This window comes from Curtobacterium sp. SORGH_AS_0776, assembly GCF_031453355.1.
GTDB lineage: Bacteria > Actinomycetota > Actinomycetes > Actinomycetales > Microbacteriaceae > Curtobacterium.
The window spans coordinates 1,751,176-1,808,846 of sequence record NZ_JAVIYU010000001.1 but is presented as its reverse complement, the minus strand read 5'-3'; the positions used below and the strand labels follow the sequence as shown (position 1 = coordinate 1,808,846).

52 protein-coding genes and 1 riboswitch (2 of these 53 only partly in view) are annotated in these 57,671 nt (G+C 71.3%); of the genes, 25 read left to right on the top strand and 27 right to left on the bottom strand.

The features are described from left to right. Positions 1-3,078 carry the 5' portion of an ATP-dependent DNA helicase gene (locus tag QE359_RS09120; RefSeq protein ID WP_309778918.1) on the bottom strand. It extends 195 nt beyond the left edge of the window, so 3,078 of the gene's 3,273 nt are visible here — the first part of the coding sequence; its start codon is at positions 3,076-3,078; its stop codon lies off the left edge, out of view. After that, positions 3,075-6,230 (bottom strand): PD-(D/E)XK nuclease family protein, encoded by a 3,156-nt coding sequence (locus tag QE359_RS09115; RefSeq protein ID WP_309778917.1) that lies wholly within the window; start codon positions 6,228-6,230, stop codon positions 3,075-3,077. The genes QE359_RS09120 and QE359_RS09115 overlap by 4 nt, the downstream gene beginning before the upstream one ends. An 84-nt stretch (positions 6,231-6,314) precedes the next feature. Here QE359_RS09115 and QE359_RS09110 point away from each other — a divergent pair, with 84 nt between their 5' ends. Both QE359_RS09110 and QE359_RS09105 read left to right on the top strand, forming a co-directional pair. After that, complete coding sequence (locus QE359_RS09110) at positions 6,315-6,539, top strand: DUF3107 domain-containing protein (protein ID WP_070419176.1); 225 nt, start codon at positions 6,315-6,317, stop codon at positions 6,537-6,539. A 1-nt stretch (position 6,540) separates the two neighbouring features. After that, positions 6,541-6,837, top strand: coding sequence for a hypothetical protein (locus QE359_RS09105; protein WP_070416685.1), 297 nt, complete (start codon positions 6,541-6,543; stop codon positions 6,835-6,837). An 11-nt stretch (positions 6,838-6,848) separates the two neighbouring features. Here the strand turns inward: QE359_RS09105 and QE359_RS09100 are convergent, their stop codons facing one another. After that, positions 6,849-7,337, bottom strand: coding sequence for a ferritin-like fold-containing protein (locus QE359_RS09100; protein WP_309778916.1), 489 nt, complete (start codon positions 7,335-7,337; stop codon positions 6,849-6,851). Positions 7,338-7,648: 311 nt separating this feature from the next. On the opposite strand from QE359_RS09100, the gene QE359_RS09095 reads away from it, so the two are divergent. Beyond that, positions 7,649-9,163: a DEAD/DEAH box helicase gene (locus QE359_RS09095; protein WP_309778915.1), complete on the top strand. Its 1,515-nt coding sequence runs from the start codon at positions 7,649-7,651 to the stop codon at positions 9,161-9,163. An 82-nt stretch (positions 9,164-9,245) separates the two neighbouring features. On the opposite strand, the gene QE359_RS09090 is transcribed toward QE359_RS09095, so the two are convergent. Beyond that, the gene (locus tag QE359_RS09090; RefSeq protein WP_083403228.1) at positions 9,246-10,118 is read right to left on the bottom strand and encodes a PHP domain-containing protein; all 873 of its coding nucleotides are present in this window, start codon (positions 10,116-10,118) and stop codon (positions 9,246-9,248) included. A 70-nt stretch (positions 10,119-10,188) separates the two neighbouring features. Between QE359_RS09090 and QE359_RS09085 the strand changes: the two genes are divergently transcribed. Beyond that, positions 10,189-11,673, top strand: a complete 1,485-nt coding sequence (locus tag QE359_RS09085) for an aminopeptidase P family protein (RefSeq protein WP_309778914.1) — start codon at positions 10,189-10,191, stop codon at positions 11,671-11,673. 9 nt (positions 11,674-11,682) lie between these two features. Next, positions 11,683-12,171, top strand: a complete 489-nt coding sequence (locus QE359_RS09080) for a GNAT family N-acetyltransferase (protein WP_092384196.1) — start codon at positions 11,683-11,685, stop codon at positions 12,169-12,171. A gap of 314 nt (positions 12,172-12,485) precedes the next feature. Here QE359_RS09080 and QE359_RS09075 read toward each other — a convergent pair whose 3' ends face one another. Beyond that, positions 12,486-13,439 carry a general stress protein gene (locus QE359_RS09075; RefSeq protein WP_309778913.1) on the bottom strand — a complete coding sequence of 318 codons (954 nt, stop codon included), beginning with the start codon at positions 13,437-13,439 and terminating at the stop codon, positions 12,486-12,488. 104 nt (positions 13,440-13,543) lie between these two features. Here QE359_RS09075 and QE359_RS09070 point away from each other — a divergent pair, with 104 nt between their 5' ends. The 5 genes from QE359_RS09070 (at position 13,544) to QE359_RS09050 (ending at position 18,878) form a co-directional block, all read left to right on the top strand. Next, positions 13,544-14,863 (top strand): magnesium transporter MgtE N-terminal domain-containing protein, encoded by a 1,320-nt coding sequence (locus QE359_RS09070; protein ID WP_070416690.1) that lies wholly within the window; start codon positions 13,544-13,546, stop codon positions 14,861-14,863. 52 nt (positions 14,864-14,915) lie between these two features. Next, positions 14,916-15,413: a DUF1003 domain-containing protein gene (locus QE359_RS09065; RefSeq protein ID WP_309780414.1), complete on the top strand. Its 498-nt coding sequence runs from the start codon at positions 14,916-14,918 to the stop codon at positions 15,411-15,413. After that, the gene (locus tag QE359_RS09060; protein WP_396127727.1) at positions 15,367-16,566 is read left to right on the top strand and encodes an Mrp/NBP35 family ATP-binding protein; all 1,200 of its coding nucleotides are present in this window, start codon (positions 15,367-15,369) and stop codon (positions 16,564-16,566) included. The genes QE359_RS09065 and QE359_RS09060 overlap by 47 nt, the downstream gene beginning before the upstream one ends. Before the next feature lie 10 nt (positions 16,567-16,576). Continuing rightward, complete coding sequence (locus tag QE359_RS09055) at positions 16,577-17,425, top strand: class I SAM-dependent methyltransferase (RefSeq protein ID WP_309778912.1); 849 nt, start codon at positions 16,577-16,579, stop codon at positions 17,423-17,425. Positions 17,426-17,585: 160 nt separating this feature from the next. Further along, positions 17,586-18,878, top strand: coding sequence for a carbohydrate-binding protein (locus QE359_RS09050; protein WP_309778911.1), 1,293 nt, complete (start codon positions 17,586-17,588; stop codon positions 18,876-18,878). Positions 18,879-18,958: 80 nt separating this feature from the next. Here the strand turns inward: QE359_RS09050 and QE359_RS09045 are convergent, their stop codons facing one another. Then, positions 18,959-19,327 (bottom strand): twin-arginine translocase TatA/TatE family subunit, encoded by a 369-nt coding sequence (locus QE359_RS09045; protein ID WP_070416695.1) that lies wholly within the window; start codon positions 19,325-19,327, stop codon positions 18,959-18,961. Between the two features lie 64 nt (positions 19,328-19,391). Between QE359_RS09045 and QE359_RS09040 the strand changes: the two genes are divergently transcribed. Continuing rightward, complete coding sequence (locus tag QE359_RS09040; protein WP_070416696.1) at positions 19,392-20,024, top strand: O-methyltransferase; 633 nt, start codon at positions 19,392-19,394, stop codon at positions 20,022-20,024. On the opposite strand, the gene QE359_RS09035 is transcribed toward QE359_RS09040, so the two are convergent. Further along, complete coding sequence (locus QE359_RS09035) at positions 20,021-20,779, bottom strand: AAA family ATPase (RefSeq protein ID WP_092384902.1); 759 nt, start codon at positions 20,777-20,779, stop codon at positions 20,021-20,023. The genes QE359_RS09040 and QE359_RS09035 overlap by 4 nt on opposite strands. Before the next feature lie 134 nt (positions 20,780-20,913). Further along, on the bottom strand, positions 20,914-21,084 hold the full coding sequence (locus QE359_RS09030) for a DUF3117 domain-containing protein (RefSeq protein ID WP_017887054.1): 171 nt from the start codon (positions 21,082-21,084) through the stop codon (positions 20,914-20,916). A gap of 127 nt (positions 21,085-21,211) precedes the next feature. Between QE359_RS09030 and QE359_RS09025 the strand changes: the two genes are divergently transcribed. Further along, positions 21,212-22,360, top strand: a complete 1,149-nt coding sequence (locus tag QE359_RS09025) for an AI-2E family transporter (RefSeq protein ID WP_309778910.1) — start codon at positions 21,212-21,214, stop codon at positions 22,358-22,360. Here QE359_RS09025 and QE359_RS09020 read toward each other — a convergent pair. Both QE359_RS09020 and dapE read right to left on the bottom strand, forming a co-directional pair. Then, complete coding sequence (locus QE359_RS09020; RefSeq protein ID WP_309778909.1) at positions 22,339-23,583, bottom strand: hypothetical protein; 1,245 nt, start codon at positions 23,581-23,583, stop codon at positions 22,339-22,341. The genes QE359_RS09025 and QE359_RS09020 overlap by 22 nt on opposite strands. Beyond that, the gene (gene dapE / locus QE359_RS09015; RefSeq protein WP_070416701.1) at positions 23,568-24,650 is read right to left on the bottom strand and encodes a succinyl-diaminopimelate desuccinylase; all 1,083 of its coding nucleotides are present in this window, start codon (positions 24,648-24,650) and stop codon (positions 23,568-23,570) included. The genes QE359_RS09020 and dapE overlap by 16 nt, the downstream gene beginning before the upstream one ends. Before the next feature lie 88 nt (positions 24,651-24,738). Between dapE and dapD the strand changes: the two genes are divergently transcribed. Both dapD and QE359_RS09005 read left to right on the top strand, forming a co-directional pair. Next, positions 24,739-25,707: a 2,3,4,5-tetrahydropyridine-2,6-dicarboxylate N-succinyltransferase gene (dapD, locus tag QE359_RS09010; protein ID WP_309778908.1), complete on the top strand. Its 969-nt coding sequence runs from the start codon at positions 24,739-24,741 to the stop codon at positions 25,705-25,707. Positions 25,708-25,718: 11 nt separating this feature from the next. After that, positions 25,719-26,525, top strand: a complete 807-nt coding sequence (locus QE359_RS09005) for an alpha/beta hydrolase (protein WP_309778907.1) — start codon at positions 25,719-25,721, stop codon at positions 26,523-26,525. A 130-nt stretch (positions 26,526-26,655) separates the two neighbouring features. On the opposite strand, the gene QE359_RS09000 is transcribed toward QE359_RS09005, so the two are convergent. From QE359_RS09000 to typA, 7 genes are all read right to left on the bottom strand, one after another. Further along, positions 26,656-27,954 (bottom strand): citrate synthase, encoded by a 1,299-nt coding sequence (locus tag QE359_RS09000; RefSeq protein ID WP_083403225.1) that lies wholly within the window; start codon positions 27,952-27,954, stop codon positions 26,656-26,658. A 151-nt stretch (positions 27,955-28,105) separates the two neighbouring features. After that, positions 28,106-29,224: a succinyldiaminopimelate transaminase gene (gene dapC, locus QE359_RS08995; RefSeq protein ID WP_309778906.1), complete on the bottom strand. Its 1,119-nt coding sequence runs from the start codon at positions 29,222-29,224 to the stop codon at positions 28,106-28,108. 14 nt (positions 29,225-29,238) lie between these two features. Further along, positions 29,239-29,556 carry a ferredoxin gene (fdxA, locus tag QE359_RS08990; protein ID WP_058728223.1) on the bottom strand — a complete coding sequence of 106 codons (318 nt, stop codon included), beginning with the start codon at positions 29,554-29,556 and terminating at the stop codon, positions 29,239-29,241. A gap of 82 nt (positions 29,557-29,638) precedes the next feature. After that, positions 29,639-30,838, bottom strand: coding sequence for a PIG-L family deacetylase (locus QE359_RS08985; RefSeq protein WP_309778905.1), 1,200 nt, complete (start codon positions 30,836-30,838; stop codon positions 29,639-29,641). 25 nt (positions 30,839-30,863) lie between these two features. After that, complete coding sequence (locus tag QE359_RS08980) at positions 30,864-31,406, bottom strand: hypothetical protein (protein ID WP_309778904.1); 543 nt, start codon at positions 31,404-31,406, stop codon at positions 30,864-30,866. A gap of 113 nt (positions 31,407-31,519) precedes the next feature. Next, positions 31,520-32,713, bottom strand: coding sequence for an amidohydrolase (locus QE359_RS08975; protein WP_309778903.1), 1,194 nt, complete (start codon positions 32,711-32,713; stop codon positions 31,520-31,522). 89 nt (positions 32,714-32,802) lie between these two features. Continuing rightward, complete coding sequence (gene typA / locus QE359_RS08970) at positions 32,803-34,725, bottom strand: translational GTPase TypA (RefSeq protein ID WP_070416707.1); 1,923 nt, start codon at positions 34,723-34,725, stop codon at positions 32,803-32,805. Between the two features lie 138 nt (positions 34,726-34,863). Between typA and QE359_RS08965 the strand changes: the two genes are divergently transcribed. The 3 genes from QE359_RS08965 to QE359_RS08955 all read left to right on the top strand — a co-directional run bounded on the left by QE359_RS08965 (position 34,864) and on the right by QE359_RS08955 (position 37,026). Further along, entirely contained in the window at positions 34,864-35,613 is a 750-nt protein-coding gene (locus tag QE359_RS08965) for a CPBP family intramembrane glutamic endopeptidase (RefSeq protein WP_309778902.1), read from the top strand. 189 nt (positions 35,614-35,802) lie between these two features. Further along, positions 35,803-36,282: a peroxiredoxin gene (locus QE359_RS08960; protein ID WP_070416709.1), complete on the top strand. Its 480-nt coding sequence runs from the start codon at positions 35,803-35,805 to the stop codon at positions 36,280-36,282. Between the two features lie 195 nt (positions 36,283-36,477). After that, complete coding sequence (locus QE359_RS08955) at positions 36,478-37,026, top strand: hypothetical protein (RefSeq protein WP_070416710.1); 549 nt, start codon at positions 36,478-36,480, stop codon at positions 37,024-37,026. A gap of 84 nt (positions 37,027-37,110) precedes the next feature. On the opposite strand, the gene QE359_RS08950 is transcribed toward QE359_RS08955, so the two are convergent. After that, positions 37,111-38,823 carry an ABC transporter family substrate-binding protein gene (locus QE359_RS08950; protein WP_309778901.1) on the bottom strand — a complete coding sequence of 571 codons (1,713 nt, stop codon included), beginning with the start codon at positions 38,821-38,823 and terminating at the stop codon, positions 37,111-37,113. Positions 38,824-39,085: 262 nt separating this feature from the next. Between QE359_RS08950 and QE359_RS08945 the strand changes: the two genes are divergently transcribed. Genes QE359_RS08945 through QE359_RS08935 form a run of 3 tightly spaced genes read left to right on the top strand, consistent with a single transcriptional unit; the run spans position 39,086 to position 43,145 of the window. Beyond that, positions 39,086-40,066 (top strand): ABC transporter permease, encoded by a 981-nt coding sequence (locus QE359_RS08945; RefSeq protein ID WP_309778900.1) that lies wholly within the window; start codon positions 39,086-39,088, stop codon positions 40,064-40,066. Between the two features lie 3 nt (positions 40,067-40,069). Next, the gene (locus QE359_RS08940; RefSeq protein ID WP_083295025.1) at positions 40,070-41,008 is read left to right on the top strand and encodes an ABC transporter permease; all 939 of its coding nucleotides are present in this window, start codon (positions 40,070-40,072) and stop codon (positions 41,006-41,008) included. After that, positions 41,001-43,145, top strand: coding sequence for a dipeptide ABC transporter ATP-binding protein (locus QE359_RS08935; RefSeq protein WP_309778899.1), 2,145 nt, complete (start codon positions 41,001-41,003; stop codon positions 43,143-43,145). The genes QE359_RS08940 and QE359_RS08935 overlap by 8 nt, the downstream gene beginning before the upstream one ends. A gap of 79 nt (positions 43,146-43,224) precedes the next feature. Here QE359_RS08935 and QE359_RS08930 read toward each other — a convergent pair whose 3' ends face one another. The 8 genes from QE359_RS08930 to gcvT all read right to left on the bottom strand — a co-directional run bounded on the left by QE359_RS08930 (position 43,225) and on the right by gcvT (position 53,983). Then, entirely contained in the window at positions 43,225-43,680 is a 456-nt protein-coding gene (locus tag QE359_RS08930) for a PH domain-containing protein (protein ID WP_309778898.1), read from the bottom strand. 98 nt (positions 43,681-43,778) lie between these two features. Then, positions 43,779-45,521: an ABC transporter ATP-binding protein gene (locus QE359_RS08925; RefSeq protein WP_309778897.1), complete on the bottom strand. Its 1,743-nt coding sequence runs from the start codon at positions 45,519-45,521 to the stop codon at positions 43,779-43,781. Next, complete coding sequence (locus QE359_RS08920; RefSeq protein ID WP_309778896.1) at positions 45,518-46,468, bottom strand: ABC transporter permease; 951 nt, start codon at positions 46,466-46,468, stop codon at positions 45,518-45,520. The genes QE359_RS08925 and QE359_RS08920 overlap by 4 nt, the downstream gene beginning before the upstream one ends. Then, positions 46,458-47,387 (bottom strand): ABC transporter permease, encoded by a 930-nt coding sequence (locus QE359_RS08915; protein ID WP_309778895.1) that lies wholly within the window; start codon positions 47,385-47,387, stop codon positions 46,458-46,460. Before QE359_RS08915 ends, QE359_RS08920 begins: the two co-directional genes overlap by 11 nt. 231 nt (positions 47,388-47,618) lie before the next feature. Then, entirely contained in the window at positions 47,619-49,247 is a 1,629-nt protein-coding gene (locus tag QE359_RS08910) for an ABC transporter substrate-binding protein (RefSeq protein WP_309778894.1), read from the bottom strand. Between the two features lie 314 nt (positions 49,248-49,561). Next, on the bottom strand, positions 49,562-52,486 hold the full coding sequence (gene gcvP, locus QE359_RS08905; protein WP_309778893.1) for an aminomethyl-transferring glycine dehydrogenase: 2,925 nt from the start codon (positions 52,484-52,486) through the stop codon (positions 49,562-49,564). After that, a complete protein-coding gene (gcvH, locus tag QE359_RS08900) occupies positions 52,483-52,860 on the bottom strand; it encodes a glycine cleavage system protein GcvH (protein ID WP_071294536.1) in 378 nt (125 codons plus the stop codon). The genes gcvP and gcvH overlap by 4 nt, the downstream gene beginning before the upstream one ends. Before the next feature lie 4 nt (positions 52,861-52,864). Continuing rightward, positions 52,865-53,983 carry a glycine cleavage system aminomethyltransferase GcvT gene (gene gcvT / locus QE359_RS08895; RefSeq protein ID WP_309778892.1) on the bottom strand — a complete coding sequence of 373 codons (1,119 nt, stop codon included), beginning with the start codon at positions 53,981-53,983 and terminating at the stop codon, positions 52,865-52,867. A gap of 170 nt (positions 53,984-54,153) precedes the next feature. Further along, positions 54,154-54,256, bottom strand: a riboswitch (glycine riboswitch). Between the two features lie 93 nt (positions 54,257-54,349). On the opposite strand from gcvT, the gene QE359_RS08890 reads away from it, so the two are divergent. From QE359_RS08890 to QE359_RS08875, 4 genes are read left to right on the top strand one after another with little or no spacing between them, the layout of a single operon-like run. Further along, the gene (locus QE359_RS08890; protein ID WP_070416722.1) at positions 54,350-54,724 is read left to right on the top strand and encodes a BlaI/MecI/CopY family transcriptional regulator; all 375 of its coding nucleotides are present in this window, start codon (positions 54,350-54,352) and stop codon (positions 54,722-54,724) included. Between the two features lie 10 nt (positions 54,725-54,734). Further along, positions 54,735-55,475 (top strand): M56 family metallopeptidase, encoded by a 741-nt coding sequence (locus QE359_RS08885; RefSeq protein ID WP_070416723.1) that lies wholly within the window; start codon positions 54,735-54,737, stop codon positions 55,473-55,475. 35 nt (positions 55,476-55,510) lie between these two features. Further along, positions 55,511-55,993: an FBP domain-containing protein gene (locus QE359_RS08880; RefSeq protein ID WP_070416724.1), complete on the top strand. Its 483-nt coding sequence runs from the start codon at positions 55,511-55,513 to the stop codon at positions 55,991-55,993. Further along, complete coding sequence (locus QE359_RS08875) at positions 55,990-56,244, top strand: hypothetical protein (RefSeq protein WP_309778891.1); 255 nt, start codon at positions 55,990-55,992, stop codon at positions 56,242-56,244. Before QE359_RS08880 ends, QE359_RS08875 begins: the two co-directional genes overlap by 4 nt. A gap of 19 nt (positions 56,245-56,263) precedes the next feature. Here QE359_RS08875 and QE359_RS08870 read toward each other — a convergent pair whose 3' ends face one another. After that, positions 56,264-57,151 carry a LysR substrate-binding domain-containing protein gene (locus QE359_RS08870; protein ID WP_309778890.1) on the bottom strand — a complete coding sequence of 296 codons (888 nt, stop codon included), beginning with the start codon at positions 57,149-57,151 and terminating at the stop codon, positions 56,264-56,266. Positions 57,152-57,220: 69 nt separating this feature from the next. On the opposite strand from QE359_RS08870, the gene QE359_RS08865 reads away from it, so the two are divergent. Then, a protein-coding gene (locus tag QE359_RS08865) for a GNAT family N-acetyltransferase (RefSeq protein ID WP_309778889.1) crosses the window boundary here: on the top strand, positions 57,221-57,671 show its 5' portion. Its footprint extends 47 nt past the window's final position; only the first 451 of its 498 coding nucleotides appear in the window; it begins with the start codon at positions 57,221-57,223; its stop codon lies beyond the right edge, outside the window.

Genomic DNA, 57,671 nt, shown 5'->3' with positions numbered 1-57,671 from the left:
CGGGGCCTTGCCGGTCTTCCAGTCGACGACCTCGGCCCGGCCGTCGATCTCGTAGACCGCATCGAGCTTGCAGACGACGCTGTGGCCGAGGAACGGGATGTGGATCTCCCGTTCGACCTCGATCGGTGTCAGCTCCGCCCACCGTGACCGGGCGAAGGTCGCCTGGAAGTCGGCGAGCCGACGGGCGTCGTCGTCGGTGACCGCGACGTCCGCCGAGGCGTCGACCACGTCGTCCGGGTCGAGGTCGAGTTCGTCCGGCCAGGCGTCGAGCGTCTCGAGCGAACCGCCGCTGCGGGCACGCTGCTCGACCCACTGGTGGAAGAGCGTGCCGAGGCGGGTGGCGCGGTACGGCCGCTCCGGCATCGGGCGCCGCAGCCGCTCGGCCACGGCGTCCGGTTCGGCCAGGTAGTCCTTGAACCCGGACGCCGGGACGCGGTGCGGGACGACCACCCGGTGCCGGGCCGACCGGTTCGCGGCGCGCTCCGCGAGCAGCAGGTCGATGTCGGCGCTGAACCGACCGGCCGCCCCGGGGTTGGCGTTCCGCACGCGGTCGGCGGCGGCGACCACCCGGGCGGCGCGCTGCCCGAACGGCACGTGCGGCCAGGACTGCGTGGCCCCGGCGTCACCGAGGGGGTTCTCCTCGTGCTCGGTCGTCTCGGGGACGGCGGCGGCGTCCACGACACCGGCGTCGACGAGGTCCCGCAGGTACCGACTCGGTTCGGTGGGTCGGACCCCGCCAGCCCAGAACGAGCCGGAGACGAGCAGGTCGTGCTTCGCCCGGGTGAGCGCGACGTAGGTGAGGCGGCGCTCCTCGTCCTCGTTGCGGGCCTTCACCTGTTCCTTGTAGGCGTCGATCGCGAGCGTGACGTCCTTCTGCGTGTCGTGCCCGCGCCAGTGCAGTCGCGGCAGCTCGTCGGCGTCGCCCCGGAACTCGTACGGCAGCCGGCCGAAGCCGATCCACCCGGAAGAGCCCTCCAGCGGGCGGGCCGGGAGCGCACCCTCGACCAGTCGGGGAACCGCTACGGCGTCCCACTCGAGGCCCTTCGACCCGTGGATCGTCAGGATCTGCACGGTGCCGGCCTCGGGCTCCTCGGAGCGGGGACCCATGTCGTCGCGACGGGCAGCGGCGTCGATCCAGCCGAGGAACGCACCGAGGTCGGCCCGGTCGTCCGTGGTCACGAAGCCCGCGAGCTCGTCGATGAAGGCGTCGAGGAACGCCCCGCTCCCCTGCTCGTGCGCGGCGACCTCGATGTCGAGCCGCATCTCCTGCACGACGAGCGTGACGAAGTCGACGAGGTCGCCACTGGCCCGGGACCGGAGCGCCTGGAGCTGGCGGCCGAGTTCGCGCATCCGGAGGCGTCCGGTCTCGCTGATGTCGGCGAGCGCGCCGTGGTCGTCCGGGGCGGTGGCGACGAAGTCGAGGGCGTCGACGATCGAGCCGTGCTCGCCCGCGGCGACCGATGCCCGGAACGCTGCGGTGACGTCGTCGTCGAGTCGCTGCTGGGTGTGGTCGCGGCCGAACAGCCAGCGGGCCAGGGCGTGGAGGGCGGCGATGTCCGCGGCGCCGATCCGCCACCGGGCACCGGCGAGCAGCCGGATGAGGTCGTTGCCGGCGCCGGGGTCGTGCAGCACGCGGAGGCACGCGACGAGGTCGACGATCTCCGGCCTCTGCAGGAGTCCGCCGGTGCCGAGCACGTGGAACGGCACGCGACGGTCGCCGAGGGCGGCGGTGAACGCGGCGAGGTCCTTCCGCGAGCGCAGCAGGAGCGCCATCGACCCCGTCGGGTCAGAGGCGCGGCGCGCGGCGAACCACTCCGCCACGGCGGCGGCCTCGTCCGGGAGGGTCTCCGGGAACACGGCGTGGACCGTTCCGGCGTCCGCACCGGGTCGGGGGACGAGGCGCTCGACGTCGACCTCGGACGCCTCGGACAGGGGCGCGACGACGGCGTTGGCGCCGGCGAGGACGTCGACCGGGTTCCGCCAGCTGGTGGAGAGCGCGAAGGTGACGGGGCGTGCGGCGTCGGCGCCGTCGTCGGACGTTCCGCCGAAGTCGCGCGGGAATCGAGCGAGGTTGGCGGCACTCGCCCCGCGGAACCCGTAGATCGACTGGTGGGGGTCGCCGACCGCCATCACCGGGTGCCCGCGGAAGAGCCGGGCGAGGAACCGCGTCTGCACGACCGAGGTGTCCTGGTACTCGTCGAGGAGCACCACGCCGTACCGCTGCCGCAGGTCGGTGACGACGCGCGGTGCCGACTCGGCCGCGGCGAGGGCGAGCGCGATCTGGTCGGAGAACTCCACGAACCCGCGGTCCACCTTCTGCCGACGGAACTCCTCCACCAGGTCGACGAGGGGTTCGAGGGCACCGATCGCGGCGACGGCGTCGGTGATCGCCTTGTACGCGCCACCGCGGGCGTTCCCCGGCAGCTGGAGCAGCTCGGCGAACTCGATCGCGAACCGACGCAACCGCTCCGGTTCGACGAGGTGCTCGGACACCGCGCCGGCGAGCGAGACGACCGCAGCGGTCACGGTGTCGACGTCGCGGTCGAGCCCGGCCAGCCGGTCGTCCCGCGCCGCGACGACGACCCGGCGCGCGAGCTGCCAGGCGGACGGTTCGGTGAGCACCTGGGACTCGCCGTCGCGGCCGACGAGCAGCGCGTTCTCGCGGAAGACCGAGTTGGCGAACGCGTTGTAGGTCGACACCGTCGGCGCCTCGAACGCGTCACCGGCCTCGAGCAGCCCGACGTCCTCGAGCGCGCGGATGCGGTCGTTGATGCGGACCGACAGCTCGCCGGCGGCCTTGCGGGTGAAGGTCAGGCCGAGGATGCCGTCGGGGCGGACCATCCCGTTCGCGAGCAGCCAGACGACCCGCGACGCCATCGTCTCGGTCTTCCCGCTGCCGGCTCCCGCGACGACGAGCGCCGGGGTGAGCGGAGACTCGATGACGGCGCGCTGCTGCGCCGTGGGGCGCGGGCGTCCGAGGGCGTCGGCGATCGCGTCGGCGTCGTGCCGGGGCGGCTCGACGCGGTCGGGGTAGGCGGTGCGGGCGCCGTCGGGGCCGAGCAGCTGTTCCTCGTTCACCAGGTCACCTCGCCCACGACGTGGATCCGGCACTCGACGCCGGTCCGGGCCTTCTGGCAGTGGTCGTCGACGTTCGCGAGGAAGGTCCGTCCGGCCATGCCCGTCGCCACGGTGTGCAGCCGCTGGCGGTATGCCTCACGCGCGTCGTCGTCGAACGCCTGCTGCGTCCGCTCGGAGTAGGCACGGCCACTGCGGGCGTTCTGCACGAACACCAGCCGGGCATCGGCCATCGCCGAGCCGGCGGGGACCCCCTCGACCGCGCCGTCCTCGACCGCGAGCTGGTACGCGCCGAGCTGGGGGTGTTCGGGCATGTCGTTCTTCTCACTCGGCATCGAGCGCCCGGTCTTGAGGTCGACGACGCTGACCCGGCCGTCCGGGTCGACCTCGATCCGGTCGATGCTGCCGCGCATCCGTGCCGGCCCGGTGACGAGCGCGAACGAGGTCTCGGCCCCGAGCAGTCGGCGTCCGGCACTCGCGAAGGTGCGGAGGTAGTCGCTGAGTCCCTCGATCATGCGACGGGTGCGGGCGCGTTCGCGATCGGCGATCCACGGCGACTCGAACGTCAGCTCGTCCCACCGGCCCTCGACGTGCTGCCACAGGGACTCCACGTCGACGGCGGTGGCGTGCTCCATGGTCTCGTGCACGATCGTCCCGATGCCCATCGCGGGGCTCGGGGCGCTGCCGCCGAAGGTCTGCACGAACCAGTGCACGGGGCACTCCTCGAAGGTGCCGATGCGGGAGGGCGAGACCGACACGGTCGGGGGCACGGGCTCGCCGCCCTCGTGCTCGGGTGCCGGCTCGGCGTCGAGGTCGACGAGGGGGTCGTCGGTCGAGGGCTCGGCGAGCCCGTACCAGTCGTCCGGAGCGGCGCCGGGGACCTCGGCCTCGGCCAGGCGCGCGAGGGCGGACGCGGCCTCGTGGTCGCCCGAGGCCACCACGCGCCGACGGAGCGATCCGGCGAGGCCGCGCAGGGACAGCGGGTGCACGGTCGGCTGCCGGTCGGGCGGCACGGGCACGAGGCGGACGAACGGCGAGGGCGCCTCGTCGTCGTTCGCCACCGTCCCGATGATCACCTGGGTGGTGGCGCGGGACACCGCACGGGCGAACAGGCGGAGTTCGTCGGCGATCACGGCGGCGCGGTCGTCGATCGTCTCGTGGTCGATCCCCGCGGCGGCACGGACCAGGCCGTCGGGGTCGAGCAGGCTGCCCCGTACCCGGGTGTTCGGCCAGACGCCGTCCTGCAGCCCGAGCACCACGACGACGTCGCACTCGAGCCCGATCGTGGCCGAGGGGGTGAGCACGCGGACCCGGCCGGCGGTGCGGTCGGGCCCGATCGAGTCCTCGGGCAGGTCGGCGCCGAGCAGGTCGTCGACGAACACCCGCGCGGGGGCGTCCGGCGTCCGCTCGACGAACCGCTTCGCCGCGGTGAACAGCCCGACCACGGCGTCGAGGTGCCGGTCGGCCTCGGCCGCGCCGACCCCGCCGGCAGCCGACTGGCCGCCCCAGGCGCCGGCGAGCCCGCTCCGTTCCCAGAGGCCCCAGAGGATCTCCTCGATGCTCGCACCGGACTCGGCGTCGTGGTGCGCCTGCACCAGGCTCCGCGCGAGCCGCGTCGCGCGTCGGGCGAACCCGGCGTCGACGGTCGCCAGGCGCTCGGGCGCGCCGAGTGCGTCCACGAGGAGTTCGTCGGCCGTGCGGGTACCGCCACCGGCGAGTTCCTCCCGCCGCAGCGCGAGGCGGAGCCGCCGCATCGCCAGGGTGTCGAGCCCGCCGAGCGGCCCGGTCGCGAAGGACGTGGCGAGCACCGGGTCGAGCGGGAGGACTCCGAGCGCGACGGCCGCGGCGTCGAGCAGGGACCGCGCCGCGGTGTCGTCGCGGGGTCGGACGGGTGCGGCCCCGGCGGTCGCGGGGACCTCGGCCACGGAGAGCGCACGGACGAGCTCGGGGATCGCGGCACCGCTGCGGGTGACGACGGCCATCCGGTGCCACGGCACGCCGTCGAGCAACCGGTGTTCGCGGAGCCGCCGGGCGATCGCGACGACGAGCGCCGCACGGCTCGCGCCCTCGAGGTGCACGACGGCGTCGGGTCGGGCGTCCGCCGTGGTCGCCACGGCGGTGCGCTGCCGTCCGGCCGCGGCGGCACCGATGCGCGCCGTGATGCCGGAGACGAGCGCGCGGACGGGTGCCGCGTGCCGGTGCACCGTGCCGAGGACCAGCTCGTCGACGCGGTCCACACCGAGCCGGGAGGCCAGGCGGCCGAGCACGTCGGGCTCGGCCCCGCGGAACGCCGACGCGGCGATGTCGGGGTCACCGAAGGCGACGATCTGCACGCCGGAACGGGCGAGCGCCCCGAGCAGCGCGATCTCCCCCTCGACGAGCTCCTGCGTGTCGTCGACCACGACGAGGCGCAGCGCGGCGACGCTCGCCGGGACCTGCCCCCGCAGGACGGCGGCCGTGGCGTAGGCGACGAGTTCGGCGGCGTCGAGGCTGGTGGCGCGGAACGAGGTCACGGCGGCGCGGTACTCGTCGACGAAGTCCCCGACGGCCCGCCACTCCGGACGCCCGGTGTCGTCCCCGAGTTCGCGCATGTCCTCGGGCTCCACGCCCGCGGCGACCGCCCGCATCATGACGTCGCGCAGCGCGGTGCGGAAGCCGGCGCGTTCGCGGACGACGGCGGTGATCGGTGCCGGCCAGTCCGGACCGGTGCCGTCGGTCTCGTGCCCGTCGAGCAGGTCGGCGATGATGCGGTCCTGCTCGCCACCGGTCAGCAGGGTCGGGGTCTCGAGGCCCTGGACGGCCGCGGCGTGCGCGACGAGCTGGAAGGCCAGCGAGTTCACCGTCCGTGCGAGTGCACCCGGCATCACCCGGTCGACCGAGGCGGCGAGTCGGTCGCGGAGCGCGGTGGCGGCCGTGCGGGCGCTCGTCAGGGCGAGGACGGTGGCGTGACCGTCGGGCGAGATCGCGTCGTCGCGCGTGAGCCGTGCTGCCACCAGCCGCGACAGCGTGGTCGTCTTGCCGGTGCCCGGTGCGCCGATGACCGCGGCGTGCCGGCCGTCCGGCAGCGCGAGCACGGCGGCCTGCGACGGGTCGGACGCCAACGCCCGCGCGACGCCCGTGGCCTCGGGTGCGGGCGTGAGCGTCGTCTGGGGCACCCTCGTACGGTAACCGCAGCGACCGACAGTGCGCCTGCGGCGAACGCCCGATGGCCGTCGGGGCCGCTCGGATACGCTGTGCTCGTGGACATCAAGATCGGCATCACCAACAGCCCGCGCGAGATCGCGTTCGAGACCGCCCAGACCGCCGACGAGATCGAGAAGGCCGTCGCGGCCGCGCTCGACGACAAGGCGACGCACCTCTCGCTGCAGGACGACAAGGGCCGTCGGTTCATCGTCCCCGTCGCGTCCCTCGCCTACGTCGAGGTCGGCGCGGAGGAGTCCCGTCGCATCGGTTTCGTCGCCTGACGTGGAGCTGCTCTTCGCGGTCCTCGGCGGGCTGATCCTCGGGGCCGTCGCGCACGTGGTCCTGCCGTGGCGCTCGAGCCGTGGCTCCCTGCTCGGCCCCGCGGTCGGCGGTATCGTCGCCGCGGTGCTGTGGGAGGCCCTGACCTGGGCCGGCTGGCAGTACGACGCGACCTGGATCTGGGTCGTCGCCCTGGTCGGTGCCGGTGTGGTCGCCCTCGTCGCGGAGTGGGTCCTCGGCAAGCGCCGTACGGCTGCCGACGCGGCGTACTACGAGCGCGTCAAGGCCTCCGGCGCCTGACCCGGGGGCCGTCAGGCCGTCAGGCCGAGCGCGTCCATGCGCCGCGTGTGCGCAGCGATGAGCTCGGTCCAGACCGGCTCGAGCCGTTCCTGGTCCTCACGCGCGTGCGACGCGAGCGCCGACCGGGCCACGAGCAACGTGTCCCCGACGAGCCGCCGTCCCCACATCGCCAGTCGCGACCCGACCTGCGGGTCCTCGGCGATGCGTTCGGTGAGCTCCTCGACGACCGCGGCTTCCTCACGCGCGTCGAACACGGTCTTCAGGCGCTGCCGGACCTCGGCCGGGAGCGACCGGAGCAACGAGCCGAACAGGTCGTTGAGGATGCCGGCGGTGACGTAGCCCGTGAGCATCGACTCGTACCAGTCCGCGCCGCTCGTGCGCTCGAGGAACAGGTCGATCGCCTCGCGGTGGGGCGCCATCAGCGCAGCCGGGTCACCGCCGGTCCGTTCGATCTCGGCGACGATGGCGCGGTGCCGCTCGAGTGCCGTCGTGGCGAGCACGCCGGTGACGAGTCGTCCGGACAGGGTCGGCGCACCGGCCCCCGGCGCGGCCCATCGTCTCGTAGAGCGAGAGTTCGAGGTACGCCGCCTGGCCCAGGTAGACGTCCAGCTCGGGGCTGACGTCGTCGAGCTGCAGACGTTCCACGGGCGAGGCGTTCCGCGGGTTCCGCGACGCGAGCCACGCGGACGCGAGCTCCGCCGCGCGCTTCCGGTTCCACCACGACACCACGGCTCCAGCATAGGGGCCTGGAGAACCGAGCCCGACCCGCCGGTAGACTGGTCGGGACTTCCACCAGAACTAAGGTGATTCTTTGACTTTCGCAGACCTCTCCATCGAGCAGGACATCGTCGACGCGCTCGCGACGAAGGGCATCCTCGAGCCCTTCCCGATCCAGCAGCAGACGATCCCGCTCGCCCTCACCGGCCAGGACATCATCGGCCAGGCCAAGACGGGTACGGGCAAGACCTTCGGCTTCGGCCTCCCCCTCATCCAGCGCCTCGGAGCCGACCCGGCGCCCGGCGTCAAGGCCCTCGTCGTCGTGCCGACCCGCGAACTCGCGGTCCAGGTGACCGAGGACCTCGAGCTCGCCACCTCGAACCGCCCGACGACCATCGCGGCGATCTACGGCGGCAAGGCGTACGAGGGGCAGATCGAGCAGCTCAAGGCCGGCGCCCAGATCGTCGTCGGCACCCCCGGGCGCCTGATCGACCTGCAGCGCCAGCGCCTGCTCGACCTGTCGCACGTGCAGGAGGTCGTCCTCGACGAGGCTGACCGCATGCTCGACCTCGGGTTCCTGTCGGACATCGAGCGCATCTTCCAGGCCATCCCCGAGGTGCGGCACACGATGCTGTTCTCGGCGACGATGCCCGCGCCGATCGTGGCGCTCGCCCGCCGCTTCATGAGCCGCCCGGTGCACATCCGCGCGACCGACCCCGACGAGGGTCTGATGCAGGCGAACATCAAGCACCTCATCTACCGCGCGCACTCGCTCGATAAGGACGAGGTCATCGCCCGCATCCTGCAGGCCGAGGGGCGCGGCAAGACCGTGATCTTCACCCGCACGAAGCGTGCCGCCGCGAAGCTCGTCGAGGAGCTCAAGGACCGCGGGTTCAACGCCGCAGCGGTGCACGGCGACCTCAACCAGGAGCAGCGCGAGCGTGCCATGGCCGCCTTCAAGGCCGGCAAGCGCGACGTGCTGATCGCCACCGACGTCGCGGCCCGCGGCATCGACGTGGACGACGTCACGCACGTGATCAACCACACCATCCCGGACGACCCGGACACCTACCTGCACCGTGCCGGGCGCACCGGTCGTGCGGGCAAGACCGGCATCGCGGTCACGTTCGTCGACTGGGACGACCTGCACAAGTGGACGCTGATCGACAAGGCGCTCGAGTTCGGCATCCCCGAGCCCGTCGAGACCTACTCGTCGTCGCCGCACCTGTTCGAGGAACTCGACATCCCGGCCGGCACCAAGGGCCGTCTGCCCGGCGCTTCGGCGCACGCGGCATCGGCCGGCGGCCCCGCCGAGAAGCAGTCGGGCGACCGTCCGCGCAGCGGCTCGCGTCCGCCCCGCACCCGGACGCGGTCCGGCTCGGGTCCGGCATCCGGTTCCGGCAACGGCTCGGGAGGCGCGGCACGGTCCGCCTCGCAGCCTGCGGACGCCGAGTCCCCGGCCCGGTCCGGTGGTGGCGAGGGCGCACCGGCCGACGGTTCGACGGACGGCGCCGCGAAGCGTCGTCGTCGGCGTCGCCGCCGCGGGAGCGGCAGCGGCTCGTCCGAGGCGACCGCCTCGGCGCCGCAGGGGTCGTCGGACGGCGAGTAGCGCCTCCAGGCCGTCACCGAAGGGTCCGTCGCTGAGGCGACGGGCCCTTCGTCGTCCCCACCCGCCGGATCGGCCGCGCTGGTCAGGCCAGGCGGGAGCCCGCGCCGACGACGGGCGCGCTGCCGGTCGCCTCGGAGCGGATGGCGTCGAACGCCGCCAACGCCGTGCGGTGCTCGCCCAGCCGGTTCGGCTTGCCCGTGCCGTGGTAGTCGCTCGACCCGGTGACGAACAGGCCGTACCGCGTCGCCCAGTCGAGCAGGGTGCGCTTGCCGTGCGCGAGGTTCTCGCGGTGGTCGACCTCGAGCCCGCCGAGCCCGGCCTCGACCAGTTCGCGGAGCATCGGCTCGTCGATCACGATCCCCCGCGACGACGCGGCGGGATGGGCGATGACGGGGACGCCGCCGGCCTGTCGGATGAGCTCGACGCCCCGGAGCGGGGACGGCGCCTCGTGCGGCTCGTAGTACCCGGACGCCGGGTGCAGGATCCCCCGGAACGCCGCGCTGCGGTCGGCCTCGAGCCCGCGGGCGACGAGGGCGTCGGCGATGTGCGGGCGGCCGATCGTGGCCCCGTCGCGGGACTGCGCGAGCACGTCGTCCCAGGTGATCGGGTGGTCGCGGCCGATGCGGTCGACCATCCGGCGGGCCCGCGCGAGGCGTCCGTCGCGGATCCGTTCGGTCTCGGCGACGAGCGCCGGGTCGGCGGGGTCGACCAGGTAGCCGAGCACGTGCACGCTGCGGTAGCCGACGCGGGTGCTCAGTTCGAGACCCGGGAGGAGCGTGACCGGCAGGTCGCGGACGGTCGCCGTGGCCTCGTCCCACCCCGCGGTCGTGTCGTGGTCCGTCAGCGCGACGGCGTCCAGTCCGGCGGCTGCTGCCGCCCGGACGAGGTCCGCGGGTCGCTCGGTGCCGTCGGAGACGCTCGAGTGCGCGTGCAGGTCGATGAACGGATCGGGCACGTCGACAATGCTATCCACAGGTGAGCGGGCGCACAGGCCGCGGAGCGACGGGCGGTGCGATGATGGGTGCATGTCCGACACCACGCCCCGCGCGACGAGCAACCGTTCCACCACCCCCGGATCCTCGACGTTCAAGGACTACATCGGCTCGCAGTGGGCCGATCGTGACCGTCCGCTGCCCGAGCCCCGCGAGCAGGCCGCCTTCGCTGCCGAACGCCGCGCGAAGCTCTCCGAGCTGCACCCGGGCCGGACGATCGTCGTGCCGGCCGGCCAGGCCAAGGTGCGGTCGAACGACTGCGACTACCCGTTCCGCCCGCACTCCGCGTTCGCACACCTGACCGGTTGGGGCACCGACACCGTCGTCGGCTCCGTGCTCGTCATGACGCCGAACGGCTCCGGGCACGACGCCACGCTGTACTTCCGCGCGACCGCCGGCCGCGACTCCGAGGAGTTCTACGCCAACCCCGAGATCGGGGAGTTCTGGGTCGGCCCGCGCCCCTCGCTGGACGAGGTCGCGGCGGACCTCGTTCTCGCGACGGCCGACCTCGGCGCGTTCGACGCCGTGCGCGCCGGACTCGACGCCTCGGCCCTCGTCGTGCGCGACGCCGACACCGACCTCACCCGTGGGCTCGACGACCGGATCGGCACCGCCGTCGGTGGCGCGCCGGAGGCCGACGGCGTGCCCGCGACGGACGACGCCCTCGCCCGCGACCTCTCCGAGCTGCGCCTCGTGAAGGACGCGTACGAGGTCAACGAGCTCCGCAAGGCCGTGAACGCGACCAAGGCCGGCTTCGACGACGTCATCGCCGACTTCGACGCGGTCCTGGCGCACCCCCGCGGCGAGCGCATCGTCGAGGGCACGTTCAACCGCCGTGCCCGCGCCGACGGCAACACCGTGGGCTACGACACGATCGCCGCCTCCGGCCACCACGCCTGCATCCTGCACTGGACCCGCAACGACGGCGCCGTCGAGCCGGGCGACCTGATCCTCATCGACGCCGGGGTCGAGGTCGACTCGTTCTACACGGCCGACATCACCCGCACGCTCCCGGTCAGCGGCACCTTCACCGACGTGCAGCGCCTCGTGTACGAAGCCGTGCTCGAGGCGGCGGACGCGGCCTTCGCCATCGTGAAGCCCGGCATCACCTTCCGTCAGGTGCACGCCACCGCGATGGAGGTCATCGCCCGCAAGACCGCCGAGTGGGGCTTCCTGCCCGGCAGCGCCGAGGAATCGCTCCAGCAGGACAACCAGTTCCACCGTCGCTACATGGTGCACGGCACGAGCCACCACCTCGGCCTCGACGTGCACGACTGCGCGAAGGCCCGGCGTGAGATGTACATCGACGGCACCGTGCAGGCCGGCATGGTCTTCACGATCGAGCCCGGCCTGTACTTCCAGCAGGACGACCTCACCGTGCCCGAGGAGTTCCGCGGCATCGGCGTCCGCATCGAGGACGACATCCTCGTCACCGAGGACGGCGCCGAGAACCTGTCCGTCGGCATCCCCCGGACCCCCTCGGAAGTGGAGGGGTGGATCGCCCGCTCCGGCCGCTAGCCTGAGCGGGTGACGACACCGGAGGTCTCCCCCAGCCCCAGCGAGAGCGCGTTCTCGATCGACGTCGAGCACTTCGACTCCCCCGACGCCCAGCGGCTCCGCGCCGCCCAGCGCCTGGAGATCGACCGTGCGTACGGCGGCGACACCGAACCCGGCGACAAGCCGACGGCGGACTCCATCGCGGTGTTCTTCCTCGCGCGGGACGACGACGGTACGCCGCTCGGCTGCGGCGGGCTGCGGGTCGTGCAGGACGGCATCACCGAGATCAAGCGGATGTACGTCCGGCCGGAGTCCCGGGGTGCCGGTGTCGCGGCGGCGCTGCTGCGTCGGTTGGAGGACGCTGCGCTCGACCTCGGTTCGCCGGCGCTCGTGCTGGAGACCGGGAACGAGCAGAAGCGTGCGATCGGGTTCTACGAGCGCGAGGGGTTCACGCGCATCGCGAACTTCGGGCCGTACGTCGGGGTCCCGACCTCGATCTGCTACTCGAAGGTCCTCTAGCCCGGGCCCCGAGCTGGCGAAGTACGTCCCGCTCGCAGCACCTCGGCGGCCGTTCCCGCCCGCTCGACGACGTGCGCGCGGCGTGTCCCGCCCGCTCAACGACCTGCGCGCGGGGTGTCCCGCCCGCTCGACGACGTGCGCGCGGCGTGTCCCGCCCGCTCGACGATCCGCGGGCGCCGGGACGGACGCCGCCGAGGTCGCGGAAAACGGCCGCTCCCCGCGACGAGGAACGGCCGTTCTCGCGACCTCGGCGGACGTGAGCGGCGCGTCGTGCGACCCCGACCCCGACCCCGAGCCCGGCGGCCGGCGGCGACTCAGCGCGACTCGTCGTCCTTCGACGGAGCGGACTCGGCGGAGCTCGGCGCCGGCGGCGTCGCCCCGGTCACCCGCTCCCCGTAGCGCGGCGGCTCCTCCGCACGCGGCTGCTGGGCGGACGCGGGCGCTGCCTGCGCGGGAGCGGTCGCCGGGGTCTCCCCGTAGCGCGGCCCCTCGTTCGTGCCGTAGCGCGGCGTCCCCGTTTGCGCGCCGGAGGACGGCGTGCCGGGCTGCTGCGCGCCTCCTGGCTGGTGGTGCGGTGTGGCGTGCCCGCCGTACGGCGATCCCTGCTGACCGGCGCCCCACCCGCCACCGGGCCCGGCCGACTGCCCGCCGGAGCCGGGGGCACCGGAGCCGGGACCCGGACGCCACGGCTGCTGCGGCGGCTGCCCCTGGAACCCGGCCCCCGGGCCGCTCTGCGGTCCCGGGGCACCCGGCGTACCGGGGTTCCAGTGCGTGGCGGGGGCGAGACCGGCCTCACCGAGGATGCGACGTGCCTGACCCACGAGCTGCGGCTCGACGACGATCTGGTAGTTCGTCGCGAGGACCTGGTGCACGCTCGTGAAGTCCCGCTGCCGCTTCGTGATCGCGAACGAGACGATGCCGTAGAGCATGCCGAACGCGGCACCGATGATGGCGGCGGCGAGGATGAGGCCACCGGCACTCGGCGAGAAGAGCGTCAGCACGATGCCGAAGAAGATGCCGAGCCAGAGGCCGGACAGCGCGCCGGCGATCGCCGCACGGCCGTACGTCATCTTGCCGGTGACGCGCTCGACGGTCTTGAGGTCGTTGCCGACGATCGAGAGCTGGTTGACCGGGAAGTCGGCCTCGGCGAGCTTCGCCACCACGCGCTGGGCGTCGGGGTAGCTGTCGTAGGTGCCGAGGACGTCGCCCTTGGGCAGCGTCGGGAAGGCCTGGGCGGTCCGGCCGCCGAACGGGCTCTGATTGCTCACACAGCCATCATTCACCGCACACCTTGCAATCGCACGTGCACTCTCAGGGAAGCCGCCGACCGCCACGGCGGATCCGGCCAGACGCACCGACTACGCTGGGTCGGGTGAGCGCCACGAAGGTCTTCGTCGCCCGCCTCGCCGGGTGCTCCGTCTTCGACCCCGCGGGAGACCGCGTCGGCCGCGTCCGGGACGTCCTGGTGGTGTACCGCCGGGCCGATCCGCCGCACGTCGTCGGTCTGATCGTCGAGGTCCCGGGCAAGCGCCGGATCTTCGTGAGCATCGGCCGCATCACCTCGATCGGTGCCGGGCAGGTCATCACGACCGGCCTCGTGAACATGCGCCGCTTCGAGCAGCGCGGTGGCGAGGTCCGGGTGATCGCGGAGATGCTCGGCCGCAAGGTCCTCATCAAGAAGGAGCGCATCCGCGCCACCATCGAGGACGTCGCGATCGAGGACCGCGGGCAGGGCGACTGGGAGGTGTCGCAGCTCTTCCTCCGCAAGCCGAAGACCACGCCGTCCCCGTTCGGCAAGGGCCCGACGACGTTCGCGACCTGGAACGAGGTCACCGAGGACGAGCTCCCCGGCGAGGCCCAGTCCGCCGAACACGTGATCGCCGCATACTCCGACCTGCTGCCGGCCGACCTGGCGTCGACGCTGCTCGACCTGCCGGAGGAACGGCGGTTCGAGGTCGCCGAGGAACTCCCCGACGACCGGCTCGCCGACGTGCTCGAGGAGATGCCCGACCAGCAGCGGATCGAGATCCTCACCCGGCTCGTCGACTCCCGTGCGGCCGACGTGCTCGACCACATGCAGCCGGACGACGCGGCCGACGTCCTCGCCCAGTTCTCAGACGAGCGCAGCGAGGCCCTCCTCCAGCTCATGGAGCCGGAAGAGGCGCAGGACGTCCGCATGCTCCTCGAGTACGAGCCAGACACCGCCGGTGGTCTCATGACGACCGAACCGGTGATCGTGTCCGCCGACGCCACCGTCGCCGAGGGGCTCGCACTCGTCCGCCGTCACGAACTCGCGCCGGTGCTCGGCGCCGCCGTCTGCGTGACGCTGCCGCCGTACGAGCCGCCGACCGGCCGGTTCCTCGGCCTCGTGCACTTCCAGCGGATGCTCCGCTACCCGCCGAACGAACGACTCGGCACGCTCATCGACCAGCAGACCGACCCGGTCCGCGTCGACGCGAGCGCGGCCGAGGTCACGCGCATCATGGCGACCTACAACCTGCTGTCCGTCCCCGTGGTCGACGATGCCCACCGTCTCGTCGGGGTGGTGACGATCGACGATGTCCTCGACCACGTCCTGCCGGACGACTGGCGAAGTCAGGGCGAGGGGGAACCCTCACCGCTTCCGCGCCAACGCCCACGCAGGACGCCCGTGACGACGGGAAGGAGGACCACCCGTGGCCCGAACGGATGACGACCGCCGCGATCGCGAGCGGACCGATGCTCGACTCGACTCCCCCAAGGGCATGCGCACCCGCGTCCTGCCGACCCGGCGCCGAGGTCGCGGTGACGCCTTCGGTCGCGCGACCGAGGGCATCGCGCGGGCGATGGGAACGCCCTGGTTCCTCGTCGGCCTGACCCTGTTCTGCGTCGTCTGGATGGGCTACAACACGCTCGCCCCGAAGCCCTGGCAGTTCGACTCCGCGGCGATCGGCTTCACGGCCCTGACGCTCGTGCTGTCCCTGCAGGCGTCGTACGCGGCACCGCTCATCCTGCTCGCCCAGAACCGGCAGGACGACCGCGACCGCGTGCAGTTCGAGCAGGACCGGCAGCGCGCCGAGCGGAACCTCGCCGACACCGAGTACCTCGCCCGCGAGGTCGTGGCGCTCCGCCTGGCGATGCGGGACATGGCGTCGAAGGACTTCATCCGCGCCGAGATCCGCTCGCTGCTCGAGGAGCTCGACCGGCGCGACGCCGATGACGCCGGCTTCGCCGACGAGTCCGGCACGACGGCCCGTGGCTGACGGCGGCCGGTCGGACGAGCAGCTGGGCAGCGCGGTCCTCGCCGCGCTCGGCCGCGTGATCGACCCCGAGATCCGCCGGCCCGTCACGGAGCTCGACATGATCCGTGGTGTCGACGTGCAGCCAGGAGGCGCGGTGCGCGTCGACCTGCAGCTCACGATCGTCGGGTGCCCGGCCGCCGACACCATCGAGCGCGACGTGCGTGCGGCCGCCGGTTCCGTGGACGGCGTCTCGAGCGTGGCGGTCGACGTGTCCGTGATGGCCCCGGCCACCCGTGCCGCGCTCACCGAACGCCTCCGCGCGGGGAGACCCCGGGGCGTGCAGTTCACCCCGGACTCGCTCACCCGGGTGATCGCGGTGACGAGCGGCAAGGGCGGTGTCGGCAAGTCGACGGTCACCGTGAACCTCGCCGCCGCCCTCGCGGCCCGCGGGCAGCGCGTGGGCATCGTGGACGTCGACGTGCACGGCTTCAGTGTCCCCGGGCTGATGGGGCTCACCGACGCCGCGGGCGTGGCCCCTCGCCCGACCCGGGTCGACAGCATGATCCTGCCGCCGGTCGCGCACGACGTGAAGGTCGTCTCGATCGGCATGTTCGTGGACGACGTCTCGACCGCGGTGTCCTGGCGCGGTCCGATGCTGCACCGCACCGTCTCGCAGTTCCTCACCGACGTGTACTTCGGCGACCTCGACGTGCTCCTGCTCGACCTGCCGCCCGGTACCGGTGACGTGGCGATCTCGGTCGGCCAGCTGCTCCCCCACGCCGAGGTCCTGGTCGTCACCACGCCCCAGGCGGCCGCTGCCGACGTGGCCGAACGGAGCGGGATCGTCGCCCGTCAGACCGGGCAGCGGGTGATCGGCGTCGTCGAGAACATGGCGGGCCTCGTGCAGCCCGACGGGTCGGTGCTGCACCTCTTCGGCGAGGGCGGTGGCGCCGAGACCGCCCGTCGGCTCTCCCGCGACCAGGACACCGCCGTCCCGGTGCTCGGCAGCGTGCCGCTGTCCGTGCCGCTCCGCGAGGGCGGCGACGCCGGCGTCCCGGTGGTGCTCGGCGATCCCGAGGACCCAGCGGCGGTGGCGCTGGCGGCGATCGCGGACCGCATCGGCACGATGGGACGGGGCCTGTCGGGCCGGAAGCTCGGGCTGTCGCTGTCGTAGGGTCGGGTGCATGAGCACTGATCACGTCAGCGTCGACTGGGAGCAGGCCCGCGACACCAACCGCGCGAACTGGGACGACCGGGTGCCCATCCACGAGGGCGCCTACGAGATCGACGCCCTGACCGACCCGGACCACCGCTCGACCGTCGTCCGCGACGACCTGCCCGCACTGCGACCGTGGCTGCCGGACGGCTCCCTCGCCGGCCTCGACCTCTGCCACCTGCAGTGCCACATCGGCACGGACACGGTCTCGCTCGCGCGTGAGGGAGCCTGCGTCACCGGCGTCGACTTCTCCCCCGCGGCGCTCGCCTCGGCCGCCGGGCTGTCGGCGCGCCTCGGCCTCGACGTGACCTGGGTCGAGACGGACGTCCTCGACGCCCGGGCCGCGGTGGTGGGCGACTTCGACGTCGTCTACACGAGCATCGGGACGATCTGCTGGCTCGACGACCTCGACCGGTGGGCCGCCCAGGTCGCAGCACTCCTGCGACCGGGCGGCGTGTTCTTCATCCGCGACGGCCACCCCGCGCTGTACGCGCTCGACGAGGACGCCGACGGGCTCGTCACCCGCTACCGGTACTTCGCGGACGGCTCCGCCCAGCAGTGGGACGACGCCGGCACCTACGCGGGCGACGGCACGGTGTCGAACACCCGCACCTACGAGTGGCCGCACCCGCTGTCGGAGATCGTGAACGCCCTGCTCGGCGCCGGGCTCCGGCTGCGCCGACTCGACGAGGGTCGGACGCTGCCGTGGCGGTTCAGCCCGCGCATGGTCGACACCGGGGACGGCTCGTGGGAGTGGCCCGGCGAGGACCGCGACCGCCTCCCCACGACCTTCACGATCGTCGCGTCGAAGGACTGATCCGCCAGCCGATCGACGCTGCCTGTACGTCCTTTCATGGACAGGTCGTTCCACTGCGGAGCAATATGCAGGGGTATTCCACAATGCTCCTGCGGAATCGGGTCCGCAGGGGCTCCACCCGTGTCCGGCAACGCCGCCGGACCGAGGACAGGAGAACCGTGTGAACAGCAGGACCAGACTCAGGATCGGACTCGTCGCGGCCCTCGCGGCTGCACTGGCGGGCGGGTCCGTCGCAGCAGCACCGGCCATGGCGGCCACACCGGCGTGCGCCTCCGCGTGGAGCGCGGGCACCGCGTACAGCGGCGGCGCGACGGTGAGCGAGAGCGGGACGAACTACACCGCGAACTGGTGGACGCAGGGCGACGACCCCGCGACCCACTCCGGCGCGACCGGCAGCGGCCAGCCCTGGACGTCCACGGGAGCCTGCACCGGCACCGGCAGCGGCGGCGGTACGACCACCCCGGGCGGCGGCACCACCACCCCGGGCACCGGCGGCAGCGGCGGGACGGCGAAGGGCCTGGTCTTCAGCCCCTACAAGGACGTCACCGTGAACCTCGACTGGAACACGAACGTGATGAACACCGCCGTCACCGGCACGCGCATCCCGGTCGTCGGGTCGAGCAACAGCCTGGTGTCCACCCGGGAGCCGGGTCTCAAGGCGATCACCCTCGCCTTCGCCACCGGCACCTGCGGCAGCGAGAACTGGGGCGGCGTCGCCGCGGACGCCTTCGCGAGCGCCAACATCCCGAAGCTCGACGCCGCGGGCGTGGACTACATCGTGAGCACCGGCGGCGCGGCGGGCTCGTTCAAGTGCTCGGGTACGGCGCTGCAGAGCTTCATCGCCCGGTACGCCACCCCGCACATGATCGGCGTCGACTTCGACATCGAGAGCGGGCAGTCCGCCGCCGACGTGCAGAACCTCGTCAACGCCGCAGCGCTCGCGCAGTCGAAGTACCCGGGGATGCGGTTCTCGTTCACCCTCGCGACCCTGGCCGCCAGCGACGGGAGCTTCGGCGGCCTCAACAGCACCGGTGACGCCACGGTCAAGGCCATCAAGGCGTCGAGCCTGACGAACTACACCGTCAACCTCATGACGATGGACTTCGGCCGCGCGACGAGCGCGAACTGCGTCCTGTCCGGATCGACCTGCGAGATGGGCAAGTCCTCGATCCAGGCCGTCACGAACCTCGAGCACACGTACGGCATCGCACCGTCGAAGATCGAGGTCACCCCGATGATCGGCGTGAACGACGCCTCCGACGAGGTCTTCACCCTCGCCGACGTCGACACGCTGTCTGCCTACGCGAAGGCGAACGGGCTCGCCGGGGTCCACTACTGGTCCCTCGACCGTGACACCCCGTGCTCCTCGACGACGGCGATGTCCACCTGCAGCTCGGTCCCGAGCGCACCGGCCCTCGCGTGGACGGACCGCTTCCTGGCCGACCTGCAGTAGTCGCCACCACCAAGGGACTGGAGGCGCGGTGCCAGCTGGCACCGCGCCTCCAGTCCGTCATCGGCTCACGTGACGTCGCGTCAGGTCGCTTCGGCGTCGAACGGTGCGGCCTCGCCGACGGCGAGCGGCACCACGGGTGCCGTCGCGCGCACCTTCGACGCGGTCACCTGCGCGGTCTGCACCGCAGCGGCGCTGCTGCCGGAGTCGAGCAGCGCATCACGGATGATCCGGCGCGGGTCGTACTGCCGCGGGTCGAGCTTCTGCCAGTCGACCTCGTCGAACTCGGGGCCCATCTCGTCGCGCATCCGGTCCTTCGCGGTGTCGGCGAAGCGACGGACGGCCTTGACGAACTCGGCGAGCTTCTGGGCGTACTGCGGGAGTCGCTGCGGACCGAGCAGGAGGACGCCGATGATCCCGATCACCAGGAACTTCTCGAAGCCGTCGAACACGGTACGAGCGTAACCCGTCCACACCCCGGAGCACCCGTAGAGTTGTCACCCGAACGGAGTGTGCGTGTCAGAGAAAGAGTCGAACTGGAAGTTCGCCGAGGACATCGTCTCGGAGTCCGAGGTGATCGCCCGAGCCAGGGAGCACTCCCTCGAACTCGGGGTCGAGGCGATCTCCCCCGCCATCGGCGCACAGATCGGGGTCGTCGCGGCCGCCTCGCGCGCCACGAGCATGATCGAGATCGGCACCGGCCTGGGGGTGTCCGGGCTGTACCTGCTCGGCGGGGCACCGTCCGCCACGCTCACCACGATCGACATCGAGGTCGACCACCAGCAGTACGCCCGTGACGCGTACATCGCCGCGGGCACCGCCCCCGCCCGGATCCGACTCATCCCGGGTCGGGCGAACCAGGTGCTGCCGCGCATGAACGAGGCCTCGTACGACATCGTCCTCGTCGACGCCGACCCGGAGCACGTCATCGAGTACGTGGAGCACGGACTGCGGCTCGCTCGGCTCGGCGGGACCGTCCTCGTGCCGCACGCGCTCTGGCGGGGCCGGGTGGCCGACCCGGTGAAGCGGGACCGGGCGACGACCGACTTCCGGCTGCTGCTCACCGAGGTGTCGACGTCGGGTGCGGTCATCAGCGCGCTCTCCCCCGCCGGAGACGGACTGCTGCAGATGACGAAGGTCTCCGCTTAGTCGGTGTCGTCTCGGTCGGAGTCGTCGTGCCCGAGGTGGCGCAGGTAGCGCTCCGGGGACTCGAGGAACGACCGCTGGTGCCGGACGAGGTCGAGGTCGGCCCACTCCGTGCGCCGCAGGCCCCACTCACCGACCTCGTGGATCGTCGCGCCCGGGAAGGCCGCGAGCACCGGTGAGTGCGTCGACATGAGCACCTGCCCGACGCCGCTCTCGACGATCGACTGCAGCAGGCCGATGAGCGCCAGGCAGCCGGAGAACGACAGTGCGGACTCGGGTTCGTCGAGGATCCACAACCCGGGCCACCGCGCACGGTCGATCACAAAGTCGAGGAAGGACTCGCCGTGGCTGCGCTCGTGGAAGACCGGCTCGGGCCGAGACAGGTTCGGGTGTTCCTCGAGGTAGGTGAAGAACCCGTGCATGGTCTCCGCCCGGAGGAAGAACCCGCCGCGGGGCGCTCCAAAGTCGCGGCGGACGGCGATGTGTTCGCACAGGTCGGACTCGGAGGCGCGGGTCGAGTGCTGCGATCCGGTGCCGCCGCCCTCCGGCCCCATGCCGAACTGCAGCGCGATGGCCTCGACGATGGTGGACTTGCCGACGCCGTTCTCCCCGACGAACACCGTGACGGGGTCGAGGTCGAGCCCCTCGTCGAGGAGCTGCCGGACGGGGGCGAGGGTGGCGGGCCAGACGTCGCGGGGCATCGGGTCGGGGTCGCAGTACTCCTCGACGCGACGGATCGGCAGGTGGGTCCTCGGCACGGAGCCCATCCTGCCGTGCCACGCCGACATCAGCGTCGGGCGGTGCGGACGGAGGGCGGGCGGACGGACGTGCGGACGGACGGAGGGCCCGGAGCGTACGCGCTCCGGGCCCTCCGTTCTGGTGCGTCGACGTACTAGGCCGAGACGACCTCGGCGAGTGCGTCGTGGAGTTCCTTGGCCTCGGCATCGTTGACCGAGACGACCAGGCGGCCTCCACCTTCGAGCGGAACCCGCACGATGATGAGTCGACCCTCCTTAACAGCCTCCATCGGCCCGTCACCGGTCCTCGGCTTCATGGCTGCCATCAGATGTCCCCTTTCGTGCAGTACATGCACCCCCATTATCTCGTATCGATGGGGGAACTGCGAAACCGCCCAGGTTGGGGGCCGTGGATCGCGACGTTCTCGCGGTTCCGAGTGGTCACCTTGGCGTGTGCCGTACATCCGCTCCAAGCGCCGTCAACCGCTCGACCCCGCCGTCGAGGCCGTCCCCGCCGGCGTGCGCGTCGCGGGGGCGTTCTCGTGGCGGATGCTCGTCGTCGTCGCCGCCCTCGCCGTCGTCGTGGCACTCGTGGTCCTGCTGCAGGACATCGTGGTGCCGTTCCTGATCGGCCTCATCGTGTGCGCCCTACTCGCGCCGTTCTCGCTGTTCCTGCAGCGCCACCGCTGGCCGAAGTGGCTCGCGGTGCTGTCGTGCTTCCTCGCCGTCGTGATCGTCATCGGCGTCCTCGCGCTGGTCGTCACGGCACAGATCCGGTACGACCTGCCGTCGCTCGAGCACCGTCTCGACCACAACGTGCAGTCGCTGCAGAGCCTGTTGGCCACCGAGCCGTTCGGCATCACGGCGTCGCAGGTCACGAAGTGGCTGTCCGACGGCACGAAGTTCCTGCAGACCCACGCGTCGTCGATCGCCTCGGGTGCGGCCGAGGCCGGGAGCGGGCTCGTGCACCTGCTCGAGGGCCTCTTCATCGTGGTGTTCACGACGATCTTCGTGCTCGTCGACGGCCCGCGCATCTGGTCGTGGGTGGTGCGGCTCTTCCCCCGCCGGGCGCGCGGTCGCATCGACGTCGCCGGGCACGCCGGCTGGAAGACGCTGACGAGCTTCATCCGCGTCCAGCTCGTCGTCGCGGTGACGGACGCGCTCGGCATCGTGATCGGCGCCCTCGCGCTGCAGGTGCCGCTCGCGATCCCGATCGGCGTCATCGTGTTCTTCGGCGCCTTCGTGCCGGTCGTCGGCGCGATCGTCGCGGGCGTCGTCGCGGTGCTCGTCGCGCTCGTGTTCAACGGCTGGGTGCCCGCGCTGGTCATGCTCGGCATCGTGATCGCCGTGCAGCAGCTCGAGAGCCACGTCCTGCACCCGTTCCTCACCGGGTCGGCCGTGCGCGTGCACCCGCTCGGTGTCGTGCTCGGCGTCACCGCGGGCACGACGATCGCCGGCGTCGTCGGGGCGTTCTTCGCGGTGCCGTTCATCGCGACCGCGAACGCGATGATCCACGCGGCGGCGTCAGCCGACCCCGAGGCGGTGGCGCGGGGAGCCGAGGACCGCGAGGCCGACGTCGATCACGGCGGGGTCCAGTCGTAGCCGTCGATCCACCAGCAGTAGTACATCCACACCCACTGCAGCGCGATGCAGACCACCACGACCGCCACCCGGTACACCCGCGAGCGCGGCAGCGCGACGATCCCGAGCAGCGGGGCGATCGGCAGCAGGATGCGCCAGGTGCTCGACTGCGGGAAGAACACGGCCAGCAGGTACACCAGGTAGGCGACGCCCCAGAGCCGCAGCTCGAGCCCGATCCGCCGCGCGGCCGGCAGGGCCACGAACGCGGCGAACCCGACCACCACGACGGCGAGCAGGATCGCGCCGGCCGGCTGCCCGAACCACCACCCGAAGCCCTGCACCCACGGCGCGAACGGGACGAGCTCCCGCCACCCGATGTACGACGACCGCCACGCCAGTTCGGTGTCCGTGTACGCCCGGGGCACCCCGGTCACCGCCCAGGCGATCGCCGGCCACGCCAGCCCGACGATCCCGGACACGACCGCGACCACCGCGGGTGGGACGAACTGCTGCACGGTGAGCGGCGACGACGCGCGGACCCACGACGGGCGGACGAACCACGCGGCGAGGAACAGCACGATCAGCAGCGCGAAGGCCAGCCCGGTCGGCCGGGTCATCCCGAGCAGCAGGACGACCGGGAGCATCGACCACCAGCGGCGGTCCACCATGAGCAGCAGCGCGACGAGGAGCAGGAACAGGCCCATCGACTCGGCGTACGCGACCTGGAACATCGCCGAGACGGGTGCGACGCAGAACAGCACGGTCGCGAAGGTCGCTCGGGCCGGGTCGAGGAACCGACCCATCAGCCGTCGGAACACGAGCGCCGCTCCCCAGCCGAACAGGAGCGAGACGGACACGGCGACGAACTCGAAGGACGCGCCCGTCAGCGCCATCAGGCCCCGCACCAGGAAGGGGTAGGCGGGCATGAACGCCCAGGCGTTCTCGGTCACGTGTCCCGTGGCGTCGATCGGCAGCGTCGAGGGGTACCCGGACGCGGCGATCACCCGGTACCAGGCGCCGTCCCAGATCGACGAGAACGACAGCAGGCCCGGGTGCTGCACCGTGAACGAGTTCGCCGCCTGCACGCTCGCGAACGCGGCGAGCATCGTGCCCGTGACGATCCGCGCGAGCACGTACACGACCGTGATCCGCACCCACGACGGCACGACGCGGTAGCGGGCGTGCCACCGGGCGCGGGCGGGGCTCAGCCGGGTGGACCCGGCCGTGGTCAGGCCGTCAGCCACCGACGCAGACCGTGCTCGACCGCGGTGATCTGGTCGACGGGGACCTGCTCGTCGTCGTGGTGGGCGAAGACCGGCTCACCGGGCCCGTAGTTGACCGCGGGGACGCCGAGCGCCGAGAAGCGTGCGACGTCGGTCCACCCGTACTTCGGCCGGGGCGCGGGACCGCCGACGGCGGCGACGAAGTCCTGCGCCAGCGGGGCGTCGAGTCCGGGTCGGGCACCGGCGGCGAGGTCGACGATCTGCACGTCGTAGCCGTCGAAGAGCTCGCGGATGTGGGCGACGGCTTCGTCCGCGCTGCGCGACGGGGCGAAGCGGTAGTTGACGTGCACCATGACCTCGTCGGGGATGACGTTGCCGGCGATGCCGCCCGTGATGCCGACGGCGTTGAGGCCTTCGCGGTAGTCGAGTCCGTCGACCGTGACGGTGCGCGGCTCGTAGGCGGCGAGCGTGGCCAGGATCGGCGCGGCCTTGTGGATCGCGTTGTCGCCGATCCAGCTCCGGGCGCTGTGCGAGCGCTTGCCGGAGGCGCGGACCTCGGCCCGGAGGTTGCCGTTGCAGCCGCCCTCGATCTGCGCGCCGGAGGGCTCGCCGAGGATCGCGAAGTCGCCCGCGAGGAGCTCGGGACGCGTCCGTGCCAGGCGTCCGAGGCCGTTCAGCGCGTCGCTCACCTCTTCGTGGTCGTAGAAGACCCAGGTGACGTCGACGTTCGGCTCGGCGAGGTCGTACGCGAGCTTGAGCTGGACTGCGCAACCGGCCTTCATGTCCACGGTGCCGCGGCCCCAGAGGATCTCGGTGCCGTCCTCGGCCGTCCGGAACTCGGTCGGCAGGTTGCCGTTGAGCGGCACGGTGTCGATGTGCCCCGCGATGACCACGCGGCGGTCACGACCGAGGTTCGTCCGTGCCACGATCGCGTCGCCGTCGCGGATCACCTCGAGGTGGGGCAGCGGCGTCAGGGCGGCCTCGATCGCGTCGGCGAGCGGCCCTTCGTCACCGGACACCGACTCGATGTCGCAGATGGCACGGGTGATGTCGATGGACGAGGCGGTGAGGTCGAGCGGCTCCGGCATGCGGGAAGCCTACCGGCCGACCCTTGCAGCCCGGCGGAGCCGTCCGGACGGACGGGTGGCCCCTCCCCTCGCTGGGTACCCTGGTCCGGTGACCGACACGACCGCTGCCACCGCCCGCCCGACCCACGCCTGGGGCCACGGCCTCGCGACGATCGCCGCCGACGGCACGACGCTCGACACCTGGTACCCGGAGACGTTCGTCGGCGCGCTGCCCGCCGACGCCGTGTTCCCCGCCGACCTGCGCGCACACGTCGGCGACGACCCGCGCCGCGGTGTCACGATCGAGGCGGTCACGACCGAGGTCACGATCGACGCCGCACCCGTGAGCACGCCGGACGCGTACCTCCGCCTGCACCTCCTCAGCCACCTGCACGTGGCGCCGAACGAGGTCAACCTCGACGGTGTCTTCGCGCACCTGCCGATCGTCGCGTGGACGAACGCGGGCCCGGTGCACCCCGACGACCTGACCCGCCTCCGCCCCGGCCTGCAGCGCGCCGGGATCGCCGTGCACGCGATCGACAAGTTCCCCCGGCTGGTCGACTACGTCGTGCCGGACCGCGTGCGCATCGCCGACGCGAACCGGGTCCGGCTCGGCGCCCACCTCGCTCCCGGCACGACGGTGATGCACGAGGGCTTCGTGAACTTCAACGCCGGCACCCTCGGCGACGCGATGATCGAGGGCCGTGTCTCGCAGGGCGTCGTCGTCGGGAACGGCACGGACATCGGCGGCGGCGCCTCCATCATGGGCACGCTGTCCGGCGGCGGCACCCACCGCGTCTCCCTCGGGGAGCGCGCGTTGCTCGGTGCGAACGCCGGTCTCGGCATCTCGCTCGGCGACGACTCCGTGGTCGAGGCCGGGCTGTACGTGACGGCCGGCACGAAGGTCGTCCTCGTCGGCGCGGCCCCGAACCCGGACGGCACCCCGAAGACGGTCAAGGCCGCCGAGCTCTCCGGGACGCCCAACATCCTGTTCCGCCGCAACTCGGTCTCCGGCGCGGTGGAGGCACTGCAGCGCCAGGGGCAGGGCATCCAGCTCAACACCGCGCTGCACGCGTAGGCGGTCCGTCCGTGGGGGGAACGGTCGACGGACCGCACGGCCCGGTGCCGGTCCGCCGGTACGCCGCGCGTCGGGGCACGACGTCGGCCACGACGGTCGTGTGGTTGCACGGGGGTGGGTTCTTCCGCGGCAGCCTCGACCTCCCGGAAGCGCAGGTCGTCGCCAGCACCCTCGCCGACCGGGGGCTCGACGTCGTCACGGTCGGGTACCGCCTCGCTCCCCTGCCCGGGTTGCCCGTCGTCGGAGGCCGCGGACCCCGGGGTCGACGCCGTCACCCGGTGCCGAACGACGAGGTCCGCGCCGTGCTCGAGGTCGTCCGCGGCGAGACCGACGGTCCGGTCCTCCTCGGCGGGGCGAGTGCCGGCGCGTGCCTCGCAGCAGCCGTGACCCGGACGCTGCCGGACGCCGCACGGCCGGACGGACTCGTCCTCGCGTACGGGTTCTTCCACGCCCGCACCCCGCGCGATGCGGCAGTCCTCCGATCGGTCCGCGGGCACCGGCGGCTCACGCACCACCCGGCGCTGCTCGACCGGGCGAACTGGAACCACCTCGGCCGCGCGGGCGACACCGCCACCGCGTTCCCCGGCGGCGAGGACCTCTCCGGCTTCCCCCGCACGCTCATGGTGGACGCCGAGCACGACACGATGCGGGCCTCGGGCGACCGGTTCGCCGACGAGCTGCGCAGCGCCGGGGTGGCGGTCGACCGGCACGTGCTCCCGGCAGCGCGGCACGCCTTCCTCAACCGGCCGGGGTCGCCCGACTCGGACCGGGCGCTCGACCTCGTGACCGCCTGGGCGGCGCGCTCGTCCGGCGCCTGAACGGCGCGGGCGGGCACGCGGCGGAGCCGGCCGTGCGACGGACGGGAGGCGCGGTGCCAGCCCGCACCGTGCCTCCCGTCCGTCGATCCGTACCGTCCACCGCCGCGCCCGCGCGTGGCTGCGCGGCGCGTCAGCGTGCGGGCAGGTCGCGCTCCGGGTGCCCGACGTAGAGCTGCTGCGGGCGCCCGATCTTGTTCAGCGGGTCGTTGTTCAGCTCGCGCCACTGCGCGATCCACCCGGGCAGACGCCCGATGGCGAACAGGACCGTGAACATCCGCGGCGGGAAGCCCATCGCCTTGTAGATGATGCCCGTGTAGAAGTCGACGTTCGGGTAGAGCTTCCGGCTGACGAAGTACTCGTCCTCGAGCGCGATGCCCTCGAGCTCCATGGCGATGTCGAGCAGGTCGTCCTGCACGCCGAGTGCCTCGAGCACCTCGTGCGCGGACTCCTTCACGAGCTTCGCCCGCGGGTCGTAGTTCTTGTAGACGCGGTGCCCGAAGCCCATGAGCTTCACGCCGCGCTCCTTGTTCTTCACCCGCTCGACGAAGCGCGTCACCGGCTCGCCCGAGTCCTTGATCTGCTGGAGCATCTCGAGCACGGCCTCGTTCGCGCCGCCGTGCAGCGGACCGTACAGCGCGTTGATGCCGGCGGAGATCGAGGCGAACATGTTCGCCTTCGTCGACCCGACCATCCGGACCGTGGCGGTGGAGGCGTTCTGCTCGTGGTCCTCGTGCAGGATCAGGAGCCGCTCGAGCGCCTTCGACAGCACCGGGTTCGGCTGGTAGGTCTCGGCCATCGTGCCGAAGTTCAGGCGCAGGAAGTTGTCGACGAAGGACAGCGAGTTGTCCGGGTACAGGAACGCCTGCCCGATGGACTTCTTGTGCGCGTACGCGGCGATCACCGGCAGCTTCGCGAGGAGCCGGACGGTCTGGAGCTCGACCTTCTCGGGGTCGTCGACGTCCATGTCGTCCTCGTAGTAGGTCGACAGGGCGCTGACGGCGCTGGAGAGGACGGACATCGGGTGCGCCGAGTGCGGCAGGGCGTCGAACAGACGACGGAGGTCCTCGTGCAGCAGCGTGTGGCGGCGGATCCGGGCGTCGAACGACTCGAGCTCGGCGGGCGTCGGCAGTTCGCCGTAGATGAGGAGCCAGGCGACCTCGAGGAAGGTCAGGTTCGACGCGACCTGGTCGATCGGGTAGCCGCGGTACCGCAGGATGCCCTGGTCGCCGTCGATGTAGGTGATGGCGCTCTTCGTCGACCCGGTGTTCACGAACCCGTAGTCGAGCGTGTTCATCCCGGTCTGCTTCTTGAACGTCGAGATGTCGATGGTGGACGCACCGTCGACGCTCGGCAGGATCGGGAACTCCGCCGTGCCGCCCGGGTACGTCAGCGTCGCGGTCGCCGCGGTCTGCTCGGCGGCGGGACTCACGGGGACGGGCGTGGTGGGCGGTGTGGCCGTCTTCTGAGCGTCATTGGCAGTGTCAGTCACGGTGACAGCCTAATCGCGCCCACTGTCGGTCGTGCACACATCGAGCCTCAGGACTTGGTGGGAACCACGGATTGCGCCGAGCGCGGAAGGGTCAGGCGGATGCCAGGCGCCGCCCGCTCGCCAGTCGCTGCGCGGCTGCGGCGATGCGCTCGTCGGTCGCCGTGAGCGCCACACGCACGTGCTCTGCACCCGCTGCGCCGTAGAAGGTCCCCGGAGCGACGAGGATCCCGCGCTCGGCCAGCCAGGCGACGGTGTCGAGCGCCGGTTCGCCGCGGGTGGCCCAGAGGTACAGGCCCGCCTCGCTGTGGTCGACCCGGAAGCCGGCGCCTTCGAGTGCCCGTCGGAGCATGTTCCGTCGGGCGCGGTACAGCGCCTTCTGCGCCTGCACGTGGGACTCGTCGGCGAGGGCGACGATCATCGCTTCCTGCACCGGGAGCGGCGGCATCATGCCCGTGTGCTTGCGGACCGCGAGCACCTCGGCGAGGACCTGAGCGTCACCGGCGACGAAGGCCGCCCGGTAGCCGGCGAGGTTCGACTGCTTCGAGAGCGAGTAGACGCTGAGCACCCCGTCCACCGAGTCACCAACGACCCGGGGGTCGAGGATCGTCGGGGTCGGGGCGGTGTCGTACGGCGGTTCCCACCCGAGTTCGGCGTAGCACTCGTCGCCGACGATGACGGCGCCGAGCTCCCGCGCCCGCTCGACCGCGGCGCGCAGCTCGTCGATCGACAGGACGCGGCCGTCGGGGTTGCCCGGGGAGTTCAGCCACACGAGCTTCGTGGTGGACGGCCAGGCGGCCGGGTCGTCCGACGCGAGGGCGTCCGCGCCGACCAGGGCCGCACCGAGCTCGTACGTCGGGTACGCCGCGGCCGGGAACACCACCGTGTCGCCGCGGCCGAGGCCGAGCCAGAGCGCGAGCCCGGCGATGAACTCCTTCGACCCGATGGTCGGGAGCACCTGGTCCGGCGTGAGGGTCACGCCCTGGCGCCGGCCGTACCAGTCCGCGATCGCCTCGCGCAGGGCCGGGGTGCCGGCGACCTGCGGGTAGGCGTGCGCGTCGGTCGCCTCGGCCAGTGCCGTGCGGACGACGGCGGGCGTCGGGTCGACGGGCGAGCCGACGCTGAGGTCGACGATGCCGCCCTCGACCGCCGCGGCCTGCTGCTTGAACGGGACGAGCTGGTCCCAGGGGAAGTCGGGGAGGTCGAGCGCCACGGGTCGGATCCGGCTCAGCCGCGGGGCGGTTCGGCCATGACGACCGGGTGGTCCTTGTGGATCACACCGACCTTCGCGGCACCGCCGGGGGAACCGACCTCTTCGAAGAACTCGACGTTGGCCTTGTAGTAGTCGGCCCACTCGTCGGGGAGGTCGTCCTCGTAGTAGATCGCCTCGACCGGGCACACCGGCTCGCACGCACCGCAGTCGACGCACTCGTCGGGGTGGATGTACAGCGACCGGTCACCCTCGTAGATGCAGTCGACCGGGCATTCGTCGATGCAGGCGCGGTCCTTGACGTCGACACAGGGCTGGGCGATCACGTACGTCACGGTTGGGGTGCTCCCTTCGGACTGAGCAGATCGAGTCTACCCGCGCGACCCGGCCGCACCTGACCGCCCGGCGGACGGACCCTCAGGCCCGGTCGGCCGTCCCCGACCGCTCGGCGGCCGACGCCCGGATGCCGGACAGGTCGGGCCACGCGAGCACGAGCGCCGTGACGGCCGCCGGCCCGAACGTCCACACGTAGCCCGCGGCGTTGGCGAGCACGAGCGGGGAGCTCTGCCCGCCCACCGACGACAGCACCTGCGTCGCGGCGATGATCCCGATGCCGACCGCCGCGACCATCGCCCGCGACCGGTACAGCAGCCGGATGCCGACCGTGAGCCCGATCACGACCAGCGAGGTGAGCACGATGCCGACCGGGAACGCCCCGAGGGTCTGCTGGTGCGTGACCGTGCCGAGTCCCCCGGCGACGAGTCCGAGCACGAGGGCGACCACGACGGCGGTGACCTTCCCCTGCCGCGAGAACTCGGCGAACGTCTGCGGCGCCTGCGGGACCCGGTCGGCGTCGTGACGGAACGCCTCGACCGCGGGCGCCTGGTGCCGGGCGCCGTGCGGCATGACCCACGACAGCGCGGTCGGGTCACGGGGATCGACCGGGTCGATCGTCACCTGGGACCGGTACTGCTCGACGGCCGCCCGGACCTTCGCCCGCACCGGCACGACGTCGACGGTCAGGTCAGCCTGGCCGGAGTCGGGGTCCACGATCATCGAGAACGGGAGTTCCTCGGCACGGGCGGCGTACCGCGCGGCGTGGTGGACCCGCACGTGGTCGGGGTGGCCGTAGCCGCCGTCGTCGGCGTAGCTCACCACCGCGTCCGCGCCGGTGGACCGGATCGCGGCGCGGATGTCGTCGACGACCTCGCCGAGGTCCGCCGCGGTGAGCGAGTCCGAAGGGGCGTCCCCGGCGGCGACGGCGCGTCCGTCGGGGCCCCACTGCATGCCGGAGTCGGTGTAGCGGCGCTCGGGCAGGTCGGTCGGACGCGCACCCGGCCCGCCGAGCCAGAGGTGCGCCGGCCCGCCGAGTGCGGCGAGGGCGGCGGCGATCTCGGTCTCGCGGTGCGCGGCGACCCGCGGACCGTCGCCGAAGAGCGGCGCGAGCTCCGGCGTCAGCATCTCGCCGCGCTCGCCACGGGTGGCGGTGAGCACGGTCACCTCGGCGCCGAGCTCGAGCAGGGTGGCGATCGTCCCGCCCGACGAGAGCGTCTCGTCGTCGGGGTGAGCGTGCACGAACAGGACGCGCTCGGGGCGCGTTGCGGGGGCCTTCGACATCGGGTCCAAGCGTACCCAGCGGTGGCTAGCGGGGCGTCACGATGTAGGTCGCGGTCACGCCGTCGCTGCCGTCGGAGAAGGTGAGGACCACGCGGTAGCCGTCGCTCCGGAACATCCCGAAGGCGCTGGACGAGTCCGCGCGCTTCGCCGACTCGGTGAACCCGGCGTCGGTGAGCTGCTGCGCGGCGGCCTGGAAGTCGTCGACCGAAGCGGCACGGACCTGTGCCACCCACCCGGATCCGTTCGGGCCGCTCCCGCCGCCGAGCACCGTGCCGTCGACGAGCGGGACGTCCTTCGTCGGGAAGCCGTCGGGGACCTTGCCGTCCGAGGTCACGTTCGCGCCCTTGAGCGCGGTGTCGAGTGCGCCGTCGATGCCGCCGGCGACCGAGGCCATGCCGTCCTGGACGGCCTTGCCGTCGATGCCCTGCACGCCCTCGGCGACGCTCGACGCGACCGACGAGCCGAGGTCGGTGGCCTGCTTCACGGCGTGGGACGAGCAGCCGGCCAGTCCGGCGAGGGCGATGCCGGCTGCGACGGCAGCGATCAGGGTGCGGGTCGGGGTGCGCATGCCCAGCACCCTAGGGGGCGAGACGGGAGGCGCGGCGTGAGTCCCCTGGGAACGTCACGTGCGTGGCGGGGTCGCACCGCGCCTCCTGGCTCGGTCCTGCGGGACCGCCCGCGTCAGGCGACGTACGCGCGCGTCGCCGCCACGAGGGCGTCGACGCCCACCGGGATCGCCGTCTCGGCCTGCGGCGCGTAGAAGGGCGAGTGGTTGCTCGGGATGTCCTCGCCGCGACGGAACAGCTCCGGGTCGGTGATGCCGGTGAACCAGTACACGAGCGGCGCCCCCGCCGCGGTGGCGAGCTGGCCGACGTCCTCGGACGCCATCGCCAGGCCGATCTCGAGGTCTCGGGCCCCGGGGACCTCGGCGCGGATCGCGTCGAGCACGGTCTGGGCGGCCTCGGCGTCGTTCACGGTGACCTCCGCACCCGGCGACCGCACGATCGTCGGCTCGGGGAGCCCACCGGCCTCGCTCTCGGCGCGGACGATGCGCTCGATCGAGGCGATGATCCGCTCGCGGGTCTCCTCGTTGCGGGCCCGCGTCGAGATCTCGATGACGGCCTGGTCGGGGATGATGTTCGCGCGGGTGCCGGCGTGGAAGCTCCCGACCGTGACGACCCCGGCGTCGCTCGGCGAGACCTCGCGCGAGACCACGGTCTGCAGGCGGACGACGGCCGACGCGGCGGTGACGACCGGGTCGAGCGAGGCCTGCGGGGCGGAACCGTGCGCCCCGCGGCCGTTGAACGTGACCGTCAGCCGGTCGCTCGACGCCATCACGGGGCCGCTGCCGACCGCGACGATGCCGACCGGCGCCGGCGCGGAGTGCTGTCCGAGGACCACGTCGGGCTCCGGGAAGCGCTCGACGAGCCCGTCCTCGACCATCGCCCGGGCACCGGAGATGACCTCTTCCGCCGGCTGGAAGACACCGACGACCGTGCCGTGCCAGTCACCCGTGGTGGCGGCGAGGCGCTCGAGGGTCCCGAGCAGCCACGTCACGTGGATGTCGTGGCCGCAGGCGTGCATCGTCGGGACGTCGTTGCCGTCCTCGTCCGTGCCGTGGTGCTCGCTGGCGTAGGGCAGGCCGGTGCGCTCCTGGACCGGCAGCCCGTCCATGTCGGCGCGGAGCCAGACGACGGGCCCCTCGCCGTTCGACAGGACGCCGACGACACCGGTGCCGCCGACGCCCGTGGTGACCTCGATCCCGCCGATCTCCGCGAGCCGGTCGGCGACGATGCCCGCCGTGCGGTGCTCCTGGAAGCCGAGCTCGGGGTGGGCGTGGAGGTCCTGGTACAGCGAGAGGAGGTCGAGAGTCACGCGCACCACGGTACATCCGACGACGGCCCGGCCACCTCGAACGAGGTGACCGGGCCGTCGGAGGGAGGCCGTGCCTCCTGGATGACTGCTTACGCGTCCTGACGCTTCAGGCGGGCGTACGCACGCTGGCGGGCCTGCGCGTCGAGCTCGACCTTGCGGATGCGCACGGCGTCGGGGGTGACCTCGACGCACTCGTCCTCACGCGCGAACTCGAGGCACTCCTCGAGCGACAGCTGGCGCGACGGCGTCATCGACTCGAAGGTGTCGGCGTTCGCCGAACGCATGTTCGTGAGCTTCTTCTCCTTCGTGATGTTGACGTCCATGTCGTCGGCGCGCGAGTTCTCGCCGATGACCATGCCCTCGTAGACCTCTTCGGTGGGGTTGACGAAGAACGTCATCCGCTCCTGGAGGTTCGTGATGGCGAACGGCGTGACGACACCGGAGCGGTCGGACACGATCGACCCGTTGATGCGGGTCTGGATCGGGCCGGCCCACTCGTCGTAGCCGTGCGAGATCGCGTTGGCGATGCCGGTGCCGCGGGTCTCGGTGAGGAACGACGTGCGGAAGCCGATCAGGCCGCGCGACGGGACGATGAACTCCATGCGCACCCAGCCGGTGCCGTGGTTCGTCATGTTCTCCATGCGGCCCTTGCGAGCGGCCATGAGCTGCGTGATCGCGCCGAGGTACTCCTCCGGCGTGTCGATCGTCATGTGCTCGTAGGGCTCCTGGAGCTTGCCGTTCTCGTCACGCTTGGTGACGACCTGCGGCTTGCCGACCGTGAGCTCGAAGCCCTCACGACGCATCTGCTCGACGAGGATGGCCAGCGCGAGCTCGCCGCGGCCCTGGACCTCCCACGCGTCGGGGCGACCGATGTCGAGGACCTTGAGCGAGACGTTGCCGATGAGCTCGCGGTCGAGGCGCTCCTTGACCATGCGTGCGGTGAGCTTGTGGCCCTTGACCTTGCCGACGAGCGGGCTGGTGTTCGTGCCGATCGTCATCGAGATCGCCGGGTCGTCGACCGTGATGGTCGGCAGCGGACGGACGTCCTCGGGGTCGGTCAGGGTCTCACCGATGGTGATCGTGTCGAAGCCGGCGACGGCGACGATGTCACCGGGGCCCGCCGACTCGGCCGGGTAGCGCTCGAGCGCCTTGGTGACGAGCAGCTCGGTGATGCGGGCGTTGACGACGCTGCCGTCGTGCTTGACCCACGCGACCGTCTGGCCCTTCTTCATGGTGCCGTGGAAGATGCGCAGGAGCGCGAGGCGACCGAGGAACGGCGACGCGTCGAGGTTCGTGACGTGCGCCTGCAGCGGGTGCTCGTCGTCGTACTTCGGGGCGGGGACGTGCTGGAGGATCGCCTCGAACAGGGGCTCGAGGTCGTCGTTGTCCGGCAGCGAGCCGTCGGCCGGCTTGTTGCGGCTGGCGGCACCCGCACGACCCGAGGCGTAGACCACGGGGACGTCGAGGATGGCGTCGAGGTCGAGGTCGTCGACCTCGTCCGACAGGTCGGAGGCGAGCCCGAGCAGGAGGTCCTGCGACTCGGACACGACCTCGTCGATGCGGGAGTCCGGGCGGTCCGTCTTGTTGACGAGCAGGATCACCGGGAGCTTCGCGGCGAGCGCCTTGCGGAGCACGAAGCGGGTCTGGGGCAGCGGACCCTCTGATGCGTCGACGAGGAGCACGACGCCGTCGACCATGGAGAGGCCGCGCTCGACCTCACCACCGAAGTCGGCGTGACCCGGGGTGTCGATGACGTTGATCGTGATGGGGCCGTCCGCGCCGAACTCGGTCGCGTGCTTGCCGTTGTAGAGCACCGACGTGTTCTTCGCGAGGATCGTGATGCCCTTCTCGCGCTCGAGGTCGTTCGAGTCCATCATGCGGTCTTCGCCCTCGAAGTGGGCGTCGAACGAGTTGGTCTGCGTGAGCATCGCGTCGACGAGGGTGGTCTTGCCGTGGTCGACGTGTGCCACGATGGCGACGTTGCGCAGGTCGGACCGGGTGGCGAGCGCCATACAGGACATCCTTTGGTGTTCGGAAGAAGATCGGGCGGCCGACTGTGGCGCTCGCGCCGCGGTGGCACTGCCCGGAGGTGGGCAGAACGCCCGACACGCCAGTCTACCGGTAGTTCGCAACCGAGAGGAGTACCCCCGATGAGCCGTCGGCGAACGTGGATCGAGATCACGATCGTGCTGATGCTCTCGCTCGGCGGCAGCGCGCTGTACTCGGTGCTCCAGATCATCGACGACCTGTCGCAGACGACGCCGCTCGGGCAGCAGTCCACGGCGCTCAACACCTCGACCACGACCGTGCAGTACGTCGACCTCGCCCGGCAGCTCGTGGGCATCGCGGTCGACCTCGCGCCGGTCGCGCTCGTCTGCTTCCTGCTCTGGAGTACCACCCGCCCGCACCTCGGTCGACTCGGCATCGACCGGTTCCGCGTGCGGCCCGACCTCGGTGGCGCAGCGCTCATCGCCCTCGGCATCGGGATCCCCGGGCTCGCGCTGTACTTCACCGGGCGGGCGCTCGGGTTCACCGTGAACGTGAACCCGGCGGCGCTCGACTCGTACTGGTGGACGATCCCCGTGCTGCTGCTCTCGGCGATCCGCTCCGGGCTGCAGGAGGAGGTGATCGTCGTCGGGTACCTCTACGAACGGCTGGGCGGCCTCGGGTGGGGGCGCTGGCAGGTCATCTTGTCCACCGCGATCCTGCGCGGGAGCTACCACCTCTACCAGGGGTTCGGCGCCTTCGTCGGGAACGCCGTGATGGGCATCGTGTTCGGCTGGATCTACACGAGGTGGGGCCGGCTCCTCCCCCTCGTCATCACGCACTGCCTGCTCGACGCCGCGGTGTTCGTCGGGTACCCGTGGGTCGCGCACGCGTTCCCGCAGCTCTTCCGCTGACGCTCGTCGCCCGCGGCACGGCCGGCGACCTGCCCCGGGGCGCCCGCCGCCCCGGCCGCGCGGCATCCCCCCCCCCCCGTTCGGGCGTCGGCGATGCGGCGGACCCGTCCGACCCCGGCCCGGCGGACCCACAGCGAACCCACAGCGCGGCGCCGCACCGGACCCTGGTCCCGCACCTACCGTGGCCGGATGAGCATCCCCGAGGTCGGCGATCCCGCACCCGGATTCACCCTGCCCGGCATGATCGTGCGCGACGGCACCCGCACCGACGACGAGTACGCCCTGTCGGCCGAGATCGGCCGGACGCTCGTGCTCGCCTTCTACCCGGGCGACGCCACCCCGGTCTGCACGGCACAGCTCTGCAGCTACCAAGAGGAGCTCGACGACTTCGGCGACCTCGGCGCCGTGGTGTGGGGCGTCAGCCCGCAGGCGCTCGACTCGCACGAGGCGTTCGCCCGCGGGTCCTCGCTCACCTTCCCCCTGCTGAGCGACACCGCCGGGGACGTCATCCGCGCGTACGGCGTGCAGGCGCCGGGGATCGGGCTTCGGCGGTCCGTGTTCGTGATCGGGCCGGACGGCGTGGTCCGCTGGCGGCACGTGGGGCTCGTCGGGCTCCGGTTCCCCAAGGCGGATGCGATCCGGGCGCAGATCGAGCTCCTCGTGGCGTGACACGGCGTGTCGGTCCCCCGAAAATGCGACGGTCTGGGGTATTGACACCCGAACGGGGGCCGAGGACGATTGACGCCACGAGAGGTCCACACAGGATCTGCCTCCCCGGGGAATCGGGTCGTCCGGAGATACGCGCTGGTGTGTCACACCCGCTCCCCGGGCGTTCCCGGGGAGGCATCTCGTAACCTCTTCGGCGTGACCACGATCCTCGCCCCCGGCATGCGCCTGCTCGCCGTCGTCCTGTGGGTCGCGGCCGCCGCGCTCGTCCCCCTCGCCCTCCTGAGCGGCGGCACCGCCTGGCTCGCCCCGGTCCCGAGCATCTGCATCGCCTTCATCGCGTGGGCGGTCCTCTGGCGCCCGCGCTTCGAGCTGACCGACGAGCACCTCCGCATCGTCGACGTCCGCCGCACCAGCACCTACACCTGGCGCCGCGTCACCGAGGTCCGCACCAAGTACGGCATCGAGATCGTCACGAGCGAGGGCGTCCGCCGCACGTGGCTCGCCACCCGCAGGTCGGCCCGGCTCGCCGCCGTGGTCGACGGTCGTCCAGGAGGCGCGGATCGCCTCGACGTCGACGCTGCGGCCGAGCGCATCCGGGCGTTCGTGCCCGAGCCGCCCGCGCAGGACGGCCCGCCGCCGGCGACCGTGACGGCTGCGCCGATCACGCACCGTGTGCACGGGTGGACGATCCTCGCGATCGTGGTCCTCGCGTTCGTCGCGACCCTGGCGGCCGCGCAGCTCTGACCGCCGCGGAGCCCCCGACGACGAACGACATCCCCGACGTCGTGCGACGTCGGGGATGTCGTTTCCGTTCTCCAGCGGTGCGGACTACTTCTTGTAGCCCACGTCCTGCCACTTCACGGAGGACTGCTGGAACTGCGCCGGACCGTAGTTCACGAGGTCCTTGCGCACGCCCCAGGCGTAGGGCTCCGGGAACAGCGGGATCGTGCCCGCGACCTTGACGATCTTCTTGTCGATCGCGTCCGCGTCCTCGATGCGCTTGTCGGCGTCGAGTTCGGCGTTCGCCTTGTCCCAGGCGGCACCGAGCGAGTCGTCGGTCACGCCCGTGTAGTTCTGCCCCGCGTCGGCCGGGTAGTAGATCGACTTCAGCGACGACACCGGGAACGGCGTGCCCTGCCAGGCGAAGTACGTGGCGTCGAAGTCACGGCCGTCGGTGGTGACGTACTTCGTGAAGAAGTCGTCGGTCGGGACGGTGTCGATGGTCACCTTGAAGCCGGCGAGCTTCGTCTGCTGCTGCACGAGCTGCGCGACGTTCGCCGAGTTCTGGTTGTCCGACGGGATGACGAAACGGACGTCGAGCGTCTTGCCGCCCTTGGTCGCGTAGCCGTCCGAGCCGATCGTGTAGCCGGCGTCCTCGAGCTTCTTCTTCGCCTTGTCGGTGCTGTAGCCGTAGACCGAGGAGACGTTGTCCTGGTAGCCCTTCTGGCCGGGCAGGTAGACGAGGTTGTTGAGGACCTGCACCGGGCTCTTCACCGGCGAGAGGATCGCCTGCGCGACCACCTGACGGTTGATCGCCTGGGCGAACGCCTGGCGGACCTCCTGGTCCTTGAAGACGTCCGACGTGCCGTTCAGGGTGATCTGACGCTGGGTCGTGCCGAGCGAGCGCTCGATCTTCGAGTCCGAGCGGCTGTTCGCGGTCTTGAAGTTGTCCGCGCTGCCGTTCAGGTTGAAGGCGTCGAACTCCTTGTTCGCGTAGGCCTGGGCGACACCGTCGCGGGACACGGTCTTGAAGACGATCGTGTCGAGCTTCGGCGCGTCACCCCACCACTTCGAGTTCTTCTCGAAGGTCACGACGCCGCCGTTGGCGTCGAAGGTCTTGAGGATGTACGGGCCGGCGGAGACGTACGTCTTGCCGTCCGCGGCGAACGGACCCTTCGCCCACGAGTTGTTGAAGCGGTCGGGGGTGTCCACGGCCCAGTAGGGGTAGATCGCGGTGAAGACGCTCGGCCAGTCGGCGTTCGTCTTCGAGAACGTCACGATGACGTCGCGCTCGTCCGAACCCTGCTTGACGGAGTCGACGTCTTCCCAGACGTTGGTGGCGAGCGGGGCGAAGGCCTTGTTCGTGCCGTTCAGCGCCTTCCAGTTCGCCTCGACGTCCTTCTCGGTGATCGGGGTGCCGTCGGACCAGACCGCCTTGGGGTTGATCTTGATCTCGACGGTCTGGGGCGAGTCCTTCGTCAGCTCGATCGAGTCGACGTAGTCCTTGTTCGCCTCCCACTCGCCGTTGGCCTTGAACTGGATGAACCCGGGCAGGTAGGTGCCCGCGATCGTGTTGTCGTCGACCGTCCCGGAGTCGAGGTTCGACAGCTGCCAGTTCGCCGGTGCGGAGTCGATCGGCAGGGTGAGCGAGCCGCCGTCCTTGATCGTGTCGCGGTCGGCGACCGTCCAACCCGTCGACTTCAGCGACGACGTGGCGACGGCCGAGCTGCTCTGTCCGGCGGACCCGCCGCCGGAGCAGCCCGCGAGCACGAGTGCCGCGGCGGCTGCTGTGGCGAGCACGGCCGTCGTCTTGATCCTCATTCGCATGGCGAGGATTCCCTTTCGTTGTGGTTCGCGCCGGAGCGCCGGGACGCGACGGCCCCCGCCGCCACGCCTGTTGGTTGAGAACCCTAGTCACATCCGAAGGTCGCACAAGGGCTGCTGTACCGAATCGAAACATGCTCGTAACGAATGTTGCATAGCGTCAACAGGGATCACCCACCCCGGCTCGGAAGCGGCTAGCCTGTCGCCACCGAACAACGCCGTCCGGACGGACGGCCGCACCCCACTGAGGTCCCAGTACATGCTTGCTTTCCTCGCGAAGCGGATCGTCAACTACGTGATCCTGACGATCGTCGCGACGACGCTCGGCTACATCCTCGCCAGCGCGACGCTCAACCCGACGTCCCGGTACCTCGGCAAGAACCCGCCGGTCCCGCAGAGTTCGATCGACGCCGCGCTCCAGAAGCTCGGCGCCGACCCGAACACCCCGCTCCTGGTCCGCACGTGGAACTGGTGGGTGAACCTGGTCACGCACGGCTCGCTCGGCATCAGCGCCCGCGGCACCGAGGTGACGGCCGACATCATCGCCCGCTCCGGCACGAGCCTGCGGCTCCTGGTGATCGGCACCCTGCTCGGTGCGATCCTCGGCGTCCTGCTCGGTGTCTGGAACGCCGTCAAGCAGTACAAGACGTCCGACCAGGTGTCGACCTACCTGTCGTTCGCGGTGCTCGCGACGCCTCCGTTCGTCATCGCGGTGGTGCTGATGATCCTCGCGACGACCCTGAACGGGGCGGTCGGGACGCAGCTGATCTCGTTCACCGGCGAGTACACCCCGGGGGTGACCGGGTTCTTCCCGGTGCTCGGCGACCGGCTGGTGCACCTGCTCTTACCGACGATCTCGCTGACGGTCGGCGCCGTCGCCTCGTACTCGCGCTACCAGCGCTCGGCGATGCTCGACGTGCTGTCGAACGACTTCATCCGGACGGCACGCTCGAAGGGTCGGACGCGTGGATCGGCCATCATGCGCCACGGTGTCCGCGTCGCCCTCATCCCGATGTCGACGTTCTTCGCGTACTCGTTCGGCCTCATCCTGACCGGTGCGAGCATCACCGAACTGGTCTTCAGCTGGCACGGCATGGGCGAGTACTTCGTCCAGAGCATCAGCAACAACGACATCAACGCGGCAGCGGGCACGATCCTCTTCACGGCGATCCTCGTGCTCATCGCAGGCACCCTCGCGGACCTGCTCTACGCCGCGCTCGACCCGCGAGTGAGGGTGTGACCCGTGTCTGTTCTCGACCCCACGACCACGACCACCGCCGGCGATCCCGGTGACGGCAACGCCGGGCAGCCGGCGCACGTCGTCGAGGTGAAGGGTGGCCGCACCCCGCTCTGGCGCAAGGTGCTCGGCACCTGGCGTGCCCGCATCGGTGGCGGCGCGCTCCTCCTCATCCTGCTCTGGGCCTTCGTCGGTCCGTACCTGTACCACTGGAACGCCGTCGACTCCGACGGGCTCGCCTTCGGCATGCCGCCGAGCGCCTCGCACTGGTTCGGCACGAACGACATCGGCCAGGACATCTACGCCCAGACCCTGGTGGGCCTGCAGAAGTCCTTGCTCATCGGGCTCATCGCCGGTCCCGCCGCGACCCTCATCGCGGGCATCGTCGGTGCGATCGCCGGGTACTTCGGCGGGTTCGTCGACCGGGCGCTCGTGTGGGGCATCGACCTGCTCCTGGTCATCCCGTCGTTCTACGCGCTCGTGCTCCTCAGCCCGCTGTTCAAGAACCTCAGCTGGCTCGCGCTCATCGTCGGCCTGGCGATCTTCGGGTGGATGATCATGGCCCGCGTGATCCGCGGACAGACGATGTCCCTCCGGGAGCGCGACTACGTCAAGGCCGCACGGTTCATGGGCGTCCCGTCGTTCACGATCATCCGGCGGCACATCCTGCCGAACGTGGCCTCGCTGCTCATCATCGACGCCACGCTCGGCGTCGGCGCGATGATCCTCTCCGAGAGCGCCCTGAGCTTCTTCGGCTTCGGCATCCAGGTGCCGGACGTGTCGCTCGGCACCCTGCTCGCCGCCGGCAGCCAGTCCGCGGTCACCCGACCGTGGCTGTTCGTCCTCCCGGCTGCGACGCTCGTCGCCACGGTCCTCTCCACCAGCCTGCTCGGCGACGCCCTGCGCGACGCCATCGACCCCACCTCGGGAGCCAACCGTGACTGAGCCGCTGCTCACCGTCTCCGATCTCGCCGTCACGTTCAACCCGGGCTCCAAGCCCGTGTACGCCGTGCGCGGTGTGGACTACTCCGTCAACCAGGGCGAGTTCCTCGGCATCGTCGGCGAGTCCGGATCGGGCAAGTCGGTGTCCTCGATGGCCGTGATGGGTCTGCTGCCGTCGTCGGCCAAGGTCGAGGGCAGCATCCGGTTCGACGGCCGCGAGCTGCTCGGCCTGAACGACCGCGAGATGTCGAAGCTCCGTGGCGGCGACATCGCGATGGTCTTCCAGGACCCGCTCTCCGCCCTGACGCCCGTGTACACGATCGGCCAGCAGATCGTCGAGGGGCTGCGGCTGCACGACCGGAACCTCACCGCGCACGCCGCCCGGGCCCGTGCCGAGGAACTCCTCCGCGTCGTCGGCATCCCGAACCCCTCGCGGCGGCTCGACGCCTTCCCGCACGAGTTCTCCGGCGGCATGCGGCAGCGCGCCATGATCGCGATCGCCATCGCCAACGACCCGAAGCTGATCATCGCCGACGAACCGACCACGGCGCTCGACGTGACGATCCAGGCACAGATCCTCGACGTCCTGCAGACCGCCAAGGACATGACCGGTGCCGCCGTCGTCCTCATCACGCACGACCTCGGCGTCGTCGCGGGCAACGCGGACCGGGTCGCCGTGATGTACGCCGGCCGGATCGTCGAGACGGCACCGGTCGAACCCCTCTTCCGCGAGCCGGTCATGCCGTACACGATCGGTCTGCTCCGCTCGATGCCGAACATGGCCTCGGCACGCTCGGAGCGCCTCGTCCCGCTCGACGGCCGCCCGCCGCTGCTCACCCAGAAGCCGACCGGCTGCCCGTTCGCCGACCGCTGCCCCGCGGTCCTCGACGCCTGCCGTGAGGGCGAACCGGCCCTGATCGCCCCGTCGGTGGCACCGAGCGACGACAACCCGGTCCTGACCGGTGCGACGCCGACCATCACGAACGGCGCCTTCGACGAGGAGCACACCGCCGCGTGCATCCGCCGCGACGAGATCGCCGCCGGCACGCTCGCCCGCTCCGAGATCTTCCCGCGCCCCGAGGACGTCCCCGAGTCCGAGATCGACCACGGCGACGACGTGGTCCTGCAGCTCGACGACGTCGTGAAGACCTTCCCGCTGACGAAGGGCGCCCTGTTCCGCCGGCGCATCGGCGAGGTGCACGCGGTCGACGGGATCTCGCTCACGCTGAAGCGCGGACAGGTCCTCGGGCTCGTCGGCGAGTCCGGCTGCGGCAAGACCACGACGATCATGGAGATCCTCGAGCTCGCCGGCGCGCAGCAGGGCACCATCACGGTCAACGGCGTCGACACCGGCACCCTGTCGAAGTCCGACCGCCGTGCGCTCCGGAGCGACATCCAGGTCGTCTTCCAGGACCCGATGGCCTCCATCGACCCCCGACTCGACATCGGCTCCGTCATCGGCGAGCCGCTCACGGTGCAGGGCGTGCCGAAGGACGAGATCCGCCGACGCGTGCGGGACTCGCTCGAGCTCGTCGGTCTCGAGCCGAGCTACATCGACCGGTACCCCCACGAGTTCTCCGGCGGCCAGCGGCAGCGCATCGGCATCGCCCGCGCGCTCATCGTCGAGCCGAAGATCCTCGTGCTCGACGAGCCGGTGTCGGCGCTGGACGTGTCCGTGCAGGCCGGTGTCATCAACCTGCTCGAGGACCTCAAGCACCGCCTGGGCCTGTCCTACCTGTTCGTCGCGCACGACCTCTCGGTCGTCCGGCACATCGCCGACGACGTCGCGGTCATGTACCTCGGCCGGATCGTCGAGTACGGCGACGGCGACCGCGTGTTCGACGACCCGCAGCACCCCTACACCAGGGCCCTGCTGTCCGCGGTCCCGGTGCCGGACCCGTTCGCCGAGGCCGCCCGCGGACGCATCCTGCTCGACGGCGACCTCCCCTCCCCCACGGAACGGATCGACGGGTGCCGGTTCCGCACCCGTTGCCCGCTGTACCAGCTCCTCGACGAGGACCGGCAGCAGCAGTGCCGTTCGGTGGACCCGCGCCTGCAGGACGTGCACGGACGCGGCGTGGCCTGCATCCAGACCGACCAGAACCACCTGCTCACCGAGCGGGTGTCGGCGACGGTGTGACCGACTGACGTTCCGTGTGAGGGACGGGAGGCGCGGTGCCAGCTGGCACCGCGCCTCCCGTCCGTCCTGTCGGGACGTCTCAGACGACGATCGCGACGACGCAGAGGGCGAACACGGCGATGCCGGACGCGACGGCCGGCACGTCCCAGCCCCGGACGACGGGGGCGTCGGGCGTGCGCCCGTGTCGTTCCGACCAGCGGTCGCGGACCGCGACGAACTCGTCCGGCTGCCGCAGCACGCGGGGCTCCCCGCGTCGGGTCGGCTTCGGCCGCGGCAGCGACGGACCACCCCAGCAGGTGAGCCGGCGGCCGTCGGCGAGGTCGAGCACGATCTGCCAGCGCATCCGGACGTCCTCGACGGCGCCCCACGGGACCGTCGTGGACCGGAGCGGGTTCACCACCGTGATCGCTTCGTCGGTGATCCGCACGTGCGGGCGGAAGGTGAGCACCCAGAGCACCCAGACGAGCGCGGCGAGGGGACCGACGGCGTGCAGGACGACGTCCCAGCTCCCCCGCACCGCGGCGTCGCCGAGCATGAACAGCGCCAGGAACGCGACGAGGCCGGACGCGACCGCGCCTCCGCGGCCTGCGCGGAGGACGACGGTGCGTCCGGCCTCGTTCGTGTCCAGCGGGATCAGCGTCCGAACTCGAACCCGGCGCCGGGGATGGCGTCCAGCAGGTCCTTCGTGTACTGCTCGCGCGGGTTGGCGAAGACCTCGTCGGTGGTCGCCTTCTCGACGATCTGTCCCTTGCGCATGACGCAGACGTTGTCCGCCACGAGGCGGACGACGGCCAGGTCGTGCGTGATGAACAGGTAGGTCAGGCCCAGCTCGGACTGCAGCTCGGTGAGCAGGTCGAGGATCTGGCCCTGCACGAGCACGTCGAGCGCGGAGACCGCCTCGTCGAGCACGATGACCTCGGGCTTGAGCGCGAGGGCCCGCGCCACGGCGATGCGCTGCCGCTGCCCGCCCGAGAGCTCGTTCGGGTAGCGGTTCACCATCGACTTCGGCAGCGCGACCTGGTCGAGCAGTTCGAGCACGCGGGCCCGGCGGGACGCCTTGTCGCCCACCTTGTGCGTGTGCAGCGGCTCGGCGATCGTGTTCCCGACGTTGTACATCGGGTCCAGCGAGCCGTACGGGTCCTGGAAGACCGGCTGCACGCGGCGACGGAAGTCGAAGAGGTCCTTGCCCTTCAGCGCGCCGATGTCGATGCCGTCGAACTGCACCGTGCCGCTCGTGATGGCCTCGAGCTGCAGGACGAGTTTCGCGACGGTCGACTTGCCCGAACCGGACTCGCCGACGAGCGCCGTGGTGGTGCCCTTCGGGATCGAGAACGACACGTCGTCGACGGCCTTCAGCTCGCGGGAGGCGAGGTTCTTGCCACGCAGCTTGTAGACCTTCTCGAGGTTCTTCACCACGATGAGGTCCTTCGCCGGCGCCTGCTCGCGCTCCTGGGCGCGGGCGAGGAGCTCGGCGTCGTCGCTGCCGACGTCCGCGATGTCGACACGCTGGTGCTGCACCTTGGACTGGATGCGACGGCTCGCGAGCGACGGTGCCGCCGCGACGAGGCGCTGCGTGTACGGGTGCCGCGGGTTCGCCAGGATCTCCTTCGAGGGCCCTGCCTCGACGACCTGGCCCTTGTACATCACGACGAGCTTCTCGGCGCGCTCGGCAGCGAGGCCGAGGTCGTGCGTGATGAACAGGACGGACGTGCCGAAGTCGCGGGTGAGGGTCTCGAGGTGATCGAGGATCACGCGCTGCACGGTGACGTCGAGCGCACTCGTCGGCTCGTCGGCGATGAGCAGCTTCGGGCGGCTCGACAGACCGATGCCGATGAGCACGCGCTGCCGCATGCCGCCGGAGAACTCGTGCGGGTACTGCTTCAGGCGCGTCGAGGCGTCGCCGAGGCCGGCCTCCTGCAGCACCTCGACCGCACGGGCACGGATGGCGTGCTTGCCGGTCGCGATGCCGTTGGCCTTGATGGCCTCTTCGACCTGGAACCCGATCGACCACAGCGGGTTGAGGTTCGACATGGGGTCCTGGGGGACGTAGCCGATCTCCTTCCCGCGGATCTCCGACATCTCCTTGTCGGTCAGGCCGACGAGCTCGCGCCCGTTGAACTTGATCGACCCGCCGGTGACCTGGCCGGTCCCGGGCAGGAGCTTGATGATCGACTGGGCGCTCGTCGACTTGCCGGAGCCGGACTCACCGACGATCGCGAGCCGTTCGCCCTGCTCGAGGGTGAAGCTCGCACCGCGGACCGCCCGGACGAATCCGTTCTGGGTCTTGAAGCCGACCTCGAGGTCGGTGATCTCGAGCAGCGGCGCGCCGGTGCCGCCGGTGCGGCTGGCGTTCGGCTGGGTCAGAGTCTCGCTCATCGGCGGGCCCTCGCCTTCGGGTCGAGTGCGTCGCGGACCACGTCACCGAGGAGGAGGAACGAGAGCACGGTGATGGACAGTGCGGCCGACGGCCAGAAGATCGTCGAGGGCGCGGTGCGGATCGACGCCTGCGCGTTGCCGATGTCCTGCCCCCAGCTGAGCGCCGAGTCGGGCAGACCGATGCCGAGGAAGGACAGCGTCGCCTCGGCCACGATGAACGTGCCGAGCGACACCGTCGCCACGACGATGACCGGCGCGAGCGAGTTCGGCACCACGTGCCGGACCAGCGTCGTGAACCGGCTCACGCCGAGCGCCGCCGAGGCGGTGACGTAGTCGGACTGCTTCGCGCTGAGCACCGCGCCGCGCATGATGCGGGCGATCTGCGGCCAGGCGAACGCCGCGAGGACGAGCGACACCGTCAGGGCGTTGCGCGCCGGGAGCACCGACATGATCACGATCGCGCCGAGGACGGTCGGGATCGAGAAGAAGATGTCGCCGATGCGGGACACGATGGTGTCGAGCCAGCCGCCGAAGAACCCGGCGAGGGCGCCGATCACGATCCCGACGATCGACACCAGGACCGTCGCGACGACACCGACGATGAGCGAGTTGCGCGTGCCCCAGATGGTTCGGGCGTACACGTCGTTGCCCTGACGGTTGAAGCCGAGGATGTGGCCGGGCTCCGACCCCTCGTTGCTCTTCGCCAGGTTCGCTGCACGCGGGTCGACGTGGGCGAAGAGGCCCGGGAAGAGCGCCACGAGGATGATCAGCAGGATGAGGACGGAGGACACCCAGAACATCGGGCGGACCCGCATCGCGTCCCAGGCGTCGCTCCAGGTCGAACGGGTCTTCTCGTCCTCGTTGACCTGGTCGATCGCCTGGAGCGGGGTCTCCTCGATCGGGGCGACGTAGTGGGTCGCCGAGCGGGGTTCGGTGTTACTTGGCATAGCGGATCCTCGGGTCCAGGACGGCGTAGAGCAGGTCGACCAGGAGGTTGGCGAGCATGAAGATGATGACCATCACGGCGACGAACGACACGACGGTCGGACCCTCGCCGAGCTTGACGGCCTGGAACACCGTGCCACCCACGCCGTGGATGTTGAAGATGCCCTCGGTGACGACCGCGCCGACCATCAGGTTGCCGATGTCGACACCCAGGTAAGTCACCACGGGGATGAGCGAGTTGCGGAAGATGTGCACGCCCACGACCCGACGCCGCGGGAGGCCCTTGGCCGTCGCGGTCCGCACGAAGTCGGCCGACATGTTCTCGGCGACGCTCGCACGGGTGAGCCGGACGATGTAGGCGAACGACACCGTCGCCAGCACGATCGCGGGGAGCACGAGCTCGGACCACGGCGCCTCGCTCGACACCGTCACCCGGAAGAGCCCGAGGTTGATGCCGAAGACGTACTGCAGCAGGAAGCCCACCACGAACGTCGGGACCGAGATGAGCAGGAGGCTCACGACCAGCGCGGTCGCGTCGAAGAGCTTGCCCTTCCGGAGACCGGCGATGACACCGACGACGATGCCGGCGATCGACTCGAAGACGAGCGACAGGATCGCAAGGCGCGCCGTGATCGGGAACGCCTGCGCGAGCTGCGAGCTCACGGGCAGCCCCGAGTAGGTCAGCCCGAGGTCACCGCGGAACACCCCGCCGATCCAGAGGAAGTACTGGACCAGGAACGGCTTGTCGAGGTTGTACTGCTGGCGGAGCTGTTCGATCACCTGCGGCGACGGTTGCCGGTCGCCGAACAGTGCGGCGATCGGGTCGCCCGGCAGGGAGAACACCATGAAGTAGATGAGGAACGTGGCCCCGAAGAACACGGGGATGAGTTGCAGGAGGCGCTTGCCGAGGTACCAGGCCATCAGATCGCTGCCTGGTCCGGGACGCGCATGTCGTTCAGGTTCATGTCGTGAGTGGTGGACGATCCGCGGGTCGGCACGGGGGTCCGGTGCGGGCGGCGGCGCCCGCGGTGGTGGGGGAAGGTGTTGCCGCCGTGGTACGGGGGTTCGAGGGCCTGGTGGGCCCCCGAACCCCCGTCCGGTGGTCGCGGAGCAGGATACCCGTCCGCGATGTGTCTCACGAGGAGACTGGTGTTACTTCTTGACCTCGACGTCGTAGTACAGCGGCACCGAGTTCCAGCCGAACTTGACGTTCGACACGTTGTCCGCGTTCCAGACACCGGTCACGTTGGAGTACCACAGCGGGATCTCCGGCAGGTCCTTGAAGAGGAGTTCCTGCGCCTGGTCGAAGTACTTGTTGCCCTCTTCGACGGTGGCGGCGGAACGACCCTTCTGGAGCAGGTCGTTGTACTCGGTCGAGTCGTAGCGCGAGTAGTTGCTCGACGACCCGTCACCCATGGTCGGGCCGAGGAAGTTGTACAGCGACGGGTAGTCGGCCTGCCAGCCGGTCCGGCTCGCACCGGTCAGCTTGTTGTCCGTCTGGACCGCGAGGGCCTCGGCGAACGTCGGGTAGGCCTTGCCCTCCGCCTTGATGCCGAGCGTGCTCGAGATCGAGTTGGTGACCGCGGTGACCCAGGCCTGGTGGCCGCCGTCAGCGTTGTAGGCGACGGTCAGGGTGTCGTTGTAGGGCGAGATCTTGTCGGCCTCGGCCCACAGCTCCTTGGCCTTCGACTTGTTGTACTCGAGGACGTCGGAGCCCTCGAGGTCGTCGTTCCAGCCAGCGATCACCGGGGAGGTGAAGTCCTTGGCCGGGGTGCGCGTGCCGTCGAAGATCTTGTCGGTGATCTGCTTGCGGTTGATCGACAGCGAGATCGCCTCGCGACGGAGCTTGCCCTCTTCACCCTTCCAGTGGTCGAGGTAGTAGGGCAGGTAGATCGCCTGGAAGATCGCGGCGGCCTGGTTGACGTTCGAGTCCGGGAAGTCGGACTTGTAGTTCGCGAAGGCGCTGTCCGGCACGGCGTCGAGGACGTCGAGGTTGCCGCCCTGGGCGTCGGAGTACGCGGTGTCCTGCGAGGTGTAGAACGTGATCGTCAGACCACCGTTCTTCGGCTTGCGCTTGCCCTCGTAGTCCTTGTTGGTGACGAGCTTGATCGACTGGTTGTGCGTCCACGCACCCTTGCCGTCGAGCTTGTACGGGCCGTTGCCGATCGGGTTCTCACCGAAGGCCTTGGTGTCCTTGTAGAACTCCGAGGGCAGCGGCACGAACGCCGAGTAGCCGAGGGACAGCGGGAAGTCCGACTGCGCCGACTTGAGGGTGACGGTGAACTCGTCGTCGCTCTTGACCTTGAGTCCGGTGAGGTCCGAGTCCTTCGTGGCGTCGTAGCCCTCGATGTTCTCGAAGAAGTAGCTCGCACTCTGCTTGTTCGAGTACTTCGCGGCCCAGTCCCACGCCTTGGTGAACGACTCGGCCGTGACCTTCTCGCCGTTGGTGAAGGTGTAGTTGGTGTTGAGCTTGATGTCGAACGTCTTCGAGTCGCTCGTGTCGATGCTCTTCGCGACCTCGTTCACCGGCTTGCCCTTGGCGTCGTACGACACCAGGCCTTCGAAGATCGAGTCGATGATCTTGCCGCCGCCGACCTCGGTGGTGTTCGAGGGGATGAGCGGGTTCTGGGGCTCGTTGCCGTTGGTGGTGACGATGCCGGACGCGTTCGTCGAGCCCGACTTGTCACCTCCGCTGCTGCTGTTGCTCGAGCAGCCGGCCAGGGCGATTGCTGTGGCCCCGACCACGGCGAGGGCTGCGAGCCCAGCGCGCTTCTTGATCAAGATTCCTCCTGGTGCATGGGACGCGGCGGGCGCACGGGTGCCTGCTCGCCACGTTTGACCTTTGCACTGTAGGCAGTGTGGGGAGTGCTCACCAAGCCCAGGGGAGATCGGTTACAAATCGGAAACCAAGTTGCACGATCCTTGCGAGAGGATGCAAGATTCGGGCGGATCGCGGACGCCGGGGCGAGATTGTTGCAACCGCATCGAAATGCTTGCGTCCGTGCACAACTCTGTGCAAGCCGACTGCCTGCCTGCGCACAGCAGTGTGCCCCGCCCGGGACACCGGACGGGGCACACGCTACTCGGGCTCGGGCTCAGGCGAACGCCTCGACCGGCGGGCAGGCGCACACGAGGTTCCGGTCGCCGTACGCCTGGTCGATCCGGCGCACCGGCGGCCAGTACTTCCGGGCACTGATGCCCGGCAGCGGATAGACCGCCTGCTCGCGGGTGTAGGCGTGCGTCCACTCCCCCGAGATCACCGACGACGCGGTGTGCGGGGCGTGCACGAGCGGGTTGTCGTCCGCCGGCCACTCGCCACGCTCGACCGCCGAGGCCTCGGCACGGATGGCGAGCATCGCGTCGACGAAACGGTCGAGCTCGGCGAGGTCCTCGCTCTCGGTCGGCTCGACCATGAGCGTGCCCGCGACCGGGAACGACATCGTCGGGGCGTGGAAGCCGTAGTCGACCAGGCGCTTCGCGACGTCGTCCACCGTGATGCCCGTCGTGTCCCGGAGCGGGCGGAGGTCGAGGATGCACTCGTGCGCGACGAGCCCCGACTCCCCCGTGTAGAGCACCGGGAACGCGTCGCGCAGGCGTGCGGCGATGTAGTTCGCCCCGAGCACCGCGGCCTCGGTCGCACGGGTGAGCCCCTCGAGCCCCATCATCCGGACGTACGTCCACGTGATCGGCAGGATGCTCGGGCTGCCGTACGGCGCTGCACTGACCGGGCCACCGGCGTGCGCGTCGCGGTCGGAGCCCTCGGCGCGCACGGAGCCGGTGCGACGGTCGGCGTCCTGCGCGAACGGGTGGCCCGGCAGGAACGGTGCGAGGTGCGACTTCGCCGCGACCGGCCCGACGCCGGGCCCGCCGCCGCCGTGCGGGATGCAGAACGTCTTGTGCAGGTTGAGGTGCGAGACGTCCCCGCCGAAGTCGCCGAACCGGGCGTGGCCGAGCAGGGCGTTGAGGTTCGCGCCGTCGACGTAGACCTGACCGCCGGCGTCGTGCACGGCGGCGCAGATCTCGCGGATGTCGTGCTCGTAGACGCCGTGCGTGGACGGGTACGTGATCATGAGCGCGGCGAGCTGGTCGCCGTGCTGCTCGGTCTTCGCACGGAGGTCGTCGAGGTCGACGTTGCCGTTCTCGTCGCAGGCGACCACGACGACCTGCATGCCGGCGAGGACGGCCGACGCGGCGTTCGTGCCGTGCGCGCTCGACGGGATGAGGCAGACCGTGCGGGACTCGTCGCCGCGGGACCGGTGGTACCCGCGGATCGCCAGGAGTCCGGCGAGCTCGCCCTGGCTGCCGGCGTTCGGCTGCAGGGAGACCGTGTCGTACCCGGTGACCTCGGCCAGCCAGGACTCGAGGTCGCCGATCATGTCGAGGTAGCCCTCGACGTCGTCGCGCGGCGCGAACGGGTGGATGTTCGCGAACTCCGGCCACGTCACGGCCGCCATCTCGGTCGCCGCGTTGAGCTTCATCGTGCAGCTGCCGAGCGGGATCATGCCGCGGTCGAGCGCGTAGTCCTTGTCGGCGAGGTGCTTGAGGTACCGCATCATCCGGGTCTCGCTGCGGTGGGCGCTGAAGACCGGGTGCGTCAGGTACTCGCTGCTCCGCAGCAGATCGGACGGGAGGCGCGTGGCCGCGTCCCGCACGGCGGTCTCCGTCGCCGGGACGCTCGCGTCGACCGCACCGAACACGACGGCGAGGGCCGTCACGTCCTCGGGCGTCGTCGTCTCGTCGACGGACAGCTGGAAGGTGTCGGCGTCGACGAGGTGCAGCAGGCGGTCCGCGTCACGGGCCGCGGCGACGAGTGCCTCGGCGCGTCCGGGCGCACGGAGCGTGAGCGTGTCGAAGAACGCCTCGTGCACGACCTCGAGCCCGGCGTCACGGGCGGCCGCGGCGAGCGCCGACGCCGTCCGGCCGACGCGGTCCGCGATGAAGCGGAGCCCCTCGGGACCGTGGTACACGGCGTACATCGAGGCCATCACGGCGAGCAGGACCTGCGCGGTGCAGATGTTGCTCGTCGCCTTCTCGCGGCGGATGTGCTGTTCGCGGGTCTGCAGGCTGAGGCGGTAGGCCATCTGCCCGTCGGCGTCGAAGGACACCCCGACGAGGCGGCCGGGCAGCTGGCGCTCGAGGCCGGCACGGACGGCGAGGTACCCGGCGTGCGGGCCACCGAAGCCGAGCGGGACGCCGAAGCGCTGGCTCGTGCCCACGGCGACGTCCGCGCCGAGGTCGCCGGGGCTGGCGAGGAGCGTCATCGCGAGGAGGTCCGCCGCGACGACCGCGATGCCCCCACCGGCGTGCACGCGCTCGATGACCGATGACGGGTCGACGATCCGACCGGAGGCACCGGGGTACTGCACGATGACGCCGAAGGCACCGTCGAGCTGCTCGTCGGTCGGTCCGGCCACGGCGTCGAACCCGCGCAGGGCGATGCCGACGGCCTCGGCCCGGTGGTCGAGCAGCGCACGGGTCTGCGGCAGCAGGTCGGCGTCGACGAGGAACGCGTCGCCCTTGACCTTGGACGCCCGGCGGGCGAGGAGCATGCCCTCGACCACGGCCGTGCCCTCGTCGAGCATCGAGGCGCCGGCGGTCGCCATGCCCGTCAGGTCCGAGACCATGGTCTGGAAGTTGATGAGCGCCTCGAGCCGGCCCTGCGAGATCTCCGGCTGGTACGGCGTGTAGGCCGTGTACCAGCTGGGGTTCTCGAGCACGTTCCGCTGGATCACCGCGGGGGTGTGGGTGCCGTGGTACCCGAGCCCGATCATGGCGCGACGGACGGTGTTGCGGGCGGCCTTGGCGCGGAGTTCGGCGAGCGCCTCGGTCTCGCCGATGGCCGCGGGGATGCCCGAGTGGACGGTCGGCGCCGCGTGGATCGCCTCGGGGATCGCGGCGCGGACGAGGGCGTCGAGGGACGGCTGGCCGACGGCGTCGAGCATCGTCCGCTGGTCGGCCGGTGTGGTGCCGATGTGGCGGTCGGCGAAGGACGTCTGGAGGTTCTGGAGGTCGCCGGTCATGCGATGGACGCCCGGTACGCGTCGTGGTCCATGAGGTCCTCGGGGAAGGAGGTGCCGTCCACCTTGATCTTGACGAGCCAGCCGGCGCCGAACGGGTCCTGGTTGACGGTGTCGGGGGCGTCGACGACGGCGTCGTTGATCGCCACGACCTCGCCCTCGATCGGGGCGAAGAGCTCGCCGACGCTCTTGGTCGACTCGATCTCGCCGATCTGCTCGCCCGCGGTGGTGGCGGTGCCGACGGCGGGGAGCTCGACGTAGACGACGTCACCGAGCTGTTCGGCGGCGTGGTCGGTGATGCCGACGGTGACGGTGTCGCCCTCGACGAGCAGCCACTCGTGGTCGGCCGTGTACTGGAGTGCGGTCTGGTCGGTCATTGCATCAGCCTTTCGAGGCGCGGCGGTAGAAGGGGAACGCGGTGACGGTGCTGGGGACGGCCGTTCCGCGGACGTCGATGTGGAGGACCTGTCCCTCGGTGGCGAGTGCCGGGTCGACGAACGCCATCGCGACGGGGTGGCCGAGGGTCGGCGAGAGCGCACCGGAGGTGACGGTGCCGACGACGACGCCGTCCTGCACGATGTCGTACCCGGCACGCGGGGCCCGGCGGCCCTCGGTGACCAGGCCGACGAGCACGCGGGCGTCGTCCGACGGGGTGACGCCGGTGGCGCCGACGAAGTCGCCGTCCTTCGCCACGACCCGGCCGAGGCCGGCCTGGGCGGGACGGACGTCGGTGCCGAGCTCGTGCCCGTAGAGCGGCATGCCCGCCTCGAGCCGGAGGGTGTCGCGGGCGGCGAGTCCGGCGGGGACGACCCCGCGGTCGGCGCCGGCCTCGAGCAGGGCGTCCCAGAGCGCTCCGGCGACGGACGGGTCGCTGTAGACCTCGAAGCCGTCCTCGCCGGTGTAGCCGGTGCGGGCGACGAGGACCTCGGCGCCGTCGAACACCGCGTGCACTGCCCGGTAGTACCCGAGCTCGTCGAGGGGGCTCTCCGGCTGGAGCCGGTCGGCGACGACGAGCGCGTCGAGCGTCCCGGCAGCTGCCGGGCCCTGGATCGCGACCAGTGCGGTGGTGTCCGAGTCGTCCGACACCTCGACGTCGAAGCCGTCGGACCGTGCGGTCAGGGCGTCCACCGCGACCTGGCGGTTCGACGCGTTCGCGACGACGAGGAAGACGTCCTCGTCGGTGCGGTAGACGACGAGGTCGTCGAGGATGCCGCCGTCCTCGGCGAGGAGGAGTGAGTACTTCGCCCGTCCGACCGGCATCGCGCCGAACGACCCGGCGAGGGCGTGGTCGAGGAAGGCCACGGCCTGCGGACCGGTGACGCCGACCTCGGCCATGTGCGAGAGGTCGAAGACACCGGCGGCCTGACGCACGGCGTGGTGCTCGGCGAGGTCGGACGAGTACCGGACGGGCATCCGGTACCCGGCGAAGTCGGTGAAGGTGGCGCCGGCAGCTTCGTGGGCGGGCTCCAGCGGCGACGAGCGCAGTGGGGACGTTGGCATGGGCGGAGTTCTCCTGGCATCGGCAGGACCCGACGACCGTCGTCGGGCGGAACTCCCCCTCTGTCATGGGCCTGAGAGTTTCACCGCGGCCCGTGAGGTCCGGCGGCTTTCACCGTGGGCGAGCCACGGACCGACCCGGTGGGGGCATCGTGGCTGCTTTTCAGAGTGGCCTGTCCGCTGCGGTGTGGGACCTGAGAGATTGTCGGGGGGATTGCTCCTTCGGTGCCGTGCGGGGTGCCCAGGGCACCGCACGACGTCTCCCGCGACGGATGAACGGCCGGTCTTCAGTTGTCGGGCCGATCATACCGACCCCGCGTTTCGGGTATGTGACGGACCCGGTGGTTCGACATCTCGTAGAATGGGGGGATGGCAGGTCAGCGATCACGCCCCCGCGGGCAGCTCGAGCAGGCAGTGCTCGACGCGCTCTGGTCGGCGGACGGCGGGCTCAGCGCGCGCCAGGTGCTCGACGCCTTCCCGGAGCCCCGGCCCGCACTGACGACCGTGCTCACCGTGCTCGACCGCCTCGGCCGCAAGGGCCGGGTGGAGCGGCAGCAGCACGACGACGCTCCGCTCACCTTCCGTGCGACGAACAGCAGGGAGGAGCAGACGGCCTCCCTCATGTCGAACGCCCTCGCCGCCGCGACCGACCGCGAGGCCGCCCTGCTGCAGTTCACCGGCTCGCTCGCCTCCGACGACCTCGACGTCATCCGCCGCGCCCTCGACGCCCGAGCCCGTTCCTGACGGATCCGCCGTGGTCGTCACCGGAGTCGTCCTCATCGCGCTCGCCCTGGCGGTCGTGGTCCTCGCGCCCCGGGTCCTGACCCGCTCCGCGTGGACGATCGACCGGCCGCGAACCGCGCTGGTGTGCTGGTCGGTGGCGGTGCTGCTCGGCGTGGTCGGCTTCGTCGCGGGCATCACGTTGCTCGTCGTGGCGAACCGCCCGATCACCGACCCGATGGGCTTCGGCGGCTCCCCCACGCACGGCCTCAACGTCGGGGTCGCCCTGCTCGCCGTGCTCGCGTTCGTGATCGCGGTCCGGGTCCGGCCCGGCCCCGAGCACGAGGCCGTGCGCGAGGCGATGCGCTCCGGTGCGGCACCGCACCGCGAGATCGACGGCACGCCGGTGTCCGTCCTCGAGGCGGACCACGCACTCGCCTGCGCCGTCCCCGGCAGGTCCGGCGGCGTGCTCGTGAGCACCGGGCTCGCGGACCGTCTGCGCACCGACGAACTGGAGGCCGTGGTCGCCCATGAACGCGCGCACCTGACCCAGCGCCACGCGGTCGCGGTCGGGATCGCCGAGTCGATCGAGCGTGCGGTCCCGTGGATCCCCGGTGCGCGCGCCATGGCGCGCTCGACGCGCGTCCTCGTGGAGTTCGCCGCCGACGACGCGGCCGCACGACGTGTCGGACGCGACGCGCTGCGGCGAGCCGTCCTGGTGGCGGACGGGACGAGCGCGCTCGGGGCGATCCGCGCCTCCCGTCTGGGGTCCTGACGCGTGTCGGCGGTGGGGCATATGGTGATGGCACCGTGAAGCCACTGACCGAAGCAGACATCCGTTCGTCGTTCGTCAACGCCACCCCGGACGAGCTCGCCCAGCTGCCCATCCCCGGCCTGCACGAGACGCTGTGGGACGAGCGCGAGTTCCTCGGGTGGCGCGATCCGCAGGCCGCCCGCCGCGGCTACATCGTGTCGTGGATCGACGACCGCCCGGTCGGGATCGTCGTGCGCTCCGCCGGCGGGTCCCTCCGCCCCGGGATCGCGGCGATGTGCTCGTTCTGCCACTCCCCGCAGCCGGCGACGCAGGTCCGCCTGTTCTCGGCCGCGCGTGCCGGGGAATCGGGGCGGAACGGCAACACCATCGGCTCCTACATCTGCGAGGACCTCGGGTGCCCGATGCTGATCCGCACCGCGCCGCCGCACCTCAACCCGCCGGCGACGATCGCGATGCGAGGCGAAGCGCTCCTGCAGCGGGTGCGGAACTTCACCGAGGACGTGGCGAAGACCGCGTGAGCCGGTTCAGCACCGCCCGGTGGGCCGTCGTCGAGGAGCTCGGGGACGGCCGGTGGCACCTCACCCTGCGCGACGAGGCGGACGACGAGCTCGGCGCGTTCGGGCTCGGCGTCGAGGGGCCGTGGGACCCGGACGTCGAACCGCACGTGGGCTTCGTGCTCGCGCAGCTCGGCCTGACGCTGCGCGGCACCCGACCCTGGCGGGTGGACGAGCTCGGGGACCAGCGGGCGCCGGTGCTGCCGCTGGCGTGAGGGGCCCGGCGCTGCGGACTCACTCCGTCGCGGCGATGAAGTTCCGCAGGATCTCGCGGTCGTCGTCGGCGCGGGCGGCCCAGACGAGTTGGCTCCGGTGGTCGTCCGCCTCGAGCGGCAGCAGCACGACGGTGTCCGGAGCGGCGAGCGTGGCGCTCTCCGGTGCGACCGTCACCCCGAGGCCGGCGCCGACCAGGTGCAGCACCGTGGCCCAGGTGGTGGCCTCCTGCACGATGACGGGTCGCCGGGCGCCGGACACCACAGGGGCGAGGTTGCGTTCGGTCGCGACCGATCCGGCCTCCGCCGGAAAGAACACGAACGGGTCGTCGAGCAGCTCCGGTCCCCGGATCGATGCCCGCGCCGCGAGCCGGTGCCCACGCGGGACCGCTGCCACGAACCGCTCGCTGCGGAACGGCAGGAAGCGCACGGCCGGGTCGGGATCGGGGTCTCGTACGATCGCCAGGTCGAGCTCCCCGCGGACGATCCGCGCCAGCAGGGTCGACGAGTAGCCCTCGGTGAGTTCCACGCGGACGAGCGGGTAACGCTCCCGGAACACCTGCACGCGTTCGATCGGACCGAGCGGCAGCGCGGAGACGACGAACCCGACGTCGAGCCGACCGGCCTCGCCCCGGCCCACCCGCACGGTCTCGTCGAGGTCCCGGCGAGCCTGCTGCAGGAGCGATCGCGCCCGGCCCTGCAGCACCCGCCCGGCCGGGGTGAGCGCGACGCTGCGACTCGTCCGTAAGAAGAGGTCGACACCGAGCGCCCGTTCCGTCCGCCGGATCTGCTGCGACAGTGCCGGCTGCGCGATCCGGAGCGCGTCGGCTGCACGTCCGAAGTGCAGTTCGTCGGCCACGGCGAGGAACGCCCGGAGCTGCCGGAGGTCGACGTCGGGCTCGCGATCCATGCACTCAGCGTATCGATCCGCGCGAACGAGTATTGGACGGGACTCGGCACGGCGTCCGAGGATGGGTGCATGCCCGATGCGACCACCACCGACGCCGTGCTCATCACCGACATCGCCTCCGCTGCCGACGCCGAGGCGTTCCGCGTCCTCAACGAGGCCTGGATCAGCCGGTTCTTCACGCTCGAGGACGAGGACCGGAAGCTCCTCGGCGACCCGCTCGGCCAGATCGTCGAGCCCGGCGGCGCCGCCTTCGTCGCACGGCTCGGATCGGATGGGCCGGTCATCGGCTGCGTCGGCATCGCGCCCGTCGGGCCCGGGGTGTTCGAGCTGGTCAAGATGGCCGTCTCGCCCGAGCACCAGGGGCACGGCACCGGCCGGAAGCTCATCGCCGCGGCGCTCGAACGTGCCCGGGCGATCGGTGCGCACCGCGTGGTGCTGGAGAGCAACGCGCAGCTGGCGAGTGCCGTGCACCTGTACGAGGCGTTCGGGTTCCGGCACCTCGGCCACGACGAGGTCGCGC

Coding starts and splice junctions, on each gene's coding strand:
- QE359_RS09085 (WP_309778914.1), top strand. CDS start 10,189: ATGTCCGACACCACGCCCCGCGCGACGAGCAACCGTTCCACCACCCCC.
- QE359_RS09065 (WP_309780414.1), top strand. CDS start 14,916: ATGCGCACCCGCGTCCTGCCGACCCGGCGCCGAGGTCGCGGTGACGCC.
- QE359_RS09060 (WP_396127727.1), top strand. CDS start 15,367: ATGACGCCGGCTTCGCCGACGAGTCCGGCACGACGGCCCGTGGCTGAC.
- QE359_RS09055 (WP_309778912.1), top strand. CDS start 16,577: ATGAGCACTGATCACGTCAGCGTCGACTGGGAGCAGGCCCGCGACACC.
- QE359_RS09030 (WP_017887054.1), bottom strand. CDS start 21,084: ATGGCAGCCATGAAGCCGAGGACCGGTGACGGGCCGATGGAGGCTGTT.
- dapE (WP_070416701.1), bottom strand. CDS start 24,650: ATGCCGGAGCCGCTCGACCTCACCGCCTCGTCCATCGACATCACCCGT.
- QE359_RS08985 (WP_309778905.1), bottom strand. CDS start 30,838: ATGTCGAAGGCCCCCGCAACGCGCCCCGAGCGCGTCCTGTTCGTGCAC.
- QE359_RS08980 (WP_309778904.1), bottom strand. CDS start 31,406: ATGCGCACCCCGACCCGCACCCTGATCGCTGCCGTCGCAGCCGGCATC.
- typA (WP_070416707.1), bottom strand. CDS start 34,725: ATGGCGCTCGCCACCCGGTCCGACCTGCGCAACGTCGCCATCGTGGCA.
- QE359_RS08965 (WP_309778902.1), top strand. CDS start 34,864: ATGAGCCGTCGGCGAACGTGGATCGAGATCACGATCGTGCTGATGCTC.
- QE359_RS08960 (WP_070416709.1), top strand. CDS start 35,803: ATGAGCATCCCCGAGGTCGGCGATCCCGCACCCGGATTCACCCTGCCC.
- QE359_RS08950 (WP_309778901.1), bottom strand. CDS start 38,823: ATGAGGATCAAGACGACGGCCGTGCTCGCCACAGCAGCCGCCGCGGCA.
- QE359_RS08945 (WP_309778900.1), top strand. CDS start 39,086: ATGCTTGCTTTCCTCGCGAAGCGGATCGTCAACTACGTGATCCTGACG.
- QE359_RS08930 (WP_309778898.1), bottom strand. CDS start 43,680: ATGCTCGGCGACGCCGCGGTGCGGGGGAGCTGGGACGTCGTCCTGCAC.
- QE359_RS08925 (WP_309778897.1), bottom strand. CDS start 45,521: ATGAGCGAGACTCTGACCCAGCCGAACGCCAGCCGCACCGGCGGCACC.
- QE359_RS08920 (WP_309778896.1), bottom strand. CDS start 46,468: ATGCCAAGTAACACCGAACCCCGCTCGGCGACCCACTACGTCGCCCCG.
- QE359_RS08915 (WP_309778895.1), bottom strand. CDS start 47,387: ATGGCCTGGTACCTCGGCAAGCGCCTCCTGCAACTCATCCCCGTGTTC.
- gcvP (WP_309778893.1), bottom strand. CDS start 52,486: ATGACCGGCGACCTCCAGAACCTCCAGACGTCCTTCGCCGACCGCCAC.
- gcvH (WP_071294536.1), bottom strand. CDS start 52,860: ATGACCGACCAGACCGCACTCCAGTACACGGCCGACCACGAGTGGCTG.
- gcvT (WP_309778892.1), bottom strand. CDS start 53,983: ATGCCAACGTCCCCACTGCGCTCGTCGCCGCTGGAGCCCGCCCACGAA.
- QE359_RS08890 (WP_070416722.1), top strand. CDS start 54,350: ATGGCAGGTCAGCGATCACGCCCCCGCGGGCAGCTCGAGCAGGCAGTG.
- QE359_RS08870 (WP_309778890.1), bottom strand. CDS start 57,151: ATGGATCGCGAGCCCGACGTCGACCTCCGGCAGCTCCGGGCGTTCCTC.